This window comes from Lysinibacillus sp. NPDC056185, from assembly GCF_047737915.1.
Classification (GTDB): Bacteria; Bacillota; Bacilli; order Bacillales_A; family Planococcaceae; genus Lysinibacillus.
Genome location: NZ_JBLLLQ010000013.1, coordinates 49,707 through 106,708 on the forward strand (window position 1 = coordinate 49,707; position 57,002 = coordinate 106,708).

The 57,002-nt window shown below is 37.7% G+C and carries 64 protein-coding genes (1 of these 64 only partly in view); 40 read left to right on the plus strand and 24 right to left on the minus strand.

Going from position 1 to position 57,002, the window contains the following annotated elements; all coding sequences use genetic code 11:
- The coding region (locus ACMZ42_RS14010; protein WP_415731828.1) for a hypothetical protein at positions 1-211 on the minus strand (211 nt) is incomplete at its 3' end.
- Between the two features lie 241 nt (positions 212-452).
- On the opposite strand from ACMZ42_RS14010, the gene ACMZ42_RS14015 reads away from it, so the two are divergent.
- From ACMZ42_RS14015 to ACMZ42_RS14055, 9 genes are all read left to right on the plus strand, one after another.
- Positions 453-1,310 (plus strand): DUF72 domain-containing protein, encoded by an 858-nt coding sequence (locus ACMZ42_RS14015; protein WP_415731829.1) that lies wholly within the window; start codon positions 453-455, stop codon positions 1,308-1,310.
- Positions 1,310-2,131, plus strand: a complete 822-nt coding sequence (locus ACMZ42_RS14020; protein ID WP_370078101.1) for a sulfite exporter TauE/SafE family protein — start codon at positions 1,310-1,312, stop codon at positions 2,129-2,131. The genes ACMZ42_RS14015 and ACMZ42_RS14020 overlap by 1 nt, the downstream gene beginning before the upstream one ends.
- Positions 2,132-2,229: 98 nt before the next feature.
- Positions 2,230-3,594, plus strand: a complete 1,365-nt coding sequence (locus tag ACMZ42_RS14025; protein ID WP_370078099.1) for a bifunctional metallophosphatase/5'-nucleotidase — start codon at positions 2,230-2,232, stop codon at positions 3,592-3,594.
- A 41-nt stretch (positions 3,595-3,635) separates the two neighbouring features.
- Positions 3,636-4,745: an HD-GYP domain-containing protein gene (locus tag ACMZ42_RS14030; protein ID WP_402869304.1), complete on the plus strand. Its 1,110-nt coding sequence runs from the start codon at positions 3,636-3,638 to the stop codon at positions 4,743-4,745.
- A 64-nt stretch (positions 4,746-4,809) separates the two neighbouring features.
- Complete coding sequence (gene yunB / locus ACMZ42_RS14035; protein WP_402869531.1) at positions 4,810-5,577, plus strand: sporulation protein YunB; 768 nt, start codon at positions 4,810-4,812, stop codon at positions 5,575-5,577.
- A 485-nt stretch (positions 5,578-6,062) separates the two neighbouring features.
- The gene (lipA, locus tag ACMZ42_RS14040; RefSeq protein ID WP_370078095.1) at positions 6,063-6,986 is read left to right on the plus strand and encodes a lipoyl synthase; all 924 of its coding nucleotides are present in this window, start codon (positions 6,063-6,065) and stop codon (positions 6,984-6,986) included.
- A gap of 32 nt (positions 6,987-7,018) precedes the next feature.
- Entirely contained in the window at positions 7,019-7,372 is a 354-nt protein-coding gene (locus ACMZ42_RS14045) for a YutD family protein (RefSeq protein ID WP_370078093.1), read from the plus strand.
- A 493-nt stretch (positions 7,373-7,865) separates the two neighbouring features.
- Positions 7,866-8,393 carry a D-glycero-alpha-D-manno-heptose-1,7-bisphosphate 7-phosphatase gene (locus ACMZ42_RS14050; protein WP_402869300.1) on the plus strand — a complete coding sequence of 176 codons (528 nt, stop codon included), beginning with the start codon at positions 7,866-7,868 and terminating at the stop codon, positions 8,391-8,393.
- 64 nt (positions 8,394-8,457) lie between these two features.
- Positions 8,458-8,652 (plus strand): hypothetical protein, encoded by a 195-nt coding sequence (locus ACMZ42_RS14055; RefSeq protein ID WP_142510565.1) that lies wholly within the window; start codon positions 8,458-8,460, stop codon positions 8,650-8,652.
- A 167-nt stretch (positions 8,653-8,819) separates the two neighbouring features.
- Here the strand turns inward: ACMZ42_RS14055 and ACMZ42_RS14060 are convergent, their stop codons facing one another.
- A complete protein-coding gene (locus ACMZ42_RS14060; RefSeq protein ID WP_068985326.1) occupies positions 8,820-9,086 on the minus strand; it encodes a DUF3055 domain-containing protein in 267 nt (88 codons plus the stop codon).
- Between the two features lie 88 nt (positions 9,087-9,174).
- Here ACMZ42_RS14060 and ACMZ42_RS14065 point away from each other — a divergent pair, with 88 nt between their 5' ends.
- Positions 9,175-9,627 carry a DUF86 domain-containing protein gene (locus ACMZ42_RS14065; protein ID WP_415731830.1) on the plus strand — a complete coding sequence of 151 codons (453 nt, stop codon included), beginning with the start codon at positions 9,175-9,177 and terminating at the stop codon, positions 9,625-9,627.
- Complete coding sequence (locus ACMZ42_RS14070; protein WP_415731831.1) at positions 9,624-10,379, plus strand: TIGR01457 family HAD-type hydrolase; 756 nt, start codon at positions 9,624-9,626, stop codon at positions 10,377-10,379. Before ACMZ42_RS14065 ends, ACMZ42_RS14070 begins: the two co-directional genes overlap by 4 nt.
- A gap of 119 nt (positions 10,380-10,498) precedes the next feature.
- On the opposite strand, the gene ACMZ42_RS14075 is transcribed toward ACMZ42_RS14070, so the two are convergent.
- Positions 10,499-10,735 (minus strand): YuzB family protein, encoded by a 237-nt coding sequence (locus ACMZ42_RS14075; protein ID WP_285398312.1) that lies wholly within the window; start codon positions 10,733-10,735, stop codon positions 10,499-10,501.
- A 342-nt stretch (positions 10,736-11,077) separates the two neighbouring features.
- On the opposite strand from ACMZ42_RS14075, the gene ACMZ42_RS14080 reads away from it, so the two are divergent.
- On the plus strand, positions 11,078-12,142 hold the full coding sequence (locus ACMZ42_RS14080; RefSeq protein ID WP_415731832.1) for an NAD(P)/FAD-dependent oxidoreductase: 1,065 nt from the start codon (positions 11,078-11,080) through the stop codon (positions 12,140-12,142).
- Between the two features lie 59 nt (positions 12,143-12,201).
- Here ACMZ42_RS14080 and ACMZ42_RS14085 read toward each other — a convergent pair whose 3' ends face one another.
- Positions 12,202-12,537, minus strand: coding sequence for a YuzD family protein (locus ACMZ42_RS14085; RefSeq protein WP_370078081.1), 336 nt, complete (start codon positions 12,535-12,537; stop codon positions 12,202-12,204).
- A gap of 83 nt (positions 12,538-12,620) precedes the next feature.
- Between ACMZ42_RS14085 and ACMZ42_RS14090 the strand changes: the two genes are divergently transcribed.
- Positions 12,621-12,857, plus strand: coding sequence for a NifU family protein (locus tag ACMZ42_RS14090; RefSeq protein WP_010857481.1), 237 nt, complete (start codon positions 12,621-12,623; stop codon positions 12,855-12,857).
- A 50-nt stretch (positions 12,858-12,907) separates the two neighbouring features.
- On the opposite strand, the gene ACMZ42_RS14095 is transcribed toward ACMZ42_RS14090, so the two are convergent.
- On the minus strand, positions 12,908-13,600 hold the full coding sequence (locus tag ACMZ42_RS14095; RefSeq protein ID WP_415731833.1) for a DUF2225 domain-containing protein: 693 nt from the start codon (positions 13,598-13,600) through the stop codon (positions 12,908-12,910).
- Between the two features lie 185 nt (positions 13,601-13,785).
- On the opposite strand from ACMZ42_RS14095, the gene ACMZ42_RS14100 reads away from it, so the two are divergent.
- Positions 13,786-14,157: a HesB/IscA family protein gene (locus ACMZ42_RS14100; protein WP_415731834.1), complete on the plus strand. Its 372-nt coding sequence runs from the start codon at positions 13,786-13,788 to the stop codon at positions 14,155-14,157.
- Positions 14,158-14,672: 515 nt separating this feature from the next.
- Here the strand turns inward: ACMZ42_RS14100 and ACMZ42_RS14105 are convergent.
- Positions 14,673-14,915: a hypothetical protein gene (locus ACMZ42_RS14105; RefSeq protein ID WP_402869289.1), complete on the minus strand. Its 243-nt coding sequence runs from the start codon at positions 14,913-14,915 to the stop codon at positions 14,673-14,675.
- 274 nt (positions 14,916-15,189) lie between these two features.
- Between ACMZ42_RS14105 and ACMZ42_RS14110 the strand changes: the two genes are divergently transcribed.
- Positions 15,190-15,591, plus strand: coding sequence for an NUDIX hydrolase (locus tag ACMZ42_RS14110; RefSeq protein ID WP_415731870.1), 402 nt, complete (start codon positions 15,190-15,192; stop codon positions 15,589-15,591).
- A gap of 60 nt (positions 15,592-15,651) precedes the next feature.
- Here ACMZ42_RS14110 and ACMZ42_RS14115 read toward each other — a convergent pair whose 3' ends face one another.
- Positions 15,652-16,143, minus strand: a complete 492-nt coding sequence (locus ACMZ42_RS14115) for a CarD family transcriptional regulator (protein WP_370078073.1) — start codon at positions 16,141-16,143, stop codon at positions 15,652-15,654.
- 144 nt (positions 16,144-16,287) lie between these two features.
- Here ACMZ42_RS14115 and ACMZ42_RS14120 point away from each other — a divergent pair, with 144 nt between their 5' ends.
- On the plus strand, positions 16,288-16,731 hold the full coding sequence (locus tag ACMZ42_RS14120; RefSeq protein WP_415731835.1) for a MarR family winged helix-turn-helix transcriptional regulator: 444 nt from the start codon (positions 16,288-16,290) through the stop codon (positions 16,729-16,731).
- 132 nt (positions 16,732-16,863) lie between these two features.
- Here the strand turns inward: ACMZ42_RS14120 and ACMZ42_RS14125 are convergent, their stop codons facing one another.
- On the minus strand, positions 16,864-17,415 hold the full coding sequence (locus ACMZ42_RS14125) for a hypothetical protein (RefSeq protein WP_402869285.1): 552 nt from the start codon (positions 17,413-17,415) through the stop codon (positions 16,864-16,866).
- A 170-nt stretch (positions 17,416-17,585) separates the two neighbouring features.
- On the opposite strand from ACMZ42_RS14125, the gene ACMZ42_RS14130 reads away from it, so the two are divergent.
- The 5 genes from ACMZ42_RS14130 to ACMZ42_RS14150 all read left to right on the plus strand — a co-directional run bounded on the left by ACMZ42_RS14130 (position 17,586) and on the right by ACMZ42_RS14150 (position 23,500).
- Complete coding sequence (locus ACMZ42_RS14130) at positions 17,586-18,083, plus strand: NUDIX hydrolase (protein WP_370078067.1); 498 nt, start codon at positions 17,586-17,588, stop codon at positions 18,081-18,083.
- 23 nt (positions 18,084-18,106) lie between these two features.
- Positions 18,107-19,858, plus strand: coding sequence for a LytS/YhcK type 5TM receptor domain-containing protein (locus tag ACMZ42_RS14135; protein ID WP_415731871.1), 1,752 nt, complete (start codon positions 18,107-18,109; stop codon positions 19,856-19,858).
- Positions 19,859-19,862: 4 nt separating this feature from the next.
- Positions 19,863-20,609 (plus strand): LytR/AlgR family response regulator transcription factor, encoded by a 747-nt coding sequence (locus tag ACMZ42_RS14140; RefSeq protein WP_415731836.1) that lies wholly within the window; start codon positions 19,863-19,865, stop codon positions 20,607-20,609.
- 118 nt (positions 20,610-20,727) lie between these two features.
- Positions 20,728-22,521 carry a carbon starvation protein A gene (locus tag ACMZ42_RS14145; RefSeq protein ID WP_370078063.1) on the plus strand — a complete coding sequence of 598 codons (1,794 nt, stop codon included), beginning with the start codon at positions 20,728-20,730 and terminating at the stop codon, positions 22,519-22,521.
- Between the two features lie 649 nt (positions 22,522-23,170).
- Positions 23,171-23,500 carry a YuiB family protein gene (locus ACMZ42_RS14150; RefSeq protein WP_370078061.1) on the plus strand — a complete coding sequence of 110 codons (330 nt, stop codon included), beginning with the start codon at positions 23,171-23,173 and terminating at the stop codon, positions 23,498-23,500.
- 257 nt (positions 23,501-23,757) lie between these two features.
- Here ACMZ42_RS14150 and ACMZ42_RS14155 read toward each other — a convergent pair whose 3' ends face one another.
- Complete coding sequence (locus tag ACMZ42_RS14155; protein WP_370078059.1) at positions 23,758-24,240, minus strand: divergent PAP2 family protein; 483 nt, start codon at positions 24,238-24,240, stop codon at positions 23,758-23,760.
- A 114-nt stretch (positions 24,241-24,354) separates the two neighbouring features.
- Between ACMZ42_RS14155 and ACMZ42_RS14160 the strand changes: the two genes are divergently transcribed.
- The 7 genes from ACMZ42_RS14160 (at position 24,355) to cysI (ending at position 31,680) form a co-directional block, all read left to right on the plus strand.
- Positions 24,355-25,863, plus strand: a complete 1,509-nt coding sequence (locus ACMZ42_RS14160) for a leucyl aminopeptidase (RefSeq protein WP_415731837.1) — start codon at positions 24,355-24,357, stop codon at positions 25,861-25,863.
- A gap of 68 nt (positions 25,864-25,931) precedes the next feature.
- Complete coding sequence (locus ACMZ42_RS14165; protein ID WP_370078055.1) at positions 25,932-26,141, plus strand: hypothetical protein; 210 nt, start codon at positions 25,932-25,934, stop codon at positions 26,139-26,141.
- Between the two features lie 270 nt (positions 26,142-26,411).
- On the plus strand, positions 26,412-27,188 hold the full coding sequence (gene cobA / locus ACMZ42_RS14170; RefSeq protein ID WP_415731838.1) for a uroporphyrinogen-III C-methyltransferase: 777 nt from the start codon (positions 26,412-26,414) through the stop codon (positions 27,186-27,188).
- A gap of 12 nt (positions 27,189-27,200) precedes the next feature.
- The gene (locus ACMZ42_RS14175; protein ID WP_415731839.1) at positions 27,201-27,941 is read left to right on the plus strand and encodes a sirohydrochlorin chelatase; all 741 of its coding nucleotides are present in this window, start codon (positions 27,201-27,203) and stop codon (positions 27,939-27,941) included.
- Entirely contained in the window at positions 27,941-28,090 is a 150-nt protein-coding gene (locus ACMZ42_RS14180; protein WP_370042262.1) for a YezD family protein, read from the plus strand. The genes ACMZ42_RS14175 and ACMZ42_RS14180 overlap by 1 nt, the downstream gene beginning before the upstream one ends.
- A gap of 63 nt (positions 28,091-28,153) precedes the next feature.
- Entirely contained in the window at positions 28,154-29,941 is a 1,788-nt protein-coding gene (locus ACMZ42_RS14185; protein ID WP_415731840.1) for an assimilatory sulfite reductase (NADPH) flavoprotein subunit, read from the plus strand.
- A 17-nt stretch (positions 29,942-29,958) separates the two neighbouring features.
- The gene (gene cysI / locus ACMZ42_RS14190; RefSeq protein ID WP_402869272.1) at positions 29,959-31,680 is read left to right on the plus strand and encodes an assimilatory sulfite reductase (NADPH) hemoprotein subunit; all 1,722 of its coding nucleotides are present in this window, start codon (positions 29,959-29,961) and stop codon (positions 31,678-31,680) included.
- A 247-nt stretch (positions 31,681-31,927) separates the two neighbouring features.
- Here cysI and ACMZ42_RS14195 read toward each other — a convergent pair whose 3' ends face one another.
- Genes ACMZ42_RS14195 through ACMZ42_RS14210 form a run of 4 tightly spaced genes read right to left on the minus strand, consistent with a single transcriptional unit; the run spans position 31,928 to position 35,801 of the window.
- Positions 31,928-32,998, minus strand: a complete 1,071-nt coding sequence (locus ACMZ42_RS14195) for a sulfate/molybdate ABC transporter ATP-binding protein (RefSeq protein WP_402869270.1) — start codon at positions 32,996-32,998, stop codon at positions 31,928-31,930.
- Positions 32,999-33,014: 16 nt separating this feature from the next.
- On the minus strand, positions 33,015-33,890 hold the full coding sequence (gene cysW, locus ACMZ42_RS14200; protein ID WP_415731841.1) for a sulfate ABC transporter permease subunit CysW: 876 nt from the start codon (positions 33,888-33,890) through the stop codon (positions 33,015-33,017).
- 9 nt (positions 33,891-33,899) lie between these two features.
- Positions 33,900-34,733 carry a sulfate ABC transporter permease subunit CysT gene (gene cysT / locus ACMZ42_RS14205; protein WP_415731842.1) on the minus strand — a complete coding sequence of 278 codons (834 nt, stop codon included), beginning with the start codon at positions 34,731-34,733 and terminating at the stop codon, positions 33,900-33,902.
- A gap of 15 nt (positions 34,734-34,748) precedes the next feature.
- Positions 34,749-35,801 (minus strand): sulfate ABC transporter substrate-binding protein, encoded by a 1,053-nt coding sequence (locus ACMZ42_RS14210; RefSeq protein WP_415731843.1) that lies wholly within the window; start codon positions 35,799-35,801, stop codon positions 34,749-34,751.
- A gap of 432 nt (positions 35,802-36,233) precedes the next feature.
- Here ACMZ42_RS14210 and ACMZ42_RS14215 point away from each other — a divergent pair, with 432 nt between their 5' ends.
- The 5 genes from ACMZ42_RS14215 to ACMZ42_RS14235 all read left to right on the plus strand — a co-directional run bounded on the left by ACMZ42_RS14215 (position 36,234) and on the right by ACMZ42_RS14235 (position 40,802).
- Complete coding sequence (locus ACMZ42_RS14215) at positions 36,234-36,935, plus strand: phosphoadenylyl-sulfate reductase (protein WP_415731844.1); 702 nt, start codon at positions 36,234-36,236, stop codon at positions 36,933-36,935.
- A 12-nt stretch (positions 36,936-36,947) separates the two neighbouring features.
- Positions 36,948-38,012: an inorganic phosphate transporter gene (locus tag ACMZ42_RS14220; RefSeq protein ID WP_415731845.1), complete on the plus strand. Its 1,065-nt coding sequence runs from the start codon at positions 36,948-36,950 to the stop codon at positions 38,010-38,012.
- Between the two features lie 383 nt (positions 38,013-38,395).
- Positions 38,396-39,535, plus strand: coding sequence for a sulfate adenylyltransferase (gene sat / locus ACMZ42_RS14225; protein WP_415731846.1), 1,140 nt, complete (start codon positions 38,396-38,398; stop codon positions 39,533-39,535).
- A complete protein-coding gene (gene cysC, locus ACMZ42_RS14230; protein ID WP_415731847.1) occupies positions 39,532-40,128 on the plus strand; it encodes an adenylyl-sulfate kinase in 597 nt (198 codons plus the stop codon). Before sat ends, cysC begins: the two co-directional genes overlap by 4 nt.
- A 203-nt stretch (positions 40,129-40,331) precedes the next feature.
- On the plus strand, positions 40,332-40,802 hold the full coding sequence (locus tag ACMZ42_RS14235) for a GNAT family N-acetyltransferase (protein ID WP_415731848.1): 471 nt from the start codon (positions 40,332-40,334) through the stop codon (positions 40,800-40,802).
- A gap of 52 nt (positions 40,803-40,854) precedes the next feature.
- Here the strand turns inward: ACMZ42_RS14235 and mnhG are convergent, their stop codons facing one another.
- From mnhG to ACMZ42_RS14270, 7 genes are read right to left on the minus strand one after another with little or no spacing between them, the layout of a single operon-like run.
- A complete protein-coding gene (gene mnhG / locus ACMZ42_RS14240) occupies positions 40,855-41,223 on the minus strand; it encodes a monovalent cation/H(+) antiporter subunit G (protein WP_415731849.1) in 369 nt (122 codons plus the stop codon).
- Entirely contained in the window at positions 41,207-41,488 is a 282-nt protein-coding gene (locus tag ACMZ42_RS14245) for a Na(+)/H(+) antiporter subunit F1 (protein WP_142510536.1), read from the minus strand. Before ACMZ42_RS14245 ends, mnhG begins: the two co-directional genes overlap by 17 nt.
- Entirely contained in the window at positions 41,485-41,964 is a 480-nt protein-coding gene (locus ACMZ42_RS14250; protein ID WP_370078025.1) for a Na+/H+ antiporter subunit E, read from the minus strand. Before ACMZ42_RS14250 ends, ACMZ42_RS14245 begins: the two co-directional genes overlap by 4 nt.
- Before the next feature lie 4 nt (positions 41,965-41,968).
- On the minus strand, positions 41,969-43,456 hold the full coding sequence (locus tag ACMZ42_RS14255) for a Na+/H+ antiporter subunit D (protein ID WP_402869260.1): 1,488 nt from the start codon (positions 43,454-43,456) through the stop codon (positions 41,969-41,971).
- Complete coding sequence (locus ACMZ42_RS14260) at positions 43,449-43,790, minus strand: Na(+)/H(+) antiporter subunit C (RefSeq protein ID WP_415731850.1); 342 nt, start codon at positions 43,788-43,790, stop codon at positions 43,449-43,451. Before ACMZ42_RS14260 ends, ACMZ42_RS14255 begins: the two co-directional genes overlap by 8 nt.
- Positions 43,790-44,212 (minus strand): Na(+)/H(+) antiporter subunit B, encoded by a 423-nt coding sequence (locus tag ACMZ42_RS14265; protein WP_370078021.1) that lies wholly within the window; start codon positions 44,210-44,212, stop codon positions 43,790-43,792. The genes ACMZ42_RS14260 and ACMZ42_RS14265 overlap by 1 nt, the downstream gene beginning before the upstream one ends.
- The gene (locus ACMZ42_RS14270; RefSeq protein WP_415731851.1) at positions 44,199-46,613 is read right to left on the minus strand and encodes a Na+/H+ antiporter subunit A; all 2,415 of its coding nucleotides are present in this window, start codon (positions 46,611-46,613) and stop codon (positions 44,199-44,201) included. The genes ACMZ42_RS14265 and ACMZ42_RS14270 overlap by 14 nt, the downstream gene beginning before the upstream one ends.
- Positions 46,614-46,766: 153 nt before the next feature.
- On the opposite strand from ACMZ42_RS14270, the gene ACMZ42_RS14275 reads away from it, so the two are divergent.
- A complete protein-coding gene (locus ACMZ42_RS14275; RefSeq protein WP_370078017.1) occupies positions 46,767-47,330 on the plus strand; it encodes a DUF5366 family protein in 564 nt (187 codons plus the stop codon).
- 416 nt (positions 47,331-47,746) lie between these two features.
- Here ACMZ42_RS14275 and ACMZ42_RS14280 read toward each other — a convergent pair whose 3' ends face one another.
- Complete coding sequence (locus ACMZ42_RS14280; RefSeq protein WP_402869254.1) at positions 47,747-49,600, minus strand: transglycosylase domain-containing protein; 1,854 nt, start codon at positions 49,598-49,600, stop codon at positions 47,747-47,749.
- A gap of 364 nt (positions 49,601-49,964) precedes the next feature.
- A complete protein-coding gene (locus ACMZ42_RS14285; RefSeq protein WP_370078013.1) occupies positions 49,965-50,672 on the minus strand; it encodes a hypothetical protein in 708 nt (235 codons plus the stop codon).
- Between the two features lie 144 nt (positions 50,673-50,816).
- On the opposite strand from ACMZ42_RS14285, the gene ACMZ42_RS14290 reads away from it, so the two are divergent.
- From ACMZ42_RS14290 to ACMZ42_RS14300, 3 genes are all read left to right on the plus strand, one after another.
- Positions 50,817-51,032 (plus strand): hypothetical protein, encoded by a 216-nt coding sequence (locus ACMZ42_RS14290; RefSeq protein ID WP_415731852.1) that lies wholly within the window; start codon positions 50,817-50,819, stop codon positions 51,030-51,032.
- A gap of 131 nt (positions 51,033-51,163) precedes the next feature.
- The gene (locus ACMZ42_RS14295; protein WP_370078011.1) at positions 51,164-51,751 is read left to right on the plus strand and encodes a peptidylprolyl isomerase; all 588 of its coding nucleotides are present in this window, start codon (positions 51,164-51,166) and stop codon (positions 51,749-51,751) included.
- A 22-nt stretch (positions 51,752-51,773) separates the two neighbouring features.
- Entirely contained in the window at positions 51,774-51,986 is a 213-nt protein-coding gene (locus ACMZ42_RS14300; RefSeq protein ID WP_415731853.1) for a hypothetical protein, read from the plus strand.
- A 378-nt stretch (positions 51,987-52,364) separates the two neighbouring features.
- Here ACMZ42_RS14300 and ACMZ42_RS14305 read toward each other — a convergent pair whose 3' ends face one another.
- Complete coding sequence (locus tag ACMZ42_RS14305; RefSeq protein ID WP_415731854.1) at positions 52,365-53,537, minus strand: MalY/PatB family protein; 1,173 nt, start codon at positions 53,535-53,537, stop codon at positions 52,365-52,367.
- 72 nt (positions 53,538-53,609) lie between these two features.
- On the opposite strand from ACMZ42_RS14305, the gene ACMZ42_RS14310 reads away from it, so the two are divergent.
- The gene (locus ACMZ42_RS14310) at positions 53,610-53,870 is read left to right on the plus strand and encodes a DUF1871 family protein (protein ID WP_132361698.1); all 261 of its coding nucleotides are present in this window, start codon (positions 53,610-53,612) and stop codon (positions 53,868-53,870) included.
- Between the two features lie 275 nt (positions 53,871-54,145).
- Here the strand turns inward: ACMZ42_RS14310 and ACMZ42_RS14315 are convergent, their stop codons facing one another.
- The gene (locus tag ACMZ42_RS14315; RefSeq protein ID WP_415731855.1) at positions 54,146-55,480 is read right to left on the minus strand and encodes a sodium-dependent transporter; all 1,335 of its coding nucleotides are present in this window, start codon (positions 55,478-55,480) and stop codon (positions 54,146-54,148) included.
- A 229-nt stretch (positions 55,481-55,709) separates the two neighbouring features.
- Between ACMZ42_RS14315 and ACMZ42_RS14320 the strand changes: the two genes are divergently transcribed.
- Both ACMZ42_RS14320 and ACMZ42_RS14325 read left to right on the plus strand, forming a co-directional pair.
- Complete coding sequence (locus ACMZ42_RS14320; protein ID WP_415731856.1) at positions 55,710-56,258, plus strand: RNA polymerase sigma factor; 549 nt, start codon at positions 55,710-55,712, stop codon at positions 56,256-56,258.
- Positions 56,251-57,002: the 5' portion of a hypothetical protein gene (locus ACMZ42_RS14325; protein ID WP_415731857.1), read on the plus strand. 895 nt of this gene lie beyond the right edge of the window; only the first 752 of its 1,647 coding nucleotides appear in the window; the start codon lies at positions 56,251-56,253; the stop codon falls past the right edge of the window. Before ACMZ42_RS14320 ends, ACMZ42_RS14325 begins: the two co-directional genes overlap by 8 nt.

Sequence of the window (57,002 nt, forward strand, 5' to 3'; positions counted from 1 at the left end):
CCGCTGCCGCTTCGCTTTCGCGCAGATAAAACATTTGTTGCTGCCGCTTCGCTTTCGCACAGATAAAACATTTGCCGCTGCCGCTTCGCTTTCGCGCAGATAAAACATTTGTTGCTGCCGCTTCGCTTTCGCACAGATAAAACATTTGCCGCTGCCGCTTCGCTTTCGCACAGAGCAGAGCTTCCTGGGGGCGTCCGATGAGCCGCTTCACTCGCGTTCCTCTATTGCTGATCCCAAAGGAGTCGCCCGGCCTCCACTCCAATCCGCTTATTTACAGGACATACGTTTTAAATAAATACTTCACTTAACTTTGGACTTTACTTTATCATATAGGTAAATGATGGTGAAAGCCATCTTGCTATACGTATTTATTAGCTGTGTTTTTTTACGATACGTTCATATTTCATTAGAAAGTATATGCTATGATAAATGTACATAGAGGAGGGGGTCACATGATTATAGTTGGATTAACTGGTTGGGGTGATCATCCTTCGCTTTATAGTGAAGTGACTGCCTCAAAGGACAAATTATTCGATTATACAGGTCATTTTTTAACGGTCGAAGTTGATACTTCTTTTTATGCCATACCTTCTCAAGAGAATGTTCGAAAGTGGTGTGAGGATACACCCGAAAATTTTAGTTTTGTTGTGAAGGCCTATCAAGGAATGACAGGTCATTTACGTGGTGACATACCGTTTGAATCGAAGAATGACATGTTTAATGCCTTTATCGAATGTGCCAATGAATTTAAACGTCATGGGAAGCTAGCAATGGTACTAGCACAATTTCCACCGTGGTTTGATTGTCAGACTAAGAATGTACAATATTTATTGTATATTAGGCAACAGCTTAAAGGCTTTGACGTAGCTATTGAGTTTCGTAATCGAACATGGTATGCGGACAATGTCGTGCAGCAAACAATGGATTTTTTACGAGAGCATCAATTCATTCATACCATTTGTGATGAACCACAGGCTGGCGTGGGTTCTGTACCATTTCATCCTACGGTTACTGCAACTAAGGCACTTGTACGTATTCATGGACGTAACATTCATGGGTGGCGTAATACTGGTAATGCCGAAAACTGGCGGAAGGTTCGCTTTTTATATGACTATAATAGTGAAGAATTGCAACAGCTTGGACAGCATTTGAAACATCTTCAATCAGAAGTACAGGATCTGTATGTATTATTTAATAATAATTCAGGGCTTCATGCTGCGAAAAATGCAAAGGAATTACAAGGGATTTTAGCGATTAGAGATGTAGGGTTAGCGCCTAAACAATTAAATATGTTTGAAGGGGAACTATAATGGAATTTTTTGTTTTAGCTATTATTGCATTATTATCTGGGGTAATTGGCTCGTTGGTTGGACTTGGTGGAGGAATTATCTTAGTCCCAGCAACGTTATACGTTGGATTAAATCTAGGGATGATTCCAGATATCACTCCTCAAAAAGTAGTTGGTTTATCGGTTGTCATGATGATTTTCACTGGACTTGCCTCTACATTAAGTTATATGAAATCTAAAACAGTTGATTATAAGAGTGGTTGGATATTTTTTATAGGAAGTATTCCTGGAACGATTCTGGGCGCATGGGTAAATAAGGGGCTAGATGTACCATCATTTAATTTGTATTTTGGTATTTTACTAATCATTTTAGCGACGATATTACTTGTACGTGATCGATTGAAACCTGTAGAATGGTTTGTAAAAAACGGTATGCAACAGGAATTCGAAGATAAAGAAGGAAATACCTTTATATATGGGTATCCCATTTGGTTTGCTATTGCATTAACATTTGGCATTGGCTTTGCCTCCGGATTATTTGGTATCGGTGGAGGTTCGATGATCGTACCTGCCATGATTATTTTATTTTTATTCCCACCACACGTTGCGGTGGCAACATCAATGTTCATGGTATTTTTATCGTCGATTGTTAATTCAGCGAGTCATATTTATTTAGGACACGTTCCATGGCTCTATACGATTCCTGTTATTCCAGGAGCTTATATTGGAGCAAAACTAGGGGCAGCATTAAATAAAAGAATTAAATCAGATACGCTTGTAGTAGCGCTTCGAGTTATTTTATTATTATTAGGAATTCGTTCTATTATCGAAGGTTTAATGTAATATTGATTTTTGATGTCTATAGGTCCGAAAAGTAAAGATGACTTTGATAGAAAGTCTTCTACAGACATAGAAGCTATTTTAAAGAAGAGGTGGCTTAATTGCTGGAAAAAATTCATATTTTTCACACGAATGATTTGCACAGTCATTTTAAGTATTGGCCACGAATGCAAACCTATGTGGAAGAAATGCGTACGAAACTTACAACCATGGGAGAAACATGTTATTTATTTGATGTCGGCGATCATTTAGATCGTTCAAATATTTATACGGAAGCAACAGTCGGTAAGGGCAATGTGAGGTTATTGAATGAAGCGGGCTACGACGTAGTGACAATTGGTAATAATGAAGGTATAACATTGTCCCATGAGGAGCTGTACCATTTGTATGATGAAGCAACTTTTGACGTAGTAGTTGCTAATGTGAATGCCTCTCAAGGATCAAATCCAACGTGGATGAAGCAGTATGTTGTATTAACAACAGCTTATGGCACAAAGGTTGCAGTCATTGCAGCAACGGCTATGTTTGAAATTTATTATAACGAATTAGACTGGGAGATAGATGAGGCACGAAGTACACTCATTCGCTTAGCACTTCAGCTTCGGGAAGAAGTAGATATAATTGTTTGTTTGTCACATTTAGGGATATCAGAGGATGAGCTTTTAGCTGAGGAATGCCCAGAAATAGATGTTATATTTGGCTCACATACACATCACGTTCTCCCTAATGGAAAGCTAATTAATGGCGTTTTATTAACAGGTGGAGGGAAATTTGGACAATATACTGGCCATCTTATGTTAGAATATAATACAAAATCTAGGAAAATTGTTGAAAAAAAGGATACGTTAATTCATAATAATGATTTGCCTGCAATTAAGAATGAACATGAAATTGTTCAATCTTTTGAAAAGGAAGGCAAACGATTACTTGATATTCCAGTATTCACTACGGAAAAATCGTACAACAAGGAATGGTTCCATTATTCACAATTATCCGATTTGTTCGCACGTGCGATTTTAGAGAAAAGTGGAGCGGATTGTGCGTTATTTAACGCGGGTATTTTTTTAGATGGTTTACCTAAGGGAACAGTGACAGCACTAGATTTGCATAGAATTTTCCCACATCCTATAAATGTATGTACGATTGAATTATCAGTTGCTGAAATGAAAGAAATTTTTCAGCAATCTAAAAATGAAGAATGGCCTTATATTGAGCTAAAAGGATTAGGGTTTAGAGGCGTTATTTTTGGGAAGATGTTAACTTATGGCTTTTCAATGAATGAAGATCGGCAATTACTTATCAATGGGAAACTAGCAGATAATGATCGAATTTATAAATTAGTAACACTAGATTTGTTTACGTTCGGTTATTTTTATCCAAGCTTTAAATATGCTAAGAAAAAATATATTCTACCAGAATTTTTACGAAACATTATGATAGATTATGGTCAAAGATTCTTTAAGTAATAGTAGATAAAATGCTTTTAGAATGGATTGGGGAAAAGGTCATGCGATTAATTTCAATCGATGTATTAAAAGAAGGAATGGTATTAGCAAGAACCATTTGGAATGAGGCGGGGCATCCTCTTCTAAAGAAAGATGTTGTCATTAATGAACGTATCATAAAAAGACTTCAACAATTAAATATGCATTATATATATATTGACGATAAAATTTCTGAGGGGATTGAGGTACAAGAAACAGTTCCAACTGTTATTCGAAACAAAGCAATTTCAACCATTAAAGATTCTTTCCAATCAATCGATGGTTTAAATCCAGTAAATGCCTCTTATGTGCTTGACCAACAATCAAAAGCAATTGTCTCAATTGTAGATGAGTTACTGTTGGCAGTTAGAGGTAATGATGAAATTTTAACAATACTAACAGATGCGTATTTATTTGATGAATATTTATATCAACATTCCTTTCAAGTCACACTTTATTCGATAGCGATTGCTAAAGAGCTTGGATACTCAGCTGAAGATTTACGATTAATTGGAATTGGTGCATTGTTACATGATATAGGGAAGCTTATGGTACCAAAAGATATTCTGACAAAGCCTGCTCGCCTTTCGTATGAGGAATTTGAAACGATGAAGCAGCATGCTCGATATGGTTTTGATTTGTTACGTAATTTACATTCCATCTCATTGATTGTTGCACATTGTGCCTTCCAACATCATGAACGGATTGATGGGAGTGGCTATCCACGGGGCTTAGTTGATTTTGAAATACATCCGTTTGCCAAAATTATTGGTGTAGCAGACGTCTTTGATGCGGTGACTACAAGTCGTGTATATCGTGAAAAAATGCTACCTTCTCAGGGCCTAGCCATTTTAGAAGCAGGTGCTGGAACTATATACGAAGCACGTATTGTGAATGCATTGAAAAGGTCTGTTGTCCATTATCCTAAAGGTGTTATTTTGAAATTATTGGATGGGCGTCGAGGTATTGTATCAAGACAAAATACATTGAATCCAGCTTTACCGTGGATTCGTATTTTTGAGGAACAAAATCAACTATTAGCAGCTACATATGAAATTAATCTAGTGGACTATCCAACCGTAATAATAGAAAGCGTTGAAGTGGACTATATTGTACCATTGAAAATCGAATAAAAATCTCCTCCTGTTCATACGTTAAGGAACAGGAGGAGATTTTTTGTTTTTCCCTCGAAAACGAATGAAATTACGATCATATAGTAATCACGGTACCTATAGAAAAAAGGGGAATCGGTTGAATCGATTAACCTTAGTAATTGTGTTTGTTATTATCGGTGTTTTTTTATTTATTTATTATTTAAATGCGAAGCTTATGCCGACCTATTTAGATTATGCTGAAATACAAACGGCTAAGATTGCATCTTCGGTTGTGAGTAAAGCGATTGATTCTCGTACATCAAGTGTTATGGATGTTAATGATATTCTTGTAGAAGTATCCCCTGGCAACCATGCTGATTTGAAGGTTAATACAGAAACGATTAATCGAGTTCGGACAGAAACGGTCAATCAAGTAAAATTGTATTTAGAGCAGGCAGAGCAAGGGGAGTTGTCGCATTTGCCAAATGTTGATGATGTTGAATATGATTATAACAAGATTAATGAAGGGAATGGGGTAGTTTTTTATATGCCGTTGAGTCAGGCGGCTAATATCCCTTTAATCGGGAATTTAGGACCTAAAATTCCGATACGCTTTCATGTCATTGGCAATGTGCATAGTGAAGTTACTTCTTCAATAGAGGAATTTGGTATAAATAGTGCGTATATGACGGTAGGGATTCATATAGAAGTAAATGTGCAAATTATTGTCCCTTTTGCTAGTAAAACTACTACAGTTACTCAGGATATTCCGGTGGCAATGGGCTTAGTAAGGGGAGCAGTTCCAGATGTTTATTCAAATGGTAGTAAAGAGACACCTTCGATTCAAGTACCTGTCTCTCCTAAAAAGTAGAAATGTTTGCCTTCTTTCGGCGAATGTCTTTTGTACCGAAAGCGTAGCGACAGGTACAGGTTTTCAAACACCCGCTGAAATAGAGGAACTCAGTCTAAGAACGCCACGTCCTGTGGCAACGACTGAGTGATCAACGTCATGTTGTTGCCGCTGACGCTTCGCTTTCGCGCAAAAACATCTGCCGCTGACGCTTCGCTTTCGCGCAGATAAAACCCTTTTGCTGCCGCTACGCTTTCGCGCAGATAAAACCCTTTTGCTGACGCTTTGCTTTCGCACAGACAAAAACACGTTGCTGCCGCTAGGTTAGCACTACGCTTTCGTGCAAAAAAGCATTTGCAGGCCTAAGCACAAAGCCGGTTCCGGACGCAATTTTGCCGAGGCAAAATTGATTATGATAGTTGTTGGAGTTCATTTATTATGTTACATTGACAACAGTAAAGATAGTAATATAAAAACTGCACATATTTGATAGGGGCGATATCCGTATGACATCTTGTAAACCTACAAGCAAAGGAAAAGAAGAATATTTAAGAAAACCAGATTGGTTAAAAATTAAATTAAACACAAATGATGAATATAAAGGGCTAAAGAAGCTCATGCGTGAAAAAAATCTGCATACAGTATGTGAGGAAGCACGCTGTCCTAATATTCATGAATGCTGGGGTGAACGACGTACAGCGACAATGATGATCCTTGGATCTGTTTGTACGCGTGCTTGCCGTTTCTGTGCTGTTAAAACAGGCTTACCAAATGAATTAGACCTAGCTGAGCCAGAACGAGTAGCAGATTCTGTAGCTATTATGAACTTGAAGCACGTTGTTATTACAATGGTAGCACGTGATGACTTAAAGGATGGCGGTGCGCAAGTATTAGCTGAAACAGTCCGTGCAATTCGTCGTAAAAGTCCGTTTACATCGATTGAAGTTTTACCGTCTGATTTAGGTGGTTTGCAAGAGAACCTTCAAATGTTAATGGATGCAAAGCCAGATATTTTGAATCATAATATTGAAACAGTGCGTCGCTTAACGCCAAGAGTACGTGCACGTGCAAAGTATGAGCGTTCATTAGATTTTCTTCGTCTGGCAAAAGAAATGCAGCCAGACATCCCTACAAAGTCATCATTAATGATCGGCTTAGGTGAAACACATGAAGAAATTTTAGAAGTTATGGACGATTTACGAGCAAACGACGTAGATATTATGACAATTGGTCAATACTTACAGCCAACGAAAAAGCATTTGCCTGTTAAAAAGTATTATTCTCCAATAGAGTTTGGTAAACTGCGTAAAATCGCAATGGAAAAAGGGTTTAAGCATTGTGAAGCAGGCCCACTTGTACGTAGTAGCTATCATGCTGATGAACAAGTTAACGAAGCAACAAAAGAACGTCAGCTACAAGCAGAACAGTAAAAACAAATGTTGAAATAGAAGGCGGTGTCACTTTGATCAATATTGAAGGATATGAATACGAGATTATTGAAGATTACAAAGAAGCTTTTCAAGAGGAAGTATTCAAGGAACGATACTCAGATATTTTAGCCAGATATGATTATATTGTGGGCGACTGGGGCTATAGTCAATTACGCTTAAAAGGCTTTTTTGACGATAAAAATCAGAAAGCCACTTTCGATACGAAGATTAGTACACTACAAGATTACTTATTTGAGTATTGTAATTTTGGCTGTGCATATTTCGTCTTGCGAAAATCCGGTAAATCTACTCAACAGCCAGAAGCTGTAGTAAATGAAGATCATGAAGTGACAAAGCTTGTTGAGAATGCACAAATAGCAGAATAAACTTTTAAAACCTGATGCAAATTTTGCATCAGGTTTTTACTTTGTTGTGATAGGTTTTTTTTCAATTTGGTAATAATAAAAGTGAATGCAAAAAATTGTTTTATTTTTGGCTTTTCACCAAAGTTGGGATGACACTGATAAAACATATTCCATTGATATAAGTTGATTGGAGTGGAGGCTGGGCGACTCCTTGGGGATCAGCGATAGAGGAACGAAGGCTAAAACCATCACATCCTGTGATAACGCCTTCGTGACCAACATCGTGTTGGCCCGAGACCCTGGAGCGAGCAGGCAGAAGAACGAAGGCTAAAACCATCACGTCCTGTGATAACGCCTTCGTGACCAACATCCTTTTGGCCCAAGCGGCTCATCGGACGCCCCCAGGAAAGCGCCCAGCCGGAACGGAAATCAACCTCACGCTATGGAGATGAACCTGTATATTTGGCTATTATACTAACCTACTTATTTTATATTAAAGGTGTGTGTTGTTTAGATGAAAAAAGCTGTATTTTTGGACCGTGATGGGGTCATCAATGAAGTACTAACGGATCGCGTTAAATTTGTCAATAAACCTAAGGATCTCTATTTCTTGCCGCATGTTTCGAAAGCTATAAAAAAATTGAATAAATACTTCGACTATATTTTTGTAGTAACCAATCAAGGTGGCGTTGGATTGGGGTTTATGAAAGAAAAGCAGCTACAAAAAATACATGAGCATATGATAAAAGAATTGAAGAAGGAAGGGGCCATTATTCACGAAGTCGTATATTGCCCCCATAAACCAAAGTCGGGCTGTGCCTGCCGTAAGCCCAATAGTAAATTAATCGTCGATCTTGGTGAAAAATATAATATAGACATGGCAAAATCCTATATGGTGGGAGATACAGATACAGATATTATAGCAGGCAAACGAGCAGGAACTAAGGGAGTATTTTTAGGTGAGAAAGATCCGCTGGCAGATGCGATTTTTCCAGATTTAATTAGTGCTGCTGATTGGATTATTAAAGATGCAACAGCCTAACGCTAGTATTGTTGAATTGGAAAGACAAAGCGTATAAATCATGTGAAAAAGGATAATTTATTTATTGGAGGTGATTAATTTGACTAAAGAAAATAAAAAATCGTTAGATCGAGAAGAATATGGTTTTGGCTTTGATATTAGTGTTGATGACTTAGGAGTAATTGGGCAAAATCAACAAGCCAAAAAACAAAACGACAATGAAAACAAAGACAAGCCTCGCAATAAGGATAATCCTGCTAAATTAAATAATGAAAAATAGGAGCACAATCCGTCGAGGCATCATTGATACTTAAGATATTTACAAAAAAATTCCGCCAACCTTCTGTTGCTCAGTGCGCAAAGTAGAACCCTATGTTCGCAGAAAAGCGGAATTTTTTTGTATTAAATTCTTAATGGCTATACAAAAAACACCCACTTTGAAGGGTGTTAATTTAATAATTCACGTAAATATTCCCGTAGCTCGACTGTATCTTCCTCTGTGCGATTGTATACGTGTTCAAGATAGCCAGGCTCTTCTACATCATCTGGACCAATTATAGCAAAGCGTCCAAATTGAATATCCATGACAAGCACTTTTCCAAAGAAACGGCCCGATTGCAAAATGGCTAAATCATAACGTAACTTATTCCCTGCAAAACTAACAAAGCGTGTTTTCGTATCTTCTACATCATCATATAAAAAAAAACGTTCCATCTTTTAATCTCCTTCCAGTCCTATAGATATGGTACTATAGAAGAGAAATGACTATCAACTTTTAAAGATTTGAATGGGGGCTTTCCTTGTGTATTTTGTAGATCGTAATAAAATCACAAAAAACTTACAGTACTTAGATGGACTATTAGCAATTTTAGAGTCAGAAGATAGCTGGCTAGAAAATGATATTAAGAAATTAGCAATCGAGCGAATTGGTCACAATGTGATGGAGTCAATGATGGATGTAGGAAATTTAATGATTGACGGTTTCATTATGCGTGATCCAGGAAGCTATGAGGATATTATTGATATTTTAATCGATGAAAAAGTCGTATCTACTGAAATGGAAGCACCATTAAAAGCAGTAGTTGGCTTACGTAAAATGCTTGTTCGTGAATTTATAGATGTAGATGTTCAGGAAGTTGTTAATGTGTTAACAACGACTTTACCAGCATTAAAGCAATTCTCTCCAGCTGTGAATAGTTATGTAACAAATGAACTCGGCCCTGTTTCAGCATTTTTACCAGAGGATCGTCAATGAAAACCTACAAGGCATATTGCTTTGATTTAGATGGTACAGTGTATCGTGGAAAGGATGGCATTCCTTCTGCGATTACTTTTATTCATCGGTTACAACAAACAGGAATCGAGCCATTTTACGTTACAAACAATTCTTCTAAGACAAGAGAGCAACTGCAGGAAGCTTTAAGCGCTATAGGTGTGAATGCACCGTTAGAGCATATTTACTCTAGTGCTTTAGTTACAGCAAAATATGTAGCCTTGAATTTCCCTGGCAAAAAAGTAGCCATGTTAGGTTCTGATGGTATTCGTAAAGCGTTATTTAATGAAGGCATTGAACCTACTGAGGATGAGCCAGAGGTATTTGTTATGGGCATTGATCGAAATCTAGATTATATGGCACTCGCGAAGGCGACAGTTGCTGTGCAAAATGGTGCGACGTTTATAGCAACGAATCAAGATATTAAATTCCCGACAGAACATGGTTTTTTACCAGGTAATGGGTCCTTTGCCCGATTAGTAGGTGAGGTTGCAGACGTTGAGCCAATCTATATTGGTAAACCATCACCTGCAATGCTTGAAGTCATTGCAACAGAGCATGGCTTTAAGAAAGATGAAATGGTGATGATTGGCGATAATTACGACACAGATATTATGTGTGGAATTCGTTTTGGCTGTGACACAATCCATGTAAATACGGGTGTTACACCAACAAAGGCTGTACTTGAGAAGGAGCAGCAACCTACCTATGTGGTAGAAGCTTTAATTGATTAGTTCAAACATAAAAAAAGGATGTTATGTCGATTTTTTTTTGGCATAACATCCTTTTTATATGTTCAAATTTAGTATTAGTAAGTGTTTCATCATTTTATGAATGAGGTATTACGCCTTCATTACCATAACGGATTTTCTTCGATAAATTGATAAATGGCTTTCGTCAACTCTTCAGGAGAATCAGCCTCAACTAGTTCACCATTGACGATTGCATAAAATGATTCAGAACATTTTGTACAGTAACTAAGGCAGCCGTATTCCAAAACGTCGATGTTCGGATCACGCTCTAGTATTTCATAAGTTTTTTGAGAGCCATTTGCCAAATTACTTATACAAAATTCAACCATTGGATTCATACATGTCACCTCACCAAAGTAATGCTACTAGCTTTTAAAACATTCGTCAATGATTTGAGTTAATCATGAGATAAAAGCAGATACTAAGTGATAAAATTGTGCGCACGCCAATGATTTAAACTATCTTTACAAAAGTGAAGAGAAGAAAACAGTATTTAAGGAAAATTCGAACAATAGCGACAATATGATGTAGAAATCGTTCGAAAAAAGCAAGTTAGTATTTATTTTGTGAAATCTTTCACAAAATTGCATTCTGATATTGTGAAACTTCTCACAATCGGTTATACTCATTTGTGGATACTTTGTGAACAATTAATATAAGAGATATAAAAGGAGACTATTATGGGAAAATTAGTACTTTTAGGTGGCGGCTACGGCAATATGCGTCTTATGCTTCGATTATTACCAAACGTTCCATTAGACACAGAAATCGTGCTAGTAGACAGAGCGCCTTTCCATAGTTTAAAAACAGAATTTTACGCATTAGCAGCAGGGACTGCAACAGATAAAGAAATTCGTGTAAGCTTCCCAGAGCATGAACGTTTATCGGCTGTATACGGAGAAGTTGTTGAAATTAATCGTACGGAAAAAGTAGTCATTCTAGAAAATGGACAACGTATTGAATATGATGATTTAGTAATTGGTCTTGGCTGTGAGGATAAATATCATGGTGTACCAGGTGCAGAGGAGTACACATATAGCATTCAGACAATGGCGAAATCACGTTCAACATTCCAAGCACTTTGTGGTTTACCAGCAGGCTCTACAGTCGGAATTGTAGGAGCTGGCTTAAGTGGTATTGAGCTTGCAAGTGAGTTGCGTGAAAGTCGATCAGATTTAAAAATAAAGCTATTCGACCGTGGTCCTCGTATTTTGAAGGACTTTCCAGAAAAGTTAAGTAAATATGTAAAAGACTGGTTTGTAAAACATGATGTCGAAGTCATTGCCAATTCAAATATTACAAAAATTGATCAAGGTAAAATTTACAATCACGAAGAAGAAATTGCACTTGATTCTGTAGTTTGGACTGCTGGTGTACAGCCTGTCAAAATTGTTCGCGATTTAGAAGTTGAGAAAGATAGACAAGGGCGTCCGCTTGTAACACAGTATTTCAATCTTCTTGATGATGAGCATGTATATGTTGTAGGTGACTGTGCTGCTTCAGAACTACCTCCAACTGCGCAGTTAGCAGAGGAGCAAGCAGAACAAATCGTCAAAGTACTTCGCATGCGTTGGAAAGGCGAAAACTTACCTGAGAAAATGCCTGATATTAAATTAAAAGGGTTCATGGGAGCTCTTGGTAAAAAACAAGGCTTTGTTTATTTAGCAGATACAACAGTAACAGGACGTATTGCACGCTTGATGAAATCAGGATTATTATGGTACTACAAACGTCAAAATGATTAATTTATTATAAAAAGGAATTGTTTCAAAATTTACTTTTGAAACAATTCCTTTTATTTCTTTTAAACGGTTTCGTCAGGAACGAAACCTAAATTTTCAAGTGCAGTAAATACAGGCTTTAATTGTACATAGCCTTCGCCCACTACTTCATCATTTATAAGGACAAGTGGATAAAAAAATTCATCTTCTTGAATGCGTGTAGCATAATCTTGATCGCGCTCATTCTCAATTGGTCCTTCAATATCGATATAGCGAATATCATATCCTTGGTTTGGGTATTTTCGATCTATGGCTGCTTGTAGCCACTCATATGTATCCTTCGAAGATGGCGCATTGACACAACTTGCGCAGATTACCGCTGTTCCGTAAATTTCAATCATTGGTTTCGTTTGATTCATTTCATTTCCACTCCTCGTGATTCTATATTGGATTTTTTCTGTTGCTAACATTATAATCATTATAAGGAAAGGAGTCGAGACAAATGGCAGAAGCAACAATTAACGATCAAGTTCAAGAGGTATTAGATAAATTACGCCCATTCTTACTACGTGACGGTGGAGACTGTGAATTAGTAGATGTAGAAGACGGCATTGTAAAATTACGTTTATTAGGTGCATGTGGTAGTTGCCCAAGTTCAACAATTACACTTAAAGCTGGTATCGAGCGCGCATTATTAGAAGAAGTACCAGGTATTATTGAAGTAGAGCAAGTATTCTAAAACGACTTAAAAAAGTTCTAGCTGATACATTCAGGCTAGAACTTTTTTTCTTAAACTTGGCGAGCATGTTCCTTTTCTTCTCGAATAATTGCCCATTGTTCCTTAGCCATATCAATGATTTTCGCTTCTCCACCAATACTTTGCTTTTCGATGACCTTTGAAAAGAAGCGTGTAGCATTTTCTAAATCACCGATACGTCGTGATAGTTCGGCAATCATATACATAATTCGTATATCTGACATTTGCGTTGAGCTGTAATCCTCAGTTGAATAAGAATCCATATAGTAATCTCGAGCCATTGTCATAAAACGTTGCTCTTGGCCTTCGTTTTTTAGTGAACGATATAGCCATGCCAGACGTAATGTAAGCCCAGCTATAGCGACAAATTTTTCTTTCTTAATCGTACCGCAAAGAAATGCTAATTTATATGCTTGTATTGCTTGGAATACAGTGCGTTCGCCCTTAAAATCATGGTGCACCCATTTCTCTGTAATTTGCGTACGGATATCATCTTGCGTACCAGGGGCAAAATATTTTGAAAAGTCTTCTGTAAATGAAAATCCGCAATGTTCACAAACAAATACATTATAATAAAGGGCATTTACACCGTCTGCATAAATAGGATGAAAATCTGTTTCTGTATGATCTACTTTAATGAATTTAGAGCGTACTTTTAATGTTGGAAATTCTTTTTTGCAATTAAGACATTGAATTTTTTTTTCGTAATAAGGTGAAATCTCCATATTTTATACCTCTTTCATCGACTTATTATAACTATTATACCAATGTGGATTTTATAAACATGGATAAAAAATACTAAAAATGTGAAAAATATTAGAATTTTTACTAAAAACCCTTTTGGAGCTGAATGTTTGTCATACAATAGTCAAAATTGATATGATAATAAGTAATAAGGAAGGTGATTGGGATGACAAGTAAGCAAGTAATTGAAGTTACTGAAGCGGCTGTCTTTCATATTAATGAAATGATGGAGCACAATGAAGAGCGAGGTTCGTTTTTACGTGTAGTTGTAAATGGTGGCGGATGCAGTGGCCTATCATACGGTATGCATTTTGATAAAGAGAAAAAAGAAGATGATTTTGAAGATATACAACATGGTTTAACAATTCTTGTTTCCCGTGAAGATGCGCCGATTTTAACGGGGACAAAAATTGACTATAAGCAATCGCTAATGGGCGGAGGCTTCACAATCGACAATCCAAATGCTATCGCATCATGTGGCTGTGGCACGTCTTTCAAAACGGCGAAACGTGAAGGTACGCCTGAGATTTGTGATTAAAAATAAACTATCTAGATGTTTGTAGATACTAAGCCTTTTTGATTTGTATGTTGGAAAACATAGCAAATTGAAGAGGCTTTTTTGTATGGTTTTCTGGAGAAGAAATAACCTAACCACAAACCCCTAGTTTTGATGGGTGATGGTCAATTCATAATAGTTCCCATGGATATAGACCAAATTATTAGAACGAATGATAGTGTAAGCCAAAATGTATTCTTCGTTGTCTTTTCATCCTTCTTAATTTTAGTTAAAATGCTGACAAGATTTAAACAAAAAATGATCCCGAGTATAGGCATGAAGTAAACGATAATAAACGCAAAAATAATCAATTTTCTACCTCCACATCATGTATGACTTCTTATTGCGGATAGAATATTCTACACCTCTCAACGTATCGAGGTGAACGATTATTCGTCTGTTCATTTCTCAATGGGTGTGAGAGTACTCTACAGAACTAAAATGACAACATTGAGATCCTTACTGTATTGATTAGTAATTTGATTTCTAAAAATAACTTATAAAATTATTTTCTCTCCAAGATTATCTAAATCTCTTTTGCAATTAAAAATAATTAGTATTTTATGTGGTGAGCCTTCTGTAATCCGACCAAAATCAACAACTTGATGAATTTCAATTACATCATTCGTATATTGCTTTTGAGAGTTCCTAACTTCATTAATCTTTTCACTAATACTATCAATAGATTCCCAACGTACAATATTAAGATCGGTCGAGATTTGATATGTTTGAATGTTCAAATTCTTTTACCTCCTTTTATGTGGAATGAATCTATGTTAACAATATATACCATTTTAGGGGGTGTTGTATAGATTTGTTATTTCTTTTGAGCCATGATGACCGAACGTGAGAGGGTTTGAATACGCTTGACCATATTTCACTGTTATAGCAGACGATATAGATGACCAGAATCAGTTCCAAATGAAACAGTAATAATGTTAGGTAATTGGTAAAAATGCTATACACAATAAAAAATGCACTTACTAAAATTAAATGAAAAGGTGTTGAGCAAACATTCGCAAATTTACCGTAACGTCAGGTGCTGTTATTTTAAATCAGCAAAATCAATTACTTTTAAAAAAAGATCCTATTAGAGGGTGGGAATTACCAGGTGGATGTGTAGAAAAAAATGAAACATTAAAAGATACAGCTATTAGAGAAGTAAAAGAGGAAACTGGAATTGAAATCGAAATTATCAAGTTTTGTGGGGTTTCACAAGAAATAAAAAATAGTGTTTGTAATATGTGGTGGTTAGGAACTCCTGTTGGCGGTGAATTACAAACGAGTTGTGAAAGTTTAGAGGTCGGTTTTTTTGATGTTGAGGAGGCTTTACTATTAATAGAAAATGAAGATTTTAAACATGAACTATTACTTTGCTTAAACTATGGAGCAGAACCTTTTTATATTTCTTTTTAAATAAGAATAAGCCACGACTATTTCTAATCGTGACCTTATTACTGCACCGATAATTCACAATTAGTGAAGTTGTGTTAATACATAATCATAAATTTCATCGGATGGTTTATTAAGAGCTATGGAAAACTCTGAAAAGATAGTATCTTGTAAAGATTGCAATAATTTTTCTTCCTGGTTAGGGAATTTTTTTTCATTGGTCTTATATTCGAGCTTTTTTCGTAACAATGTGTTTAACAGCTTGGCTTGTTTTTGGCGATTGCCAGATTTAATGATTTCTAAATGAAATCTCATTCGATGTGTATTTTGTTCAATCCATTCCACACCAGGTGATGTGAATGAATGTAAAATACTGAGGGCTTCTTCTTTTTTAATAACATCTCTAAGCTGTTTTTTGGAATTGTCAATAGGGGTACGAATGATTAATTGCGGTTCATTTAGTGGTTGTAAAACATAATAAGATTTAGTAATGTCGTTAAAGGTTTGTTCACAAATATCTTCAATAGAACAAAGTCCATGTGATGAGTAAATGACTACATCGCCAACGTTGTACATGTATATCCCCTCCAACAAACTATATTGTCAACTTAGTTGACTAAATCTATTGTAAGCAATTAAAAGGTTTTTGTCAACTTAGTTGACGACTGCTGCTGTTTTTTGTATATTAATAACGAAAAATAGGAAATGAAGGTGAACTAGTTGAAGGACGAATTGCAGAATCGAGATGTAATTGATTTGTTGAGCGAACGTCACGAACTACTTCGAAGATTTGCTGAAGAGAAGTGGAATAAGCATAACGATATTTATATTTCAAATTCGGAATGGTATATTTTGGGGATAATTTATCGAAAACAACTTACGATTTCAGATGTAGCTAAAAATGTTAAATTTTCTAGACAAGCAACCCATAAGATAATAAAGAGTTTGGAAGTTAAAGGGTTGGTGACAGTGATGAGTGTCGAACATAGTAAAAAACATAAAGCTATTCGAATGACTGAATTTGGTGAAGAGTGCTATAAAAAAAATCAATTATGTAAAGCAGAAATAGAAAAACAACTGGTCAATACAATTGGAGAAGATCAGGTCATCCGATTAAAAAATATATTAAAGCTTAATTGGGATATCGAGCAGTTGGAAGCATAAGTATTCGAAAATGTTTGGTGCACATGAATAACAAAGTTTATAACATAAAAATGTAGAGTACTATTTTACGGGTAGGCTACATTTCATAAGCCACTTTCGTTCAGCGCGAAAGTGGCCTTTTTTTAAAATCAGTTACTTTACCTTCTCGCGCTCTACGAATGTAGCGCTATTGTCATTTGCTAAATTGTAAATGGCGCTTTTTTCATCTAAGCCAAATTGTCCGTTTTCTCTAATAACAAACTTTTCGTTATTGTTCGTTTGGAAGTAATAAGTGCCTGCTGCACCTATTTCATACTCATAAATGACTTCCTTAATATCCTGCCATTCATATGTAATTTGATGATGAAATTCTTTGAAAACAATTTGTGTATTCTGTATAGCGATATAACTTAAAAGAGAAAAATAGCCTAAAATCAGACCGCTCACGATTGTTATAATCGAAATCAAATAGGTGTATTTATTTCTTTTAAATCCAAGCATGATCAACGTTAAAATAATGAACGCGATTGCTAGGAAAAGCATAGTGAAGTTGCTTGTTGGAGTAATCAGCACGATATTATCTTTACTAAAATAAAATGTTTGGGAAATGGTGAATGGCAACAAGAAAACAATGAAGGGCAATAGTAAAAGTAACACTATCGCTATAATAAAAAGTTTTGCATTAGGTGATAATTCGTTTAACATAAATCTCCTCCTTGCAATAGAGTGAATATTCCGCTCTTTATAAAGTGTAACATATTTACAAATTAGTGTATATGTGTATTTTGAGATTGTGAAGTAGCCATAAAATTCTGATTTAATACTTCTATATATGGAAAATTGGCCGTTATAATAGTGATATAGGGGTGAAGCTTATGAAAAAAGATAGAGGAAAAGTTTGGTTAGGTGTTGCAGGGGTAACAGTAAATGAGTTAGGACAATGGCTAGTTGTCAAAAAGGCATATAGCGGATTAAAGGGAAGATGGTCATTGCCGGCTGGTTTTGTCAATGCAGGCGAAACAGTAGATGAAGCTGTTGTTCGCGAATTAAAAGAAGAAACGGGTATCGATTGCTACGTATCAGGCTTAATTGGTTTTCGAACGGGTGTGATTCGTGGTGACATTAGTGATAATATGGCGATTTTTTATTGTCGGATGAAGGATGAGCAGCAGAAGATTTGTATTCAGGAAAAAGAATTATTAGAAGCGAAATGGATGTATCCAAAGGAGCTTGCAGAGGATGAAATGACATCAGTGATGTTAAAGGAAATGGCATCTAACCAATTTGAAAAGCATCAATTAGAAGGGATTGAAGGCATTAATCCAGGAGATGTCTTTGGCTATTCCTCTTATAAATTGTTCTTTAAAAAATAAAGTGACAGAGGAGGGGACCTATGATGGAGCTATTTTTGTTTATGTTAGAGCGAGTAGGGCTAATCATTGTGTTTGCCTTTTTAATGTCAAGATGGCGGCTCTTTCGGGGAGTGTTATTTCAAGATCAAGGGGTTAAGGAAAAGGTTTGGCTTATAATTATTTTTAGTGCTTTAAGTATAGTTAGCAGCTATACAGGGATAAAGATCGAAAGTGGGTCCATCAATCCTTTAAATCAAATGATACATAGCACGATTAATGCAGAAGAGGCCATTGCGAATACGAGGCTAATTGGCGTAGCGATTGCAGGTATTTTTGGTGGACCACTTGTTGGTGTTAGCGTGGGGATTATTGCAGGGATTCATCGTATTACCCTTGGCGGTTTTACAGCGGTTGCCTGTGGTGTTTCGACAATACTAGCAGGATTCATTACTGGTAGTTTAAGTAAGCAATTAAAAATACGTCAAACCTTCTCCTATAAAAAAGCTGTTATTATCGGAATTTGTGCAGAGACTTTACAAATGATTATTATTTTAATAGTGGCAAAGCCGTTTGAACAAGCTTTGCAATTAGTTTCTTTAATAGCGCTACCGATGATTTTTATGAATGCCTTTGGGATTTTGATATTTTTCATTATTATCAAAACTTTTATTGATGAAGAAGAGCGCACAAAAGCATTACAAACACACCAAGCCTTTTCTATTGCCCAACAAACAATTGAACATTTTCGTAAAGGGTTAAATGAAGAATCCTGCCGAACGGTTGCGGAAATTATTAAAAGAGAGATTGAGGTTGATGCAGTCGCGATTACGGATACAAATGGAATTTTAGCGCATGTAGGAGTAGGTGAGGACCATCATGTTATTCATCAAGAAATAATGACGGCTTTAACGAAGCGTGTATTAGTAGAGGGACGTATTATTACAGCGATGTCCGCAAAAGAAATCAATTGTCCACATGAAGATTGTCCATTAAGTGCTGCGATTGTCTTACCATTAAAAGTACAGCATAAAACGGTAGGTACTTTAAAGTTATATTTTATCAACGTTTCTACATTAACAGGGGCGAAAAAGGAGCTTGCTGAGGGCCTCAGTCGACTATTTTCATCGCAACTTGAATATGCTGAAATTGAGCAGCAAAGAAAGCTATTAAAGGATGCCGAAATTAAAGCGCTACAAGCACAGGTTCATCCTCATTTCTTTTTTAATAGTCTCAATACTATTTCAAGTTTGATCCGAACGGATGCCGATGAAGCTAGAGCATTATTGATAAAGCTTAGTACATTTTTTAGGAGTAATTTGCAGGGCGCTCGTCAAATGCTGATTCCGTTAAAAAATGAAATTGACCATGTGGAGGCGTATTTGTCGATTGAACAAACGAGGTTTCCGAACCGCTATAATGTGCAATTTCACTTAGATGAATCACTTTTTGACGTGCAAATTCCCCCATTTACCTTGCAGCCACTTGTTGAAAATGCCATTTATCATGCCTTTAAAAATCGTAAGGAAGGCAAAATTGATGTGAAGGTGCAACGAATTAATAATAAGCTATTGTTGTTAACAGAGGATAATGGCTGTGGGATGGGAGAAGAGCAGGTTAAACAGCTTGGCAAAACGATCATGCAATCCGAGCAAGGGACAGGGACAGCTTTATGGAATATTTATCAACGTATTCATGAAATTTATGGAACTGAGGCGGATTTTCATGTTTCAAGTACGCTGGACGTTGGCACAAAAATTATGATTCAGCTGCCGTTAAAAGCCACAAGATGGGAGTAGAGAAATGTTAAATGTCTATATAGTAGATGATGAACCGTTAGCAAGGGCTGAATTGCGCTATTTATTGGAGCAAACAAAGTTAGTCCAGATTATTGGAGAATCGGAGAATCTGGAGTACATACTGCAGAATCCGCAGTTTGAGCAGATTGATTGTGTGTTTTTAGATATTCAGCTAGGCGTAAATAATGGCCTTGAATTAGCAAAACAGCTGCAGCAAAGCATACTTAAACCTGAAATTATTTTTGCTACTGCTTATGATGAGTATGCATTACAGGCATTCGAAGTGAACGCCTTTGATTATATTTTGAAACCATTTGAGCAAGAGCGTGTACGAAGTGCAATTGAAAAGCTAGTGGCGAAAAGAAGAGCGACGCAGGCTAAAACGATGGAGAAATTAAAGGATTTACAATTGGACAAGCTTGATAAATTAACAGTTTATATAAATGATCGAATCTTACTTATTAATATACAAGAAATTTTATATTGTACGTCTGAAGATAGTAAGACGATTGTTGTCACTGAAAAAGGGAGATATTTTGCTTCAGAGTCGTTAGCCGTTTTGGAGAAAAAGCTCACTTTAAAAGGTTTTGTGCGTGTCCATCGGGCATTTATCGTCAATTTAGAACATATTGTAGAGCTGGAGCCTTGGAGTAGCTCTAAATACAATTTGATTTTGCATAATAGACATTCGATACCTATCAGCAGGCTTTATATGAAGGATGTGCGCAAGATTTTCCAGCTATCAAAATAACTGCATTTCAACGGTAGAAAACACCCTTTCAACTTAAAATTCTGACATTTCGGTGAATTTTACGAATAATCTTTTAATTCATTTGCTATGATGTGGAAAACGTAAAAGGAGTGATAACATGAATGCTATTACAATAGTAATAGGTTCCATTTGTGTTCTGATGATTAGCTATCGTTTGTATGGCATATTTTTCACAAAGAAGGTACTTAAGATAAAAGATGATACGCCCACCCCAGCACACGCTATGGAGGATGGTAAAGACTATGTTCCGACGAATAAATGGGTAACATTTGGGCACCATTTTGCTGCGATTGCGGCAGCTGGACCGTTAGTTGGGCCTATTTTAGCTGCACAATTTGGATATTTACCAGGGCTCCTTTGGTTGTTAATTGGTGCAGTTATCGGTGGTGCAGTACATGATGCGGTAGTGTTATTCGCTTCTATGCGCCACGGAGGAAAGTCGTTATCAGAGGTAATGAAGAAGGAATTAGGACCTGTTGCAGGATTCTGTACAGGCCTTGCAATGCTTTTCATTATTACTATTACAATGGCCGGGCTATCGATGGTTGTCCTTGGCGCGTTGGAGCGAAATCCATGGGGAACTTTTGCGGTAGGGATTACGATTCCAATAGCGATGCTTGTTGGTATTGCTTATCGTAAAACAGGAAATTTAATTGTTACGTCAACAGTTGGTTTTATTTTGTTAATGATCGGTGTATTTGTTGGACCTATGATTCAAGGAACAGCATTTGGTGATTTTTTAACGTTTGATCGTAATACTTTAGCTATTATTCTACCTATCTATGCTTTCTTTGCGGCGGCATTACCTGTATGGCTCTTATTAGCGCCGCGTGATTATTTAAGTAGTTTCATGAAAATTGGCGTATTTATTGCGTTAATCATCGGGGTCTTTTTCGTGAACCCAGTTATTCAATTTCCACCAATTACAGAGTTTATTCATGGTGGTGGTCCAGTAATTGCTGGTCCAGTATGGCCATTTGTCTCCATTACAATTGCCTGTGGGGCTATTTCTGGCTTCCATGCGTTTGTAGGCTCTGGGACAACTCCGAAAATGATTGATCGCTGGGAAGATATTCGTATCGTTGGTTTCGGTGCTATGCTCGTAGAATCTTTAGTAGGGGTAATGGCTTTAATCGCAGCAACGGCTCTTCATCCTGCAGATTATTTTGCGATTAATTCAGCCCCAGCAGTCTTTGCTACTTTAGGAATGGAGCCGGTACATTTACATGCATTAGCGGAAAGTATTGGGATGGATTTAGAAGGACGTACAGGTGGAGCTGTAACGCTAGCAGTTGGGATGACTGATATTTTCACAGGGATTCCTTGGTTTGCTGAAATGTCTTCTTACTTCTATCAATTCGTGATCATGTTTGAAGCGGTCTTTATTTTAACGGCTATTGATGCTGGGACACGTGTAGCGCGTTATTTAATTCAAGATTTTGGCGGCAATGTATACAAACCGTTGAAGCGTACAAATTGGCTTCCAGGTACAATCTTTGCAAGTGCACTTGCATGCTTTATGTGGGGCTATTTATTGTATTCAGGAGATATCAGTTCGATTTGGGTATTATTTGGCGTTTCGAATCAGTTGATGGCAACAATCGGTTTAGTATGTGGTGTAACAATAGTCTTAAAAGTTGCAGATAAGCGAATCTACGCCTTAACTTGCTTTATCCCATTAGCCTATTTATATGTCACTGTAAATGCAGCTGGCCTTTGGATGATTAAAAATGTTTATTGGAATACAGCGGCTGCTGGATACAATATGTTAAATGGTATATTGTCTGTTATTATGTTAATTTTAGGCTTAATAATTGTGATAGCTGCCTTTAAAAAATGGGCAGAGCTTTGGAAGTCACCAAAGTATTTATTATCACAAACAGCTTCATAATTAAAATCGAGAAACTATTGAAAATTAGTCGTATACTAGTTTTCAATAGTTTTTTAATTTCTTAATTATGGTTTATCATCAAAATAGCGGATGGCATTTGTTAAAATGTTTGCCATTTATAAGTTGATGGGAGTGGACTTAACGACATAATAAAGTAAAAGAATTCACACTCAGTTTTATGCATGAATCTTTTTCGCTCTTTGGTAGGTGGATGTCGATAAAATTCAAAAGTTGGGCGATAAAACGTAAAGGTGTTCCGATAAAACTCAAAAGTGGTATGTCATGTGAATCAGTTGATTTTCGTTCCGACTGGGTGACTCCTTGGGGATTAGCGTCACAGATGAGACAGCACATAGGGGAACGAAGGCTAAAACCATCATGTCCTGTGATAACGCCTTCGTACCAACACCATACTGTTGCCGCTGCCGCCTCGCTTTAGCGCAGATAAAACCTTTTTGCTGCGCTACGCTTTCGCGCAAAAAACATTTGTTGCTCGAAGCGGCTCAACGGACGCCCTCAAGCGCCAATCAACCACACGTTATGGTAACAATCCCTAAATATGACGAACAAGCGAAATCAAGGATATGTTCATTGAAAGCGTTGTAGTAATCATGTAAACTAATGAGAGGAAAACGGAGGTTATACATACATGGATGGTCCAGTTTCATTAGTACAGTTAATTATTTCAATTTTGTTATTTTTCGTCATGTTCTTTGGTATTGGATTTTTATTGAATATGCTTCTGCGAATGACATGGTTAATGGCAATAGTGTATCCAATTGTTGTTATCTTTATTATCGATGATGTAAGCTTTTTAGATTATTTTTTCAAGCCAGGTTCCGCATTTCCAGCACTTTTAGATAAGTTGCAAGCACTGCAGTTTGTAGATATTTCAATCTTATCTGGTGGCTTTGCCGGTTCAATTGTTGCGGGAATTGTCATGATTTATTTGCGTAAAAGTGGTTATCGAATGTTTTAACTTATTTCAGCAAATGTCCCCCACCTCTATAGGTGATGAGATGAATGCGGGTTTAAGTCACTTTTCAGCGGGTGTCAATACACCTGCTGATTTTTTTTTGAATGTTTCCGATAAATCTAGAAAAGTTTCCGATAAAACGTGAAAAGATTCCGATAAAATCACGAAAGATTCCGATAAAACGTGAAAAGTTTCCGATAAATCTCAAAATTATTCCGATAAATAAAAAACACAGCCTCAACATGAGGATGTGTCTGTTTTCACAAAATAAACTGGTATGTGATGATGGCGATAAAAATGCCGGTTAATGCCCCAAAAACTACCTCGCTCCGTTTATGGCCTAGCAATGTTTTTAGCTCTTCCATTTTTTCTTGCCCATCCATTTGTGGCCATTTTTTTAAATCATGTAGCAATGTTTGAAAGTCTTTACGTAGTTGATTTAATACGGCTGCATGCTGACCTGCCTGGAAGCGTACTCCACTTGCATCATACATGACGATAAATGAAAACATAGCGGCTACGGCGAAAATTGGGGAATCTAATCCTGTTTCATAGGCAATAGAGGTTGTTAGTCCTGTTACGGAAGCGGAGTGGGAGCTAGGCATTCCTCCGGTGGAAGTAAATAATCCCCAGTTAATCTTGCCTGTCATAAAAAAATGAATAGGGATTTTTACAAACTGTGCAAAGAGAACTGCAAAAAGGGCAACGAGTAAAGGGGTATTTTGAAGTAAACTCATAATCATCACAACCTTCACTTATAATTGTTTTTATTATAACATTCATTATTTTCTAAAAGCCAAATATTACGCGTTTTCTGAAACTTAGGTATAATAAAATAGTGAATGGAGGAATTTAACATGCATATTGTCAAAGAAGCAAAAACATTTGAAACGATTTCGACTGAAGTGTTAGTAGTAGGAGTCACTAAACATCGTGAGCAAATGCAGGATTGGGCAAGCTTTTCAACATTTTATGGAGAATCCCTTGATATGTGGATTAGTGCAGGGGATGTATCTACTGAGCTAAAAAAAATAACGAAATTGCCATTCTTGAAGGGCCACGCAAATCTTAAACGCATATTATTTGTTGGTTTAGATGAGCGAAAAAACTTAACAGAAGGCGATGTTCGTGCAGCATTTGGATCGCTTGGCAAGGAACTAAGAGCCTTAAAGGTTAAAGAATATTCCATTTGGCTTGAGTCGTTTACGACAGAGTCGATTACTGTAACAGATGTTGCCTTTTTAGCTGGTGAAGGAACAGGACTTGGTTATTATTCAATTCCTCATTACAAAACAACATCAAATGAAGTAGAGAAACGTATTGACGCTGTTCACATTGTGACTACTGCTAATGATTTAGATGAAGTGGTGGCAGGCTTTGAGGTTGGTGCTATTTATGCAAATGCTGTAAATGAAGCACGTAGTTTAATTAATTTACCACCAAACTTACTGACAGCGACAGACTTAGCTAATTACGCAGAGTCCCTTGCAGTCGAGTACGATTTTGAAGTGGAAATTTTAGATAAAGCACAAATAGAGGAGCTTGGTATGGGTGGTATTTTATGTGTCAATCAAGGCTCCCATGAAGAACCTCGTTTAATAACATTAAAATATAAAGCGACTGAAGACTTTGACGATCCAATTGGCCTTGTCGGCAAAGGGGTTACGTATGATACAGGTGGCTACTCCTTAAAGCCAAAAGATGCAATGGTAGGCATGAAGGGTGATATGGGTGGTGCAGCAGTAGTGCTAGGTGCCATGAAAATCATCGGTGAATTACGTCCTAATAAAAATGTCGTTGCAGTTATTGGTTCTACCGATAATATGGTATCTGGCACAGCATTTAAGCCAGATGATGTCATTACGACATATAGTGGTAAGACAGTAGAAGTTTTAAATACCGATGCGGAAGGACGTTTAGTATTAGCAGACGCTACTACATATGCTAAACAACAAGGAGCGACTTCCCTGATCGATGTTGCAACGTTAACGGGTGGAGTAATTACAGCACTTGGTATGGATAAAACAGGTGCCCTTTCAAATGATGATGAATTCTTTGTTGCTTTCATGGAAGCTGCACAGGAGACTGATGAATTTGTGTGGCGCATGCCTTTAACAGAAAATGATAAAAAACGAATTCGTAAATCAGATGTCGCTGATTTAAATAACTCTCCTGGTCGTGATGGACATATGATCTTTGGTGGAGGCTTCGTTGGAGAGTTCGTTGGTGACACACCATGGATTCACCTAGATATAGCAGGAACATCAGATGCGATTGCTGCACATGACCTAGGTCCAAAAGGTGGTACAGGAGTAATGGTACGTACACTAGCAAATTTTGTGCAACGTTTGGGAGAAGAAAAATAGAATAGGCAATAGACATGTGATAAATGCATCCTCCTACATAAGATAGAATAAAAAAAGGGAGGAAGCTTATGACATTCTTCGGAGGTTTTCCAGGAGGCTTTATGCCAGTAGGTGGGCCGTTTTTCCGACCGCCATTTTTCGGGCCGCCATTTTTTGGACCACCATTTTTCGGGCCGCCATTTTTCGGCCCACCGTTTTTCCGACCGCCGTTTTTCGGTCCGGGTTTCAGACCAGGTTTCAGACCAGGTCCACCATTTAGAGGTCCTCGTAGATTTTAATTCAAATAAGATAGATCTCAAAAAAACCAGATGTCAGCAAGTGACACCTGGTTTTTTCTTTAATTAAGTAAATAAAATAAATATCATATTCTAGGCACTAAATAAACTGTTGACAGAATATACTACATTATATATTATTCTTATTATATTACTAAGAATTAAATACGTAGCTGACTAGCAAACTAGAGGCTCAAATTATTCACAGACATTGCTCTGTCCATGAATGATTTGAGTCTTTTTTTTCTATCTGACAAGGGGGAGTGAAATCAAATGGGAAAAGTTTTTATAGTGGGTGCTGGTCCTGGTGATGTTGATCTTATCACGGTAAAAGGATTACGGTGTATCGAATGTGCTGATGTCATCCTGTATGACAGACTCATTAATAAGAATCTACTATCCTATGCTAAACAAGAGGCTAAGCTTATCTTTTGCGGTAAGCTACCGCAGCAGCACGCCATGATTCAAGAGCAAATTAATCAATCACTTGTCAGCTATGCACAGCAAGGATTGATTGTGACGAGATTAAAGGGAGGCGACCCCTTCGTGTTTGGAAGGGGGGCTGAGGAAGCAGAGGTGCTAGCTCAGCATAATATTCCATTTGAAATTGTGCCTGGCATTACTTCAGGGATAGCAGCTCCTGCCTATGCTGGGATTCCTGTTACACATCGTGACTTAAGCTCAAGTTTTGCAGTGGTTACTGGACATATGAGAGAGGGCAAGGATGATGCCATCCGATGGGAAAGTCTGGCGAAAGGGATTGATACGATTGCTATTTATATGGGGGTCGGTAACCTTCCCTATATCCGTCAGCAGCTACTTAAGTATGGCCGTGATCAAGAAACACCAATAGCGCTCATTCATTGGGGTACATTTTCTCAACAAAAAACAGTCACAGGTACTTTAGCTAATATTGAAGAACTAGTGCAGCGAGAAAATATTCAAAATCCAAGCGTAATTGTAGTAGGGAAAGTTGTGACTTTGAGGGAAACAATTCAATGGTTCGAGCAAAACATTCCACAGCCACAGTTAGCAGAAATTTCTGTGTAAGGATGTGGGGTTATGCAAGCCATTTTATATATCGCTCATGGAAGTAGAGTAAAGGCAGGAGTAGAGCAAGCTGTAACCTTTCTAAAGAGTGTACAACAGGAGATTGACATACCGATTCAAGAAATTAGTTTTTTAGAACTCGCGACGCCGACAATTGCTGAAGGTATAGCAAGCTGTATTAACCAAGGGGCTACAGCTATAGCGATCGTGCCTATTTTATTGCTTGCCGCTCAGCATGCAAAACACGATATTCCGAATGAAATTGAAAAAGCAAAAAAACAGCATCCACAAGTGCGTTTTACATACGGTGAACCACTTGGTGTCCATGAACTATTAATTGATACATTACAGACTAGAATTTTAGAAGCAAGGTGCCCTACTAACGATGCAAGTGTTTTACTTATAGGTCGTGGGAGTAGTGATCCTGAAGTAAAGAGTGATTTAGCCAAAATTGCGGCAAGATTACGTGATAAATATGCTTATAAAGCCGTAGACACATGTTTTTTATATGGAATGGGTCCTACGTTTGAAGAGTGGTTACAACAAGAGAAGAAAAGGACCAATCAAGTATTTATAGTGCCGTATTTGTTGTTTACTGGGGTTTTGCACCAAAGCATAACAAGGCGATTACAAGATTATGAGAATAAGAACGTTATGTTATGTGAAAGTTTAGGCTATGACGACAATGTAAAGAAAGTTTTAGTGGAACGTATTTATCCATTGTTAAAATTTACCGAGGAAGGTGTTTTGTAATGATAGATAAAAGAACTGAAAATGTAAATCTAGCATTAGATAATGTTCGCCAAATTTTAAATACTGTGAACCACGGATCGATTACATTGATTGTGCAAAATTCCTATGTGGTCCAAATTGAAAAGAAGGAAAAAATCCGACTTCGATAATAATGTTTTTGTCAGACAAAATATCAAGAGTAGAAAATGATACGAATACGTGAGGTGGCAAGATTGAAACTGCAAGTAGTGAATAGTCCATTTAATGAGGAGCAGGTAAAGCTGTTAAATGAGCTGCTTCCTAAACTAACAGGAGAACAGAGGGTGTGGTTAAACGGCTATTTAAGTGCACCACTAGCAACTATTGATGCTGTTGTCGAAGAAGCAACGCCGATAGTAAAACCAAGCACCAAGACAGTGACGATTTTATATGGTTCACAAACAGGCAATAGTCAGGGGTTAGCTGAAAAATATGCCTCAGCCTTGAAAGATAACGATGTCGACGTAACCATTTCATCGCTAGCAACGTTTAAACCAAATAATTTTAAAAAGGTAACGAATCTTTTGCTCATTGTTAGCACGCATGGGGAAGGGGATCCGCCTGATCAAGCGATACAGTTCTACGATTTTTTGCATAGTAAGCGTGCTCCTAGGTTAGAGCATCTTCATTATTCTGTACTAGCCTTAGGAGATAGTTCTTATGAATTTTTCTGTAAAACAGGAAAGGATTTTGATGAGCAGCTTGCAAAATTAGGGGCAACTCTAATCGTCCCTCGCACAGATTGTGATGTAGATTATGATGACACGGCTGCACAATGGTTTTCTGCTGTTCAGCAGGAGTTGTTGCAACAGACCGATTTAGCTGCTACATCTACTACACAAAATCAGACAGTACAAGGAGACACTACATATTCTCGTAAAAATCCGTTTTATGCAGAAGTACTTGAAAACATTAATTTAAACGGCCGAGGATCAAACAAAGAAACACGCCATATTGAATTATCCATCGAAGGTGCAAGTTTCCACTTCGAACCAGGAGATAGTATCGGTATTCAACCAGATAATGATGAAAATCTAGTAGATGCTTTAATCACTGCGCTACAGTTTGATCCACAAACGGATGTAACCGTCTTCGAAGAAACGCTACCATTAAAGGATGCATTACAAAAAAAGCTAGAAATTACTGTACTGTCAAAGCCGTTGTTACAAAAAATTGGTGCCTATACGATCCATGAGCAATTTACAAAGCTACTTGAGGACTCTAATTCCTGGAAGGACTATGCAAAAGGAAGAGATTTACTTGACGTTGTGCAAGACTTTGCACCATTTATATGGGATGCGCAGCAATTTGTAGATTTACTACGTAAAATTCCAGCACGTCTATATTCCATTGCAAGTAGTCAAAAGGCAAATAGTGAAGAAGTACATTTAACAATTGGGAAAGTAAGCTATGAGACGAATGGACGACAACGTCTTGGTGTTTGCTCCGGAAGTGTAGCGGAACATATTCAAATTGGAGATACATTAAAGATATATGTTCATAAAAATCCGAACTTTAGATTACCGGAGCATGAGGATACACCGATTATTATGATTGGTGCTGGCACAGGTGTAGCCCCGTATCGTGCATTTTTGGAGGAGCGTGAGGAATTAGGCGTCGAAGGAAAAGCGTGGCTAATTTTGGGGGATCAACATTTTGTCACTGACTTCCTTTATCAAACGGATTGGCAGCGTTGGCTTGCTGCAGGCACGCTCAGTGAAATGCATGTCGCCTTTTCACGTGATACAGATAGAAAAATATATGTTCAACATAAAATTGAGGAAAATGCTGTCGCCTTTTATGAATGGCTAGAGCAAGGAGCTATCATTTACGTCTGTGGCGATGAAAAATCAATGGCTGCTGATGTTGATGCAACAATACTTCGCGTTATTGAACAACAGGGACAAAAAACGCCAGAGGAAGCGAAAGCCTTTGTTCAAGAGCTAAAACAGCAGAAACGCTATCAACGTGACGTCTATTAATAAAGGAGCGATAACAAATGACAGGAAAAATTATTCTACCTCCACAACCAGGGAAGCCTAGTGATGTAGAACGTATTAAAACCGACAGTAATTATCTACGCGGGACATTAGAGCGTACGATGAACAATCCATTAAGCTCAGGTATTCCAGAGGATGATAATCGTCTAATGAAGTTCCATGGTAGTTATTTACAAGACGACCGCGATCTTCGTAATGAACGCCAGCGTCAAAAGCTTGAGCCTGCCTATCAATTTATGGTGCGTGTACGTACACCGGGCGGAGCAGCTACTCCAGCACAATGGCTTGTAATGGATGAAATGGCGAGAAAGTATGGTAACGGCTCCTTAAAATTAACGACACGTCAGGCATTCCAAGTGCACGGTATTTTAAAATGGAACGTCAAAAAATATATGCAGGAAATTAATGAGGTGTTATTAGATTCTCTAGCTGCCTGCGGAGATGTCAATCGTAATGTCATGTGTAATGTGAATCCCAATCAATCCGCATTACATGAGGAAATCTATAATTGGTCTGCCAAATTAAGTGAGCATTTACTGCCTAGAACACGAGCTTACCATGAACTATGGCTAGATGGTGAAAAGGTAGTTGACACTCAAGATGAAGAAATTGAACCTATATACGGTGCGCAATATTTGCCACGTAAATTTAAAATTGGTATTGCTGTTCCGCCAAGTAATGATGTGGACGTATTCTCACAAGATATAGGGTTAATTGCAATTGTTGAAGAGGATAAGTTAATAGGCTTTAACATAGCAGTTGGCGGAGGGATGGGCATGACACATGGCGATCATGAAACATACCCACAGCTTGCTCGTATAATTGGCTTTATCACACCTGATAAACTACTGGAAACAGCGGAGAAAATTATTACGATTCAGCGCGATTATGGGAATCGTTCGGTTCGTAAAAATGCACGTTTTAAATATACAATTGATGCTAGAGGACTTGAATGGTTTAACGAAGAACTAACACGTCGTCTAGGCTGGGATATTCAAGAGGCTCGTCCATTTACCTTTAATCGTACAGGTGATGAGTTTGGCTGGATTAAAGGTGCAGAAGGCCAATGGCATTATACATTATTTATTCAAAATGGTCGTATTAAGGACTTTGAAAATTATGAGCTACTAACAGGATTACGAGAAATTGCGAAGGTGCATACGGGTGATTTCCGCTTAACGCCAAACCAAAATTTAATGATTAGTAATGTAACGCCGCAAAAGAAGAAAAAAATCGCTGCTATTATTGAGCAATACAAGCTTACAGATGGTGCACACTATTCTGCATTGCGTCGTAATTCGATTGCTTGCGTATCGTTACCAACATGTGGTTTAGCCATGGCAGAAGCAGAGCGTTACCTGCCTTCTCTTATTACAAAAATAGAAACAATCATCGATGAAGCAGGCTTAAACGATACAGAAATCGTTATTCGCATGTCAGGCTGTCCGAATGGTTGCTCACGCGCAGCAATGGCTGAGATTGGCTTTATCGGTAAAGGTCCAGGAAAATATAATATGTATTTAGGGGCGAGCTTTACTGGTAATCGTCTCAATAAAATTTATCGCGAAAATATAGGTGAAGAGGAGATTTTAGCGGAGCTTCGTCCAATCCTTCTGCGCTATGCGAAGGAACGTCAAGATGGCGAGCATTTCGGTGATTTTGTTATTCGTGCTGGCTATGTAACAGCTGTTCACGACGGACGAGATTTTCATCATAAATAAAATAGTAGCCCTGTAGCAAATTTCTTTGCTACAGGGCTTATGTTGTTGTGTCTTATTAAATAAAGTCTGGGTCTTCGGCAAAATGAGGGGTTGATTTCCGTTCCGACTGGACGCTTAGTTGTGTGACTAGTAGCCTAGAACGGAAATCATCATCATTTAAAGCGGCAGAACATTTCACAATATTTCCTTGATCATTTTGTTTTTCAACACTAAGAGCCGTGTAGCAGAAATTTGCTACACGGCTTTTTTAAATGGAAAAGTCTTCGGGGATAAAGACTTTTAATTGCTTTGGTCTGACAAATACATGGTCACCAACCTTAAGCTGCAGATTAGTAAATTGTTCTTTAGTCAGTTCTGCCTCTAAAAATTCATCTATATCTTCACGACGTAGCTCAATCTGCACGATAGGTCCGAGCAAATGAATATGGCTTACTTTGACGGGGACGGTGCCAGGTACGTTAGTTTTCTCAATATGAATATCATGGGGACGTACATAGCCTACTGCATGATCCTCTGTATGTTCTTGTACGCCAGGTACATCAATCGCAAATTCACCATGCAGGAGCTTACCATTATGTAACCGTCCTTTAAAGAGATTCACATTACCTAAAAAATCATAAACAAAAGGGCTCTTTGGGTTTGTGTATACGTCGTCTGGGCTACCAATTTGCTCTATCTTGCCGTTGTTCATCACGACAATTCGGTCTGCAACATCAAGTGCCTCTTCCTGATCGTGTGTAACAAAAATGCTTGTTATATGAAAATCATCGTGAAGCTTTCGTAGCCAGCGCCGCAATTCCTTGCGTACCTTAGCATCCAGTGCTCCAAAAGGTTCATCTAATAAAAGCACCTTGGGCTCCACGGCGAGAGCTCTAGCAAGTGCAACACGCTGACGTTGCCCACCTGAAAGCTGAGTTGGGTAACGATCAGAAAAATTATCTAGTTTGACGAGTCGTAGAAGTTCCATCACTTTGTCCTTAATTTCAAGTTTAGAAGGTCTTGTTTTACGAGGGCGTACTTTAAGACCGTAAGCGACATTATCAAAAACTGTCATATGGCGAAAAAGCGCATAATGCTGGAATACAAAGCCTACATTTCGCTCCTTTGGATGACGATCTATCATCGATTGACCGTCAAATAAAATCTCGCCAACATCTGACGTTTCAAGCCCAGCAATAACGCGTAGTAAAGAAGTTTTGCCAGAACCAGATGGGCCGAGAAGGGCAACCAGTTCCCCTGATTGAATATGAAGTGAAACATCTTCTAAAGCTTGAAAGGAACCGAATTTTTTAGATACATTTTTAATTTGAATGCTCATGCTGACAATACCTCCTTTAGGCAGATTTTGATTTCCAAGCAATAATATCTTTAACGATAAGTGTAATAATGGCGATCACGCTCATCAATGAAGCAACGGCGAAGGCTGCTGCAAATTGGTATTCATTGTATAAAATTTCAATATGAAGGGGCATCGTATTTGTCATCCCTCTAATATGCCCTGATACAACAGAAACGGCACCAAATTCACCGATTGCCCGAGCATTACATAGGGTAAGGCCGTACAATAAGCCCCATTTGATATTTGGCAATGTCACATGCCAAAATGTTTTAAAACCATTGGCACCAAGTGAAATGGATGCCTCCTCCTCAGAAGTGCCTTGTGTCTGCATAAGAGGAATAAGCTCCCGTGCAACAAAGGGCAACGTGACAAAGACAGTAGCTAGGACAATACCAGGTAGCGCAAAAACAATGTTAATGTCATGTTCAAATAGCCAATCCCCAAATAGTCCCTGTGAGCCAAATAACAAAATAAATACTAAACCTGCAATAACAGGAGATACTGCAAAAGGAAGATCGACAATCGTAAGTAATAGATTTTTCCCTTTAAAGTTGAACTTTGTTAAAGCCCAAGCAGCCATAACTCCAAAGATTGCGTTTATTGGTACTGCAATCGCGACGACAGTTAAGGTTAACTTAATAGCCGCCAATGCATCTGGATGTGTGATAGCTGCTACATATACGTCTACTCCTTTTTGAAAGGCAGTGGAAAAAATTGATACTAGCGGAAGCACAATGAACAATGCTAAAAAAGCTAGCGCAATAAAAGTTAGCGTATATCGGACAAAGCGAGGCTCTTGTAAGGCAGCAGACTTTGTCACTGCATTATTTTTTTCAGGAGCAACTTGCTGTATAAATGTTGACTGTTCCATAAATACCTCCTAATGTACAAAGCGACGATTTGCCAACCATTGTATTAAATTAATGCTAAATAATAGGATGAAGGACGTGACAAGCATGATCACTGCAATAGCAGTTGCACCAGCGTAGTCATATTGTTCGAGCTTTGTCATAATAATTAATGGCGTAATTTCAGTCTTCATCGGCATATTCCCGGCGATAAAAACAACAGAACCATACTCTCCTAGTGCACGTGCAAATGCTAATGAAAAACCTGTTAAAATGGCAGGAGCAAGCTCTGGAAAAATCACTTTACGAAAGGTTTGTAGACGAGTTGCTCCAAGGCTTGCAGAGGCTTCCTCAACCTCAGCACTAATATTGTGTAAGACAGGCTGCACAGTACGAACGACAAATGGTAGCCCGATAAATGTAAGGGCAATGATAATGCCGAGTGGTGTAAAGGCAATTTTAAAATTGAAAAATTGACCAATCCAACCATTTGGTGCATAGAGTGATGTTAAGGCAATGCCTGCTACAGCAGTTGGTAAAGCAAATGGTAAATCGACAAGCCCATCGATGATTCGTTTAAAGGGAAAGCTATAGCGCACAAGCACCCAAGCAATGATTGTGCCAAAAATAACATTTAATAAACCAGCAGCGAGAGCTGTACTGAAGCTTACCTTATAGGAAGCAACAGCACGAGGGTCGGTCACAATATTAACAAACTCTGTCCAGTTTAGAGACATTGTATGAATAAAAATCATCGATAGTGGCAATAAGACTAGCAAGCTAACATATAACATGGTATAGCCAAGAGAAAGGTGAAAGCCAGGGATAATGCGGCGTGTTTTCTTATTAACAGTTAAACTACTCATAATAGATAGTTCTCCTTATTGAGGTACATAAATTTCGTCGAATGTACCACCATCTTTAAAATGTTTTGCTTGTGCTTCTGCCCAGCCACCGAAATCATCGATTGAAACAAGTTCAAGTTTTGGGAATTGCTCTTGATATTTTGCTAGAATTTTTTCATCTCGTGGTCGATAGTAATTTTTAGCAGCAATTTCTTGACCCCGCTTACTATATAAATGCTTTAAATAAGCCTCTGCTACTTCGCGTGTACCTTTTTTATCAACGATTTTGTCAACAATTGCCACAGGAGGCTCAGCTAAAATACTTAAAGAAGGTGTAATGATGTCAAACTCATCCTCACCCAATTCATTAAGCGATAAATAGGCTTCATTTTCCCATGCAATTAAAACGTCACCAATTTTACGTTCAACAAAAGTTGTTGTAGCGCCGCGTGCACCAGAATCCAGCACCTCCACATTGCTATATAGAGCTTTCATAAATTCTTTTATTTTTGCCTCATCATTGTTATATAATTTCCCTGCATAGGCCCAAGCGGCTAAATAATTCCACCGTGCACCACCAGATGTTTTAGGGTTTGGTGTGATGACAGATACATCGTCTTTTATTAAATCATCCCAGTCTTTAATACCCTTTGGATTGCCTTTGCGTACTAAAAAGACAATAGTCGATGTATAAGGTGTAGAGTTATTTTCAAATTTTGTTTGCCAATCTTTTTTTAATAGGCCTCGAGCTTGTGCAATCTCATCAATATCGTAAGCTAGTGCTAGTGTCACAACATCAGCCTTCAGACCATCGATTACAGCTCGACCTTGTTTACCAGAGCCACCATGTGATTGTTTTATCGTTACATCTTGACCGGTTTCATCCTTCCATTTTTTTATAAAATCTTTGTTGAACTCCTCGTAAAGCTCACGTGTTGGATCATAAGATACATTTAATAGTTCTACAGGTTTTTTGGTATCCTGAGCACCTGTATCTTTTTCCGAAGAGCTACTACCACAACCTGTTAATGTCAGCGTTAATGCAGATATCAATGCTAACGATTGGAAAAGTTGTTTTCTTTTTTTCATAAAATATATCGCTCCTTTTTTGTCTAGAGAAACAAAAGGCCATCTACCAATACGATTTATAATCGTCATAAGTAGATGGCCTTCAGATCCTCTGATCAGCATTTTATATTGGTTTGGTTCAAAGCTTAGTTATACATTAAACATATATTTCCTATTAGTCAACATGGAATTAAAGATATTACTTTTGACCGGGATAAAAAATTTGGACTCATTGAAATGAATTTTTACAAAAGCCTAGTTGACTACTAGGTGTACTTTAGTATATATTGGGTAATAAGAAAAATGATTGTAGAACGGGGTAGGCAATACTGGTGAACAATCATTACATAATAAACTAATAAGCTGGCTAGTAAAACTAGAGGCGTTTTAACAAAGACATATCTATATATGTCTTTCGTTAGAACGCCTCTTTTTCGTTATGAGGGGGATTATATGCTAACATATGCAACTTGGCATGAGCCAACATTGAATTTTCAGGTAGACGAAACGTATAAGGGTGCATTGGAGGTTTTACAGTGGAGTTATGCTGAATATGGTGAGGATATCGTCTATGCATGTAGCTTTGGGATTGAGGGAATTGTCTTGATTGACCTTATTTCAAAGGTGAAGCCTAATGCTACGATTATCTTTTTAGATACAGATGTTCATTTTAAGGAAACATATGAAACAATTGATAAAGTAAAAGAAAAATATCCGCAGCTTAACATTATTATGCAAAAACCTGCACTGACACTCGAACAACAGGCAATAGAATTTGGTAATGAATTATGGAAGTCTAACCCAAATAAATGCTGCGAAATTCGCAAGATTGTGCCGTTACATGAAGCGTTAGCTGGAGCAAAGGCTTGGATTTCAGGCTTACGACGTGAACAATCACCAACCCGACAAAATATGAACTTTATCAATCATGACGATAAATTTAAATCCATTAAAATTTGTCCACTCATTCATTGGTCATGGAAGGATATCTGGCGGTATGTTTCAAAGCATAATTTGCCGTACAATCCTTTACATGATAAAGGCTATCCAAGCATTGGCTGTGAGCATTGTACAAAACCAGCATTTACAATGGATGATTTGCGTTCAGGTAGATGGCAGGGGTCTGGTAAAACTGAGTGTGGATTACATGAGTAAAGGAGTTTTGCCATGCTTGAATATGTAGCAATAGCGATTAGTTTATTTTTTGCGATGAATATAGGTGCTAGTGGAGCGGCAGCCTCAATGGGAGTTGCTTACGGAGCAGGTGCCATCAAAAAAGCTTGGCAAGCATTGTTCATTTGCTCAGTAGGAGTTTTTTCTGGGGCAGTTCTTGGAGGTGGAGAGGTAGTAAAAACAATCAGCTCCGGCATAATGCCGCAGGAGTACATTACAGTAAAGATTGTCATTATTATATTGGTTTCTGCGACAAGCTCACTATTTCTCGCCAATCTTTTAGGCATTCCGTTATCAACAAGTGAAGTGACAGTAGGAGCAGTTGTAGGTGTAGGGATTGCCTACAAAGTGTTATATATTAAATCATTGCTTGTCATCATATCGTTTTGGGTAATAGTGCCAATCATAGCGTTTGTCATTGCATTTGTCTTTGGGAAGTGGCTGTATAAATTACGAGTTAAAGGTTTGTTAAAAGATCATCCAATATTAACGATTCTCCTTGTGTTTGCAGGATTTTTCGAAGCATTTTCAGCAGGGATGAATAACGTAGCAAATGCAATTGGGCCTCTTGTTGGTGCAGGAATGATGAGTGTAACAACTGGAATATTGCTTGGTGGGGCATTTGTGGCGCTTGGGGCGGTGCTACTAGGAAAACGTGTGCTTGAAACAAACGGAAAAAAAATTATGCGCTTTGAAAAGGCAGAAGGAATATTAATATCGAGTACAGGTGCATTTCTAGTCGGTATAAGCTCTATCTTTGGGCTTCCCGTACCATTAACACAAGTAACATCCTCTTCGATTATCGGAATGGGGATGGCTAAAGACGGGAAACAAATTTTCCATAAGCATATTGTGAAAAAAATAATCCGTATTTGGATTGTCTCGCCAATCCTTTCTTTAGCCATTTCCTATTTTTTAGTACAACTTTTTTTAGAGAAAGATGTCTATGCCATCGTATTAATTGGCAGTATCATTGTTGGAACACTGGGTGTCATTAGCTTAATGCGAACAATGCGTGAAGAAGAGCGCTCAATATACGATGCGGGTGAAGGAATTTAAATATCCGGTTGAGGAGGAAAGCTGATCAAATCAGAGGAGATGCCGATCACTTTTGAAAGGAAGCTGATCAAATCAGAGGAGTAGCCGATCACTTTTGAAAGGAAGCCGATCAAATCAGAGGAGTACCCGATTACTTTTGAAAGGAAGCCAATCAAATCAGAAGTGTACCCGATCACTTATGAAAGGAAGCCGATCAAATCAGAAGTGTACCCGATCACTTATGAAAGGAAGCCGATCAAATCAGAGGAGATGCCCGATCACTTTTGAAAGGAAGCCAGTCAATTGCAGAAGCCTCAATTTGCCTAAGACAAAAAATCAATAAAATATGCAAATACACTTAAATATAAAACTGAGTAATTCAATAGAACTAGGAGGAGATTTTGATGAGTTTACAACCACATGGTGGACTATTAGTGCAAGCCTTTAATCCAGAGAAGGATGTAACGCATATAAATAAAGTTATCGAGCTTGATGCCATTGCACTGAGTGATTTAGAGTTAATTGCTATCGGTGGTTACAGTCCAATTGAAGGTTTTTTTACGCAGGAAGATTATGAATCCGTTGTTGAACATACACGTTTAGCGTCAGGCGTGGTATGGAGTATTCCGATTACATTACCTGTAGCAAGGGATGTAGCGGCAATATTGCAGCCTGGTGATGAGGCAAAACTAGTATTCGGTGATGCTGTTTATGGTGTTATTGAAGTTGCCGATATTTATGAGCCAAATAAACGGAAAGAGGCATTGTTAATATACGGCACGGAAGATTTACAGCATCCAGGTGTTAAAAAGTTGCTTGAACGTCCAAGTATTTATGTGGGCGGAAAAATTACATTAGTAAAACGTCTAGAGCAAAAGTTTCCTAGCTATTCATTCGATCCGCTTGAAACACGAAAGCTTTTTGCTGAAAAGGGTTGGAAAACAATTGTTGGCTTCCAAACACGGAATCCTGTGCATCGAGCACATGAATATATTCAAAAGGCTGCACTTGAAACAATTGATGGATTATTTTTAAATCCGCTAGTTGGGGAAACGAAGTCAGACGATGTTTCAGCTGCAATTCGCATGGAAAGTTACGAAGTTTTACTACAAAATTATTATCCTGAAAAACGCGTGCAATTAGGCGTGTTTCCAGCTGCAATGCGTTATGCAGGGCCAAAGGAAGCTATCTTCCATGCACTTGTACGAAAAAATTATGGCTGTACGCATTTTATCGTTGGGCGTGACCATGCAGGTGTTGGTGATTACTATGGCACATACGATGCACAAAAAATCTTTGAACAATTTACGGAAGATGAATTAGGAATTGTTCCTTTAAAATTTGAGCATAGCTTCTATTGCAACATATGTGAAGGCATGGCAACGACAAAAACTTGTGCACATGATAGCTCAGCACATGTTATTTTATCGGGTACTAAGGTTCGTGAAATGTTACGTAATGGCGAAGTACCACCAAGTACATTTAGTCGTAAAGAGGTTGTGGATGTACTAATTAAAGGGATGCGTAAGGAGGTTTTAAAGTGAGTTCAAACATCGTTTGGCATGAAGCGTCCATTACGAAAGAGGAGCGTCGTACACAAAACAAGCATCAAAGCTTTATTTTATGGTTCACTGGTTTATCAGCATCAGGAAAATCTTCTGTGGCGAATGCCTTCGCGCGCCGACTCTTTGAACGGGGCAATCAAGCATTTGTCTTAGATGGTGATAATGTTCGCCATGGCTTAAATAAGGATTTAGGATTCGACGAAACAAGCCGTAAAGAAAATATACGGCGTATTGGAGAGGTATCTAAGCTTTTTGTGGAAAATGGACAAATTGTTCTAACTGCTTTTATTTCACCTTATCGAGAAGATCGTCAAGTTGTCCGTGAGCTTGTGGAAACAGGGGAATTTATAGAGGTCTATGTGAAGTGTTCTGTTGAAACATGTGAAAAGCGTGATCCAAAAGGTCTTTATAAAAAAGCACGTAATGCAGAAATCGCTAACTTTACTGGGATTAGTGCACCCTATGAAGAACCGGAAAACCCAGAAATTATTTTAGACACAGAACGCAATTCTATCGAAGAATGCGTAGAACAGCTCACAGACATATTAACTTTAAAAGGATATATATACTAAATCTGTTTTCTTAAAGAATCTGCTTACTTATGATGAGCAGATTTTTTTAACTTCTTTCAGCGAATGTTTTCTGTACCGAAAGCGAAGCGACAGCAACAATTATGCTGAAGTATAATTAATTGGTAGATTTACCTGTTTATTATAGAGTGATTCCATATATTGTGAGATGATTAAATCATCAAACGTTATAGGAGATGAAAGAAATGAGCATACATATTCAACTATTAACTGAGGATGTTGTAAACCAGAAATTATTAAATGAAATATTGGAACTATGGAATGAAAATGCCATAGAAACGGCAGATTGTGAATTAGGGGAGAGTGAAAGGAAGGGAATTCAAGAACAGCTGGAACAATATATTCATTCAAAATATGGGGCCATTTGTATAGCAACGAATGAAAATAATGAAATGATTGGTTTTGGATTGGCATCGATCAAAAAGGATTTTATTTACGATATGAACTACGGTCAAATAGACGAGGTTTATGTAGTACCAGTATATAGAAGACAGAAGGTTGCTAAACGTCTAGTAGATGATTTAGTGAATTGGTTTAATGACGAACATAATACTACTGTAGTAAATGTCTATGTAGATTTAAAAAATGACTTAGCACTAAACTTTTGGGAAGGCATTGGTTTAGAGAAGGAATTTTTTATGCTATCAAATAATTAAAAAAGGTGGCCAATGAAGTTAGTTTATTCATTGGCCAACTATTTTTGAAAAGTTATTTAATGCCTTGTTCCTTTTTCATCCGATCAATTTCAGGTCCCAGCTCGTCGTGTATTGTGCCTTTCCAAGGTTTTACGCCAGCGATGTATGAGGAGCGAGCCATAATATGCCCTCCGACAGGACCTGTGATAAACAGGAACAGTATACCGAGCAAAATGCGGGGATTAAAGTGATCTTCAATCAGCCAAAAGTGAAAGAATACGCCAATGAGTACGCACATGACACCGAGCGTTGCACTTTTAGAAGCAGCGTGCGCACGTGTGTACAAATCAGGTAAACGGACAAGACCAATGGCTGTCACGACTATAAATAGCACCCCTACAGAAATGAAAAAAATAACTAAACTATTAGCGAGAATTGTCACGTTTAATGATATCTCCTTTCTCTATGAATTTAGAGAAAGCAACAGTACCGATAAACGATAAAATCGCTAACAATAATATAATCTCCAGGAAGAAGCTTGTTTCAACCAGTACTGAAAACAGTCCAATTAGCGAGATTACTGATACACCTAATGAATCCAATGCTACTACACGATCGGATGCAGAAGGTCCTTTAACCATTCGATAAATGACTGCAATCATTGATAAGCAAATCACTACAATCGAAGCAATAATAAATGTTGTCATGATTTACTCACCTCCAAAATCGCTTTCTCAAATGAATCTCGAATTGCTGTAATCGCTTCATCGACATCACTCATATCGATAGCATGTACATACAAAGTTTTTGCATCATCTGATACATGCACTACTATTGTACCAGGTGTTAACGTAATAAGACTGGATAATAAAGTAATTTCCCATTCTTCTGTTAAAACAGTCGGATAGGCAAAGAATGCAGGCTGCATATCCAACTTAGGCTTTAAGACTACTTGAAGAACTTGTATATTCGCTAACACTAACTCCTTTAAAAAGAGTAACGTCAGTTTAATCATTGCCCATATACGGTAGACGTAAAGTCGGGTAGTAAAAAACCTACGCATAATAATGAGCAATATAATACCGAGAATGAACCCAACGATAAAGCCTGTTGCTGTGTAATTAGAAGAAAGGAACATCCAAACGAAGGCAAGTACAACATTTAAAATAATTTGAAATGCCATATCTCTAATCCCCCTTCATTACAGCATCTATATAAATAGATGGATCACTTAATAGTTTTGCCGCATCGTCCATAAATGGAGTAATCCATTCAGAGCCTACACCATAGGCTACAGTAATGAGTACTAAAAGCACAGTAGGCACAAATAGAGTATTGTAGACTTTTTTATCGACAGTACCCGTTGTTTCTTTTTCTTCACCCCAAAAGGCATAAAGGAAAATACGAATAACAGACAATAAAACGAGAAGAGACGAAGCTAAAATAAAAATACTGCTCCATTTACTGCCTGCTTCAAATCCTCCCTGTACAATCAACAGCTTTCCAACGAAGCCACTAAGTGGAGGAATCCCTGCTAGACCAAATGCTGCAATTAAATAGCACCAACCAAGAGCAGGATATTTATTCATAAGACCGCCCATTTTTCGTAAATCAGATGTACCCGTAATGTAAATCACTATGCCTATTAACATAAAGAGCGCTGCTTTTATAAGCATGTCATGAATTAAATAGAACATTGCACCTTTTAGGGAGATTTCATTCATTTGAGATACACCGAATAAAATAACACCTACAGCTATGACAATATTATAGATAATGATGAGCTTTACATCGTGATAGGCAAGTGCACCAATACAGCCCGCAATAATTGTTGCAACTGCTAATGCCATCAGTAGATCATGGGTATACGATAAATCATGAACAAAGAACAATGTATATGTTCGAGTAATCGCATAAATGCCCACCTTTGTTAGTAGTGCACCAAATAGCGTTAGTACTGGTATAGGTGCTGCTGCATAAGAAGTTGGAAGCCAAAAGTATAGCGGGAAAATAGCCGCTTTTAACCCAAATACCATTAAAAATAGTACAGCGATAACAGTAACGATACCTGGTTGATTAATTTCAGCAATCTTTACTGCAATATCTGCCATATTTAATGTACCTACTACAGAGTAAAGGTAGGCAACTGTAATAACAAATAATGCAGATGAAATAACATTAATTAAAATATATTTAATAGAACCTTTAAGCTGTCCTTTCTCGCCCCCAAGAACGATGAGTAAATAAGAGGCCATTAACAATACCTCGAAGAATACGAAAAGGTTAAAAATATCGCCTGTCGTAAATGCCCCGTTAACCCCGGTTAAAATAAACATAATTCCAGGATAGTAGAAGAAGCGTTCACGTTCTTTTGTGATGGAACCGAAGCCATACCAAACAACAAAAAGTGCGATCAGCAGCGTTGTTGTGACAAGCAGTGCGGACACCATATCAGAAACCATCGTAATGCCATATGGCACAGGCCAATCTCCGAATGTCACCTTTTGGATACCGTCATTTTTCACCTTTAAAAGTAGTGAAATCGCTGATGTAAGTGCGAGCCCTATACCAAGTAATGCGAATGAACGTTGGTATTTTAAGTTTTTTTGCCCAAACATTAAAATCATACCGAAGAAAAACGGGATGATAATTGGCAGTAGAAGGAAGTTATTCATCCTCATCACTTCCTTTCATTAAGCTTATATCATCTGTCTCAAGCTCCTGATAAGAACGGTATGCTAGTACAAGGAAGAAAGCTGTTACCCCAAAACTAATAACAATCGCTGTTAAAATAAGCGCCTGTGGTAATGGGTCTGCAAAAGTTTTTGCCCCTTCCTTTAAAACAGGTGGTGCTTCTCCACCAAGCCCGCCCATCGTTAAAATGAGAAGATGAGCGCCATGACTTAAAAGGCCTGTCCCGATAATAATACGCAATAAGCTTTTAGATAAGATTAAATAAACCGCTGCCATAAACAGAAAGCCTATGACAAACGCCATCAATATTTCCATTATTCATCCTCCCCAATCGTTTGAATAATGGTCATCGTAACGCCGACAACAACCAAATAGACACCGCTATCAAAAAGCATAGCCGTGTGTAATGACTGTTTGCCTAGAAGCGGTAAATCGAAATAATCAAAGAAATGTGTAAAAAACGGTTGACCTACAAACATTGGGAAAGCGGCTGTTGCCAGTGCAAGTAGTAAGCCAATTGCTGTTAAATACGTATAATTTATAGGTAAAACCTTACGAACCGTATTTAAATCAAAGGCAAGGACTAAGAGTACAATAGCACTCGATGTTAAAAGTCCACCAACAAAGCCGCCTCCAGGTGTGTAATGACCAGCGAGAAAAATATGAATGGAGAAGAAGAAAATAATGAAGAATACAATTTTTGTTGTAAATTGTATAATGACATCATTTGTTTTCATGTGTTTTCTCCTTTCTATTCATGCGTAGCTTTATCATTGCTAAAATGGCCATTCCAGCAATAGCTAGTACTGTAATTTCAAATAATGTATCAAAGCCACGGTAGTCTACTAAGATCACGTTGACAATGTTTCCACCGCCTGCTTTTGAATAAACTGTTTCCTCATAATACTTCGAAATAGTTGGAATCAATTTTTGTGAATGTGCAGACAGTGCTAAAAGCGTAACCATAACACCGACTGCAATGGAAACAATCGCGCGATTTAATTGGAATCTCATGCGCTCTTCTCGTTTTCCAAGCTTAGGCAGATGATAAAACGCTAGTAAAAATAGCGCAACAGAAATTGTTTCAATGACAAGCTGTGTTAATGCTAGATCAGGAGCATTAAAAATAACGAAGAATAATGCTACTGTGTAGCCCACTGCACCAAGACCTATAATGGCTGTTAAACGTGATTTTGCTAAAATAGTAATGGCTGTTCCAACGACTAACACCAAAACTAAAATGATCTCGTAAGGATGAATAGGTGCAGTATCTTGGAAGGAGACTGTAAAAGCATTCTTCACAAATAAAGAACCTATTACAATTGCTGCAATGCTACTAAACATATACAGCAGGTAGTGACGCATAGAGCCCGTCATATAAAGACGTGATACGCGATTTAACCCAACATCTAGTCCGAGCATAATCTTGTCGTATGCATTATTTAATGTTAAAGCTCGTGGGAATTTTTGATAAATGCCCTGCCATTTCGGTAACGCTACAAATAGTAGAACCCCAACAATTACTATGCCAAACGTCATGAGCAATTCAGGTGTAATTTCACCATGCCAGGCTGCTACATGAATATCAATATCCTTCGGTGAATCATATAAGAATGGCTGAATAGCTTGTACTGCTGGCTTTACAAAAGTATCACCAACAAGGTTCGGAATAAAGAATATTGTTACGACTAATGCTGCTAAAATCATCGGCGAAATTAGCATGCCAATCGGTGCCTCGTGTGGTTTATGAGGTAATTTTTCTGGTGTATATTTACCAGTAAATGTTCTGAAAACAAAATAGAAGCTATAGACAAATGTAAATATACTAGCAATCCAAGCAACAATCGGGAAGAGTGCTCCCCATGTTTCAAAGCCTAAAAATTCGAAATTTTGCAGTGCAAGCATGGCAGTTAAAAACATTTCCTTACTTAAGAAGCCATTAAATGGCGGTAGACCAGCCATTGATAAGCTTCCGATTGCCGCTACTGTAAAGCTAAGCGGCATAATACTCATTAAGCCTCCGAGCTTACGAATATCACGTGTACCTGTTTCATGATCGACAATACCAGCAATCATGAATAGGCTTCCTTTAAATGTTGCGTGGTTAATAAGGTGGAAAATCGCCGCAAAGGCAGCAAATTTAATAGTATCTGTTGCCCCGTTGCCATGAAACGCCAAAGCACTTGCGCCGAGCAATGACATTATAAGTCCAAGCTGACTCACTGTAGAGAAAGCAAGGATTCCTTTTAAATCTGTTTGCTTCACAGCAAAGAATGAACCCCAGAATAGCGTTAAGATACCTACGCCTGTAACGAGCCATACCCAAAGCTCAGAAACAGCGAAAATAGGTGTAAAGCGTGCAACTAAATAAATACCTGCCTTTACCATTGTTGCAGAGTGAAGGTATGCACTTACTGGTGTTGGCGCTTCCATTGCATCTGGTAACCAAATGTAGAATGGGAATTGGGCAGATTTCGTAAATGCTCCTAGAAGTATTAAAACGAGCGACCAGGTGAACAGCGGATGCTGCACTAAACTAGGTGCCATGATAATAAGTTCACGGATTGAATACGTTCCTCCCATTATATAAAGAAGGATGAATCCTCCTAACATCATTAAGCCGCCACCGACTGTAATCATCATTGACTTAAGTGCACCAAAGCGAGAGGCATCACGAGAATACCAATAGCCGATCAGTAAAAATGATGAAATAGATGTTAGTTCCCAAAAGAAGTACAGCGTAATTAAATGATCTGACTGTACTACTCCTAGCATTGCGGTCATAAATAATAATAGGTAAACATAAAAATTATGTAATTTTTCTTTATGTTTGTCTAAGTAAAAAATAGAGTAAAGTACGACCAATGAGCCAATTCCAGTAATCAGTAATGAGAACAGCAAGCTAAGTCCATCTAAATAAGAAACGATGGAAATATCAAGCGATGGAATCCAAGGAAGCTCTTCAAGAAATACTTTACCATCTGCTACTTTTCCGATATAAGACGCGTAAATAATCGCAAGTGTAGCAGGTACTGCAAGAACAAACCAACCTGTGTGAATATTTTTAATGCTTTTATATAAAAGTGGCACAAATATTGCAGCAAGCATTGGAATGAAAATATAAAGTACTTGTAACAAAAAAATCCTCCTTTATGCAGATAAGTATGTTAATTATATCGCACTTTTTGTATGAATGCATATGCACTCATATGATTTAGCTTGCGATAGTGGAAGAATTTTGGATATATTATAAATAGGAAGTTATCAATAATAATAAAGGAAAAAAATTTTATGAAGAACCCTTATATTTATGGTTATCTACCATTAATTACGATTTTATTGTTTAGTTTGACATTTGGAATGTATGCAGTAAGTGAATCGTTGCTAGTTTTTCATGCAATCGGTGTGTATTCCGGCATGCGTGAGTTTTTATCCGATTTCGAGCTCCGTGTATTCTTGCTAATTGTCTTTGCAGTAATCTTTTTTATGTTATTTTCGGCATTAAAATTAGTAGGGGAAACTATTCATGAACTAGGAATGTTGTTTTTCTCAAAGGATCATGATGGTGCGACAGTTAATCAAGCACGAGGTGGATACATCATTTTATTGGTTGGTGCAATCTGTTCAGCCTTTGCTATTCAATTTATTTACGTTTTAGTAGGTATTTTTATCTTAACTGTTTTTATCTACTTTATTTACCTTATCTATAAAATGAGTCATTTTATGTCGATGGGTGGAACGATTGGCTTATTAGTATTTGAGCTTTTTATGTGGACAATACTATTATCGCTATTAGTTTATGTTGTTTTAAAATTGTATAATGGTATTTTGGCAAGCTTACCGTTTGCTCATTAAATGCCGTGGTTTATTAAATTACATAGTAACGTTAAAACAATAAAGGAGCAGCCCTAGAGTGAAGAATTTCACTCAGGGCTGCTCCTTTTAACTTCTTACAGCGGTTGTCCAAACATCTGTACCTGTCGCTACGCTTTCGGTACAAAAGACATCCGCTGTAAGAAGTTAAGCCTCCGGCGGATGTCACGGAATCGGAAAGGAGTGCTTAAAGGATGTTAGCCTAAAATCATCGCATCCATGCGATAACGGCTAACTGACCTGCATCGGTAAAAACGCCAGGTCCTGTGGCATTACCGAAACGACCGACATCGTGTCGGCTCTCACGCAGGCCTAAGCACAAAGCCGATTCCGGACGTATTGTTTATCTGTGCGGAAGCGAAGCGACAGCAACAATTATGCCGAGGCATAATTGATTTTTATTCCAGTAAAACATTAAATAGCTTGTGGTGAATCTTATAAGATTCTAAACTCTCCATAGATTGTGGCTTATCGTAGCCAAGCCATACTGCTGCAGTGTATTCATCATTTAATCCAGCAAGCCAGTAGTCGCGATAGTCGTTAGTTGTTCCCGTTTTGGCACCGACATAGTTACTTCTACTATAAACGCCTTGTCCTGTACCTTTAGTAACAACATCTGTAAGCATCGAACGCATATACTTAACCGTTTTCGGTGACCAAATTTGATCGCGTGCTGAATCCCAGCTGTAAAGCTCCGTGCCATCAGATGCTGTTACTTTACGGATGCTATGGGCAAGTACGTATGAGCCGTCTATAAAGCTTGTATAAGCATCTGCTAGCTCAAGTGCTGTAACACCATACGTTAACCCTCCCAAAGAGGCAGGAGCATAATCATGGTCTTTTGCCACGATGGAGCGGAAATGAAAGCGATCTAAGTAACTAAAGGCTGTGTCAATTCCGACTGTGTTAAAGAGACGAAGAGCCGATGTATTGTAACTATTTCGAAATGCTACTCTAATTGGTACATCACCGTATTTAAAGCCTCCATAGTTTTGCGGACAAAATGAACCGACACAATAACTGCCACCACTTACTATAGAATCAGGTGTGTGAGCTGTCGTTTCAAAGAAAGGAGCGTACACCGCTAACGGTTTAAAGGCAGAGCCTGGCTGACGCGTACCTTGAAAGGCACGATGATAACCAAACTTCTCGTAGTTTTTCCCAGCATAAAGACTAACAACTTCTCGGGATGTATTATCAATAACTGCTCCAGCTGCTTGTAATTTACCTGAGCCTAGAATTGCAGTCATTTTTTTCTCATCATGTGCTTGTTTGTCTGGGTCAAGCGCGGTATAAATCGTTAATCCATTTTGGAATAATGTATTGAGTCGATTGTCTAGCTGCGCTTTGATTTTTTTCTTCTCTTCCTCGCCTTGTGTATTTGCAAGTCGATCTGAATAACCTTCTTTTTCTGCAACTAACCATCTAAGCTCTTGTAGGACATACGTGCTGTACATAGGGTAGCTTTGCGCTTTATTCTTTACATTTAACGTTATAGTTTCAGCTTTATATGTAGTGGCATCTTCTTTTGTTATAGCGCCACTCGCTGCGAGTGTATCTAATAACCGCTCTTGCCTCGCTTTTGTTTTATCAAAGTTTTTTAAAGGATTATAAAGCGAGGGGTTATTTGGAATGGCAGCAATAAAAGCAATTTCAGCTATAGATAGCTCTTGGAGTGGTTTTTGAAAATAATATGTAGCTGCTCCACCAATTCCATAAACTTGATTGCTAAAATAGGCTTCATTAAGATACATCGTTAAAATCTCGTCTTTATCAAATTCTTTCTCAAGCTCATAGGAGTAAAAAATCTCTGTTAATTTTCGTTCATATGTTTTTTCATCGGATAAATAACGCATACGAACGAGCTGCTGTGTAATGGTGCTAGCACCTTGAGAAGCTGAATTTGAGCTTGAATTAGCAACAACTGCACGGATGATCGCACTGAGGTCAAAGCCGATATGCTCATAAAAATGAGCGTCCTCACTTGCGATAAAAATTTCCTGGGCAATTTTTGGGGTTTCCTGTAATGTTAGAGGTTGACGCCATTCGACATATTCCTCGCTAAATGTTTTGCCGTTTCGATCAATAAGTGTTACTGGAAGCTGTGGCTGTACTTCCGGTAAATGAATAGCACTAGCAATTTCCTCCTCATGCGCTTGTGCCGCATTGATCTCTGTCCTAATATTTGTACTAATCCACCAAAGGACAGGTAAGGACAGTAAAATGATAAAAAAACCAAAAGCCTTTTTCATGTGTGCCTCCACTCTAAATATGAGTCACTCAACAGAATAACATAATTTGGATAGTTTCCAAATACGCGTTACGACCTATTTGTATTTATCAAATAATTAATTTTGCCATGAAGTTGGAGATGACGCTTGTTAAAGCTTATTAATGATTGGAGTAGAGGCTGGGCGACATAATAAAGTAAAAGGATTCACACACAGTTTTGTGTAAATCCTTTTTGCTCTTAGGAAGGCGAATGTCGATAAAACTAAAAAGTTGGGTGTTATTTTATAGGAACGCGCGTTCCTATAAATAAGTTGATTGGAGTGGAGGTTTGGCAACTCCTTAGGGTTAGCGATAGAGAACGAAGGCTAATAGCAGCAACAAAGATTACGCTCTGTTTTTTTGTCTGTTACTTATGAAAAGAGGAATTATACATAACAATCCAAGGAGAATGAACAGGATTAAGGTGTTGATTGGATTATCTTTTACTTTTGTATCTTCTATGTGTTTTTTTTCAAATTCTTTTACCTCTTTTGTTGTATTTACTTTATTGTTTGGAACAAATTCATTTTTATCGACATCATAGTAATAGAATCCGTGTTTGTTAAAGGTGAAAAAGTCATCTCTAAACGTCTTATATGAACTTGAAATCATCGCTAAGTTCATTTTTTCCGTATCAATCATTGGTTTTACATATTTTTCACTTTCTGCTTTAAACAATTCTTTTTCTTTTGTTAATAAGCTGGCTGCTTCACTTTTTACTTTTTCTACATCTTGAAGCGTTGTTGCTTTTTTCAAACCCTCTTCAATAAAGGCTATTTGTTCCTTTTTCATTTTTTCTTCAAATTCTTTTGTTTTTTGCTCTAATAATGATTGATCCTCTTTTACTGTTTTAATCAGTACCGTTTTTGTTTCTTGTGCTAATATTTTGGCGGAGTCGTTTTTGTAATAATTAACTTCTTTTTTATTTTTATCATTTACTGAATTCAGGTGCTCTTCTGTAACGGTTTTTGTTGCCATGCTGGCAGATGAAAAAACGATACTCAACATACATACCGACAGTCCGATTACACTTATTTTTTGTATGAATTTCATTTCAATCCCTCCGTTTTTTTCTATCATTATCCATATAATCCATTTTTACGATTGACCAACGGAATATATGAACAATCATAAAAAATATACTAAGGGGGTTAATATGAAAGAATATTTCTTAACCAGTACTGTGATAACGCCTTCGTGACAAACAACATGTTGGCTCGAGATCCTGCAGCGAAGCGGCAGCAACTGGGTTTTGTCTGTGCGAAAGCGAAGCGTCAGCAACAAATGTTTTCTGTAGCGAAAGCAAAGCGTCAGCTACAAATGTTTTCTGTAGCGAAAGCAAAGCGTCAGCTACAAAGCGTCCAACCGGAACGGAAATCAACCCCACGGTATGGTGATAAGCTAAAAAATTAAAAGTGCAAAAAATCGTCAATACTTTGGTGAAGAAAACCATTAAGAAGTATGTTAGACTAAAATGAGGTCAGAAATGATAGTGCTATCATTTTCATTGAAACTGAAATTTTACATTTAAAGGAGAGACTTCAATGTTTCCACAATTAACAACAGAAGTACTAGAAGGCGAAGTACTTGTAGAAATGAAAACAACATTAGGTGCCATCAAAATTAAATTATTCCCAGAGCATGCACCAAAAACTGTTGAAAACTTCTTAGGCCATGCAAAATCAGGATACTATGACGGCATCATTTTCCACCGTGTGATCCAAGACTTTATGATTCAAGGTGGTGACCCAACTGGTACAGGTATGGGCGGTGAATCAATTTGGGGTAACTCTTTCGAGGATGAGTTCTCTGAAAACGTATTTAATCTTCGCGGTGCCCTTTCAATGGCAAATGCGGGTCCAAACACAAATGGTTCACAATTCTTTATCGTACAAATGAAGCACCTTCCAAGTGATATGCTTCGTCAATTACAAGGTGCTGGCTTCCCAGAAGAAATTATTGAAGCATATGCTCAAAATGGTGGTACTCCTTGGTTAGACCATAAACATACAGTATTTGGTCATGTTGTTGAAGGAATGGACATCGTAGACAAAATTGCAGACGTAGAAAAAGACATGCGTGATAAACCAGTAGAAGATGTGAAAATCGAGTCAATTACAGTTTTTGAATAATAATTGTAAGGACGTGTAAAACATGAAACATTTAATGTATCAATTTTTATATTTCCCAGAAGATAAATCAGGCTACATTCCTGCAGCTTTTGAATTTTTAATAATGCTTATTTTATGTATTGTTGTCTTTACTGTTTTCCGTAAGATTTCTAAGAAACAAGAAATGAAATCAAAGGAAATCGAAGCACGTATTCTTTCAGAGAAAAATAATACAAACAATCAGCAAAATACTTAACTGTATTTAGCGGGTGTCTAAACACCCACTGAATTAGAGGGATTCAGTCTAAGAACGCCACGTCCTGTGGCAATTTATCTGTGCGAAAGCGAAGCGACAGCAACACGGTTTTATCTGTGCTGTCGCTTCGTTGCACTACGCTTTCGCGCAAAAAAACATCTGTTAGCCTATAGCCTACAATTATGCCGAGGCATAATTGATTGTACGAGATGCCTCGCAGCCTTTAAGGACTGCGGGGCATTTGTATTTTCGCATTTATTTTATGCCAAAACACCTCATGTATTGTTTTCTTAGTACCATTCTCCATATGAGATATATTTTCTAAACAAAAAAAAGGATATCTCGGGAAAACTTGAGATATCCTTCGCTATTTATTTTCTATTGCTGAAGTGCTTGCTTAAAGCGCTGAACACCGTCTTTCACTGTGTCAAATGAGCAAGCGACGTTCATACGTAGGAAGCCACGACCCTCTTCACCATATTTTGTCCCAGGCTCTAATGCTAGCTTGCCATTTTTCAGCAAGCGTTTCATGATTTCTTTTTCATCAAGCCCTAATTCTCGATAATCAATCCAAAGTAAATATGTGGACTGAGGTTTATTAATATGGATGCCAGGTAATTGCCCTAATTCAGAAATCACATAGTCCATATTAGTTGAAATATAAGAAAGCATGTCATTTAACCATGGGGAACCCTCTGTATAAGCAGCATGAAGTGCAACAGAAGCAAAGGTATTTAAGGAGCCTTGCCCACTAGCCATATGAACTGCTTCTAGTAGCATACGCTTTTCCTTATCCGGCACAATCATATAAGCGACTTGAATACCAGCTAGATTAAATGTTTTTGTCGGTGCCATGCACGTAATAATACGATCAATTTCATCACCAGCGATTTTTGCTAATGGTGTATGTTTTGAGCCATCTAACATTAAATCAGAATGAATTTCATCGGAAATAATCACTACATCATATTTTGCACATAGTCGTACGATTTCCTTTAATGTAGCTTCATCCCATGCATAGCCTCCAGGATTATGAGGATTACACAATATGTAGGCTTTCACATTTTGAGCGAGTGCTTGTTCAAAGGCTTCAAAGTCATAGACAAATGTGCCATCTTTTTCTACTAAAGGACAACTAACAATCTCTCGGCCATTACTTTTTGGAATGTTATAAAATGGTGGGTAGACAGGTGAGGAAATAAGTACTTTATCTCCTGGATTTGTAAATGCCTTGATACTATCCGCTAAAGCAGCAACAACACCGTTACAGAAAACAATTGAATCTTTGTCAATGTGCCAATCATGATGAGCATTCTGCCAGTCTACAATCGCTTGCACTGCTTCATCACTAACAAAGCTATAGCCGAAAACTGTCTTTTCAGCATGCTCTTGTAGCGCTTTTGATACGGCTACTGGAGCAGCGAAATCCATATCAGCTACCCACATTGGTAGTATGTCTGAAGCATCTTGTAGCCCATATACATTTTCCATTGCGTCCCACTTTACAGAGTTTGTACAACGACGTTTAATAGTTTGATCGAAAATAGACAAGCAAATCACTCTTTTCTTTTTTATTTACTATGGTATCATACGAGTATGATAAAAGGATAATAGGTGAGTATTTTGGAAAATATAAAAATGAATCAAGCAGCCGTACGTCTGCTAGAGGAGTGGGATCCATTCCACTTAGGTCCAGATCATTATGATACTGAAACTGCAGATGTTGTAGCAGCATTGCAAGGTATTGATGATCCATCTACTCTTGCAAAGGTTATTCAAGAAACATATGAGCATTCGTTTGAAGAATGGATTCCATTTGAAGATTGTGTAGCCATTTCGTACAAACTTATTGCGATAAAATTTGAAGCAAAATGCATTATTTAACTTCTTTTTAGCGGGAGTCAAAACATCCGCTAAAATAGAGGAACTCAGTATAAGAACACCACGTCCTGTAGCAATGACTGAGTGACCAACATCATACCGCTGCCGCTACGCTTTCGCGCAAAAAACATCTGCCGCTGCCGCTGCGTTAGCACTACGCTTACGCGCAAAAAACATCTGTTGGCCTAAGCACAAAGCTGAATCCGGACGCAATGATGCTTTTGCTTTTCTATAGAAAACGAGGTTGTCACTTTCAATTGAGAGACAACCTCGTTTTTTTATTTAAACAAAGGTAAGATCCCCTGGATGAAAATAATTACTATCGCTATTGGAGAAACATACCGAATTAAAATATACCAAATATTGAACATCAGACTAGATGAGGCAAGCTCCTTACGAGAAATATCTTTTGTATAATAATAGCCTGCAAAGATAGAAATTAGTAAGGCTCCAATTGGCATACCAATATTATTCGTCAAGAAGTCTACAAAGTCGAAAATAGAACGATCTAAAATTTTTACATCAGATAGGATACCGAATGATAATGCACTTGGAATACCGACAATAAAAATAATAATACCGCCAATCCAAGCGATTTTTTTACGCTTTTCAGGCTTATCTCCAATTGCGATAGCCACGACAATTTCTAACATGGAAATGGAAGAAGTAACTGTTGCAAATAGTAAGAGTACGAAGAAAATCGTTAAGAATAGACCACCAAGAGGTAATTGTTCAAAAACAGCAGGTAAAATAATAAAAACGAGGCCAGGGCCTTGATCAGGAGTATAGCCAAGTGCGAACACTGCTGGGAAAATTACTAGACCTGCAAGTAAAGAAATAATGATATTCATCGATGCCACATTGATGGCTGAATTTCCAATCTTTTCTGATTTCGACAAATAGGAAGCATATGTGATCATTACCGCAATCCCAACACTTAACGAGAAGAATGCTTGTCCAAGCGCTTTTAAAAATGTTTCCGCATTTAAATAGGACCAATCAGGGACGAACATAAATTTGACGCCTTCCATTGCACCGTCCAAAGTTAAAGAACGTATAACTAATACGATGAAAAAGATGAATAACAGTGGCATCATCCATGTACTAGCTTTTTCAATACCGCCTTTAATACCAGCTGATACAATCACTACAGTTAACAACATAAATAACCCTTGAACAATCACCGCTTCAAATGGGCTTGAAATAATGTTACTAAATAAATCTGCATAATTACCATTTGAACTATTGAAATGGAACGTTAGGGAACGGCCTAAATAGCTTAAAATCCAGCCACCAACAACACTGTAAAATGAAAGTATTAGACCGGCAATAATCATGCCGCCCCATCCTATTAAGTACCATGGTTTTCCTGGCGCTTGTTCCTTGAACGACGTGACGGCATCCTTTTGCCCGCGACGTCCAATCATAAATTCTGCAATTAATACCGGCAAGCCGATGAAAAATGTACATAGGATAAATAATAAAATAAAAACACTTCCGCCGTTAGTACCCGCCATATAAGGAAACTTCCAAATCGCTCCTAACCCTATAGAACTTCCAGCGGCAGCTAAAATAAACCCAATTTTAGATGTAAATTGATCTCTCGAAGACACGAAAATAAATCCTCTTTATACTAAGGTTTCATTTTACAGCAATATTCTCGTTACACAAGCAAATTTCAGAAATGACTTATAGATATTCTAAAATAATTTCGTTTGTGCAACCGGGGTAATTTTAGAGGCGTAATAAGTGTTTGGGTAAATTATTAAAAAAGTGAAATTCGTTTAAATATGTAACAATTAGGAGGAATGATTCGTTACATGTGCAAAAGGGGGGATGACTGTGACAGAAACTGAATTAATAGAACGGGCTCAGCAAGGAGACAAAGACGCCTATATAGAGCTGATCCGAATACATCAACGAACAGTTGAAAAATTTGCTTTTCAATGCGGCGTACATAGTGATGATTTAGCAGATGTTTCGCAGGAGGTATTTGTGAAGCTCTATCGTTTTTTACATCAATTTCAGCAGGATCGTTTTACGACATGGCTCTATAAAATCACATTGAATGCAACACGTGATTATTATCGCAAAGAACAACGAGAGCAGGCAAAGGAAGAAAAGCTAAGTGCTCAGCAACAAATGCCCTCATCTTCAGCAGAAAAGCATGCCCTTAATTTTGAGGAGGATAGGCTATTACATAATGCCATTAACGAACTGGATGAAAAATATCGTTATCCTCTTATATTATTTTACTTCCATGAATTAAAGTATGAGGAGATAGCCGAGGTACTAAATATTTCGTTATCAACTGTCAAAGTTCGTATATTACGTGCAAAGGAAAAGCTCAAAGCGGTGTTAATGCAGGAGGGGAGTGTTGAAAATGGATGATAAACAATTTGAAAAACGAATGGAGCTTCTAAAAAAATCCTATGATCGCATGGAATCACAGTTAGATCCAGAAGCCGTTTTCACACAAATCGAAGCAGAAAATGCAACACAACATTCGCCAGAAATCATAACAACAAAAAAGCCCCCCTTAAGATGGCAAAAGCCAGCTGTCTGGATAGCAAGCATTGCAAGTGTACTTTTAGTGGGTGTGCTAGTTTCTTCGTATATGATTAATCAACCAACAATCACAAATAGTGAAGAAGATGTTTCTTTGGAAGAACCACAGAAAGCTGGAAATAAAAAATGGATTGAAAATATTACTAAAAAATACAACAGTAAAAAAGAACAAATAAGAAGAGAATTAAAAGTTTCCATTGATGAACTAAATGCATTTGAATTTATTAAAGAGGCTGATGCTAAGTTAGACTTTTATACAAGAAATAATTTGCGTTTACTTGAAAGCGATAAGCAGTATTTAAAAGATGCAGAAGAAAATGTTCTTAATGAATTAATGACACCTAGGAGAGCGATAGAAACGATTGAAGAACGGAAACAATTATCTTTTGATGAATCTTTAGAGGTATATCGCTTATATGAAAAAACGGTCCTAGAACTAGAAGGTTTTTACAGCAATCTTCTTGTACAATATGAACCTCTTTTGAAGAAAAAAATGGATATCAATCAATATCCATCAGATTTAAAAGCAATTTTTGAAGCTGCAAACAATCAATTTATGGAACTGAA

Excerpts from the sequence above, each read along its gene's own strand:
- ACMZ42_RS14015 (WP_415731829.1), top strand. The coding sequence starts at position 453 with ATGATTATAGTTGGATTAACTGGTTGGGGTGATCATCCTTCGCTTTAT.
- ACMZ42_RS14020 (WP_370078101.1), top strand. The coding sequence starts at position 1,310 with ATGGAATTTTTTGTTTTAGCTATTATTGCATTATTATCTGGGGTAATT.
- ACMZ42_RS14030 (WP_402869304.1), top strand. The coding sequence starts at position 3,636 with ATGCGATTAATTTCAATCGATGTATTAAAAGAAGGAATGGTATTAGCA.
- yunB (WP_402869531.1), top strand. The coding sequence starts at position 4,810 with ATGAAATTACGATCATATAGTAATCACGGTACCTATAGAAAAAAGGGG.
- lipA (WP_370078095.1), top strand. The coding sequence starts at position 6,063 with ATGACATCTTGTAAACCTACAAGCAAAGGAAAAGAAGAATATTTAAGA.
- ACMZ42_RS14050 (WP_402869300.1), top strand. The coding sequence starts at position 7,866 with ATGAAAAAAGCTGTATTTTTGGACCGTGATGGGGTCATCAATGAAGTA.
- ACMZ42_RS14060 (WP_068985326.1), bottom strand. The coding sequence starts at position 9,086 with ATGGAACGTTTTTTTTTATATGATGATGTAGAAGATACGAAAACACGC.
- ACMZ42_RS14070 (WP_415731831.1), top strand. The coding sequence starts at position 9,624 with ATGAAAACCTACAAGGCATATTGCTTTGATTTAGATGGTACAGTGTAT.
- ACMZ42_RS14075 (WP_285398312.1), bottom strand. The coding sequence starts at position 10,735 with ATGAATCCAATGGTTGAATTTTGTATAAGTAATTTGGCAAATGGCTCT.
- ACMZ42_RS14080 (WP_415731832.1), top strand. The coding sequence starts at position 11,078 with ATGGGAAAATTAGTACTTTTAGGTGGCGGCTACGGCAATATGCGTCTT.
- ACMZ42_RS14085 (WP_370078081.1), bottom strand. The coding sequence starts at position 12,537 with ATGAATCAAACGAAACCAATGATTGAAATTTACGGAACAGCGGTAATC.
- ACMZ42_RS14090 (WP_010857481.1), top strand. The coding sequence starts at position 12,621 with ATGGCAGAAGCAACAATTAACGATCAAGTTCAAGAGGTATTAGATAAA.
- ACMZ42_RS14095 (WP_415731833.1), bottom strand. The coding sequence starts at position 13,600 with ATGGAGATTTCACCTTATTACGAAAAAAAAATTCAATGTCTTAATTGC.
- ACMZ42_RS14100 (WP_415731834.1), top strand. The coding sequence starts at position 13,786 with ATGACAAGTAAGCAAGTAATTGAAGTTACTGAAGCGGCTGTCTTTCAT.
- ACMZ42_RS14115 (WP_370078073.1), bottom strand. The coding sequence starts at position 16,143 with ATGTACAACGTTGGCGATGTAGTCATTTACTCATCACATGGACTTTGT.
- ACMZ42_RS14125 (WP_402869285.1), bottom strand. The coding sequence starts at position 17,415 with ATGTTAAACGAATTATCACCTAATGCAAAACTTTTTATTATAGCGATA.
- ACMZ42_RS14130 (WP_370078067.1), top strand. The coding sequence starts at position 17,586 with ATGAAAAAAGATAGAGGAAAAGTTTGGTTAGGTGTTGCAGGGGTAACA.
- ACMZ42_RS14135 (WP_415731871.1), top strand. The coding sequence starts at position 18,107 with ATGGAGCTATTTTTGTTTATGTTAGAGCGAGTAGGGCTAATCATTGTG.
- ACMZ42_RS14140 (WP_415731836.1), top strand. The coding sequence starts at position 19,863 with ATGTTAAATGTCTATATAGTAGATGATGAACCGTTAGCAAGGGCTGAA.
- ACMZ42_RS14145 (WP_370078063.1), top strand. The coding sequence starts at position 20,728 with ATGAATGCTATTACAATAGTAATAGGTTCCATTTGTGTTCTGATGATT.
- ACMZ42_RS14150 (WP_370078061.1), top strand. The coding sequence starts at position 23,171 with ATGGATGGTCCAGTTTCATTAGTACAGTTAATTATTTCAATTTTGTTA.
- ACMZ42_RS14155 (WP_370078059.1), bottom strand. The coding sequence starts at position 24,240 with ATGATTATGAGTTTACTTCAAAATACCCCTTTACTCGTTGCCCTTTTT.
- ACMZ42_RS14160 (WP_415731837.1), top strand. The coding sequence starts at position 24,355 with ATGCATATTGTCAAAGAAGCAAAAACATTTGAAACGATTTCGACTGAA.
- ACMZ42_RS14165 (WP_370078055.1), top strand. The coding sequence starts at position 25,932 with ATGACATTCTTCGGAGGTTTTCCAGGAGGCTTTATGCCAGTAGGTGGG.
- cobA (WP_415731838.1), top strand. The coding sequence starts at position 26,412 with ATGGGAAAAGTTTTTATAGTGGGTGCTGGTCCTGGTGATGTTGATCTT.
- ACMZ42_RS14175 (WP_415731839.1), top strand. The coding sequence starts at position 27,201 with ATGCAAGCCATTTTATATATCGCTCATGGAAGTAGAGTAAAGGCAGGA.
- ACMZ42_RS14180 (WP_370042262.1), top strand. The coding sequence starts at position 27,941 with ATGATAGATAAAAGAACTGAAAATGTAAATCTAGCATTAGATAATGTT.
- cysI (WP_402869272.1), top strand. The coding sequence starts at position 29,959 with ATGACAGGAAAAATTATTCTACCTCCACAACCAGGGAAGCCTAGTGAT.
- ACMZ42_RS14195 (WP_402869270.1), bottom strand. The coding sequence starts at position 32,998 with ATGAGCATTCAAATTAAAAATGTATCTAAAAAATTCGGTTCCTTTCAA.
- cysW (WP_415731841.1), bottom strand. The coding sequence starts at position 33,890 with ATGGAACAGTCAACATTTATACAGCAAGTTGCTCCTGAAAAAAATAAT.
- cysT (WP_415731842.1), bottom strand. The coding sequence starts at position 34,733 with ATGAGTAGTTTAACTGTTAATAAGAAAACACGCCGCATTATCCCTGGC.
- ACMZ42_RS14210 (WP_415731843.1), bottom strand. The coding sequence starts at position 35,801 with ATGAAAAAAAGAAAACAACTTTTCCAATCGTTAGCATTGATATCTGCA.
- ACMZ42_RS14215 (WP_415731844.1), top strand. The coding sequence starts at position 36,234 with ATGCTAACATATGCAACTTGGCATGAGCCAACATTGAATTTTCAGGTA.
- ACMZ42_RS14220 (WP_415731845.1), top strand. The coding sequence starts at position 36,948 with ATGCTTGAATATGTAGCAATAGCGATTAGTTTATTTTTTGCGATGAAT.
- sat (WP_415731846.1), top strand. The coding sequence starts at position 38,396 with ATGAGTTTACAACCACATGGTGGACTATTAGTGCAAGCCTTTAATCCA.
- ACMZ42_RS14235 (WP_415731848.1), top strand. The coding sequence starts at position 40,332 with ATGAGCATACATATTCAACTATTAACTGAGGATGTTGTAAACCAGAAA.
- ACMZ42_RS14245 (WP_142510536.1), bottom strand. The coding sequence starts at position 41,488 with ATGACAACATTTATTATTGCTTCGATTGTAGTGATTTGCTTATCAATG.
- ACMZ42_RS14250 (WP_370078025.1), bottom strand. The coding sequence starts at position 41,964 with ATGGCATTTCAAATTATTTTAAATGTTGTACTTGCCTTCGTTTGGATG.
- ACMZ42_RS14255 (WP_402869260.1), bottom strand. The coding sequence starts at position 43,456 with ATGAATAACTTCCTTCTACTGCCAATTATCATCCCGTTTTTCTTCGGT.
- ACMZ42_RS14260 (WP_415731850.1), bottom strand. The coding sequence starts at position 43,790 with ATGGAAATATTGATGGCGTTTGTCATAGGCTTTCTGTTTATGGCAGCG.
- ACMZ42_RS14265 (WP_370078021.1), bottom strand. The coding sequence starts at position 44,212 with ATGAAAACAAATGATGTCATTATACAATTTACAACAAAAATTGTATTC.
- ACMZ42_RS14275 (WP_370078017.1), top strand. The coding sequence starts at position 46,767 with ATGAAGAACCCTTATATTTATGGTTATCTACCATTAATTACGATTTTA.
- ACMZ42_RS14280 (WP_402869254.1), bottom strand. The coding sequence starts at position 49,600 with ATGAAAAAGGCTTTTGGTTTTTTTATCATTTTACTGTCCTTACCTGTC.
- ACMZ42_RS14285 (WP_370078013.1), bottom strand. The coding sequence starts at position 50,672 with ATGAAATTCATACAAAAAATAAGTGTAATCGGACTGTCGGTATGTATG.
- ACMZ42_RS14295 (WP_370078011.1), top strand. The coding sequence starts at position 51,164 with ATGTTTCCACAATTAACAACAGAAGTACTAGAAGGCGAAGTACTTGTA.
- ACMZ42_RS14300 (WP_415731853.1), top strand. The coding sequence starts at position 51,774 with ATGAAACATTTAATGTATCAATTTTTATATTTCCCAGAAGATAAATCA.